31 protein-coding genes and 3 pseudogenes (2 of these 34 cut by a window edge) are annotated in these 57,671 nt (G+C 41.4%); 27 read left to right on the top strand and 7 right to left on the bottom strand.

Going from position 1 to position 57,671, the window contains the following annotated elements; translation table 11 throughout:
* A protein-coding gene (locus tag RMZ43_RS19545) for a hypothetical protein (protein WP_428850882.1) crosses the window boundary here: on the top strand, nucleotides 1-864 show its final stretch. It extends 3,930 nt beyond the left edge of the window; the window shows 864 of its 4,794 coding nt (coding positions 3,931-4,794); its start codon lies beyond the left edge, outside the window; it ends in the stop codon at nucleotides 862-864.
* A 30-nt stretch (nucleotides 865-894) separates the two neighbouring features.
* Nucleotides 895-1,710 (top strand): tetratricopeptide repeat protein, encoded by an 816-nt coding sequence (locus RMZ43_RS19540; protein WP_428850881.1) that lies wholly within the window; start codon nucleotides 895-897, stop codon nucleotides 1,708-1,710.
* A 31-nt stretch (nucleotides 1,711-1,741) separates the two neighbouring features.
* Here RMZ43_RS19540 and RMZ43_RS19535 read toward each other — a convergent pair whose 3' ends face one another.
* Nucleotides 1,742-5,986 (bottom strand): strawberry notch-like NTP hydrolase domain-containing protein, encoded by a 4,245-nt coding sequence (locus RMZ43_RS19535; RefSeq protein ID WP_428850880.1) that lies wholly within the window; start codon nucleotides 5,984-5,986, stop codon nucleotides 1,742-1,744.
* 209 nt (nucleotides 5,987-6,195) lie between these two features.
* Entirely contained in the window at nucleotides 6,196-6,882 is a 687-nt protein-coding gene (locus RMZ43_RS19530) for a hypothetical protein (protein ID WP_428850879.1), read from the bottom strand.
* Nucleotides 6,883-7,335: 453 nt separating this feature from the next.
* Here RMZ43_RS19530 and RMZ43_RS19525 point away from each other — a divergent pair.
* Together RMZ43_RS19525 and RMZ43_RS19520 are read left to right on the top strand one after the other, a co-directional pair.
* A protein-coding gene (locus RMZ43_RS19525; RefSeq protein WP_428850878.1) for an IS630 family transposase occupies nucleotides 7,336-8,390 on the top strand; the annotation gives its coding sequence in 2 pieces (ribosomal slippage) (nucleotides 7,336-7,728 and nucleotides 7,731-8,390; 1,053 coding nt in all).
* Between the two features lie 528 nt (nucleotides 8,391-8,918).
* Nucleotides 8,919-9,119, top strand: coding sequence for a hypothetical protein (locus tag RMZ43_RS19520; RefSeq protein WP_428850877.1), 201 nt, complete (start codon nucleotides 8,919-8,921; stop codon nucleotides 9,117-9,119).
* Between the two features lie 210 nt (nucleotides 9,120-9,329).
* Here RMZ43_RS19520 and RMZ43_RS19515 read toward each other — a convergent pair whose 3' ends face one another.
* Both RMZ43_RS19515 and RMZ43_RS19510 read right to left on the bottom strand, forming a co-directional pair.
* Nucleotides 9,330-9,728 (bottom strand): hypothetical protein, encoded by a 399-nt coding sequence (locus RMZ43_RS19515; RefSeq protein ID WP_428850876.1) that lies wholly within the window; start codon nucleotides 9,726-9,728, stop codon nucleotides 9,330-9,332.
* An 83-nt stretch (nucleotides 9,729-9,811) separates the two neighbouring features.
* Nucleotides 9,812-10,168: a hypothetical protein gene (locus tag RMZ43_RS19510; protein ID WP_428850875.1), complete on the bottom strand. Its 357-nt coding sequence runs from the start codon at nucleotides 10,166-10,168 to the stop codon at nucleotides 9,812-9,814.
* Between the two features lie 293 nt (nucleotides 10,169-10,461).
* Here RMZ43_RS19510 and RMZ43_RS19505 point away from each other — a divergent pair, with 293 nt between their 5' ends.
* The 6 genes and pseudogenes from RMZ43_RS19505 (at nucleotide 10,462) to RMZ43_RS19480 (ending at nucleotide 16,514) form a co-directional block, all read left to right on the top strand.
* Complete coding sequence (locus RMZ43_RS19505; RefSeq protein ID WP_428850874.1) at nucleotides 10,462-10,971, top strand: helix-turn-helix domain-containing protein; 510 nt, start codon at nucleotides 10,462-10,464, stop codon at nucleotides 10,969-10,971.
* A gap of 206 nt (nucleotides 10,972-11,177) precedes the next feature.
* Nucleotides 11,178-11,813, top strand: a pseudogene (locus tag RMZ43_RS19500) (IS5 family transposase); the annotation flags it as partial.
* Between the two features lie 151 nt (nucleotides 11,814-11,964).
* Entirely contained in the window at nucleotides 11,965-12,138 is a 174-nt protein-coding gene (locus RMZ43_RS19495) for a hypothetical protein (RefSeq protein WP_428850873.1), read from the top strand.
* Between the two features lie 62 nt (nucleotides 12,139-12,200).
* Nucleotides 12,201-14,906, top strand: a complete 2,706-nt coding sequence (locus RMZ43_RS19490) for a TonB-dependent siderophore receptor (RefSeq protein WP_428850872.1) — start codon at nucleotides 12,201-12,203, stop codon at nucleotides 14,904-14,906.
* A gap of 233 nt (nucleotides 14,907-15,139) precedes the next feature.
* Nucleotides 15,140-15,376 (top strand): annotated as a pseudogene (locus tag RMZ43_RS19485) (transposase); the annotation flags it as partial.
* Nucleotides 15,377-15,470: 94 nt separating this feature from the next.
* A complete protein-coding gene (locus tag RMZ43_RS19480; RefSeq protein WP_428850871.1) occupies nucleotides 15,471-16,514 on the top strand; it encodes a PepSY-associated TM helix domain-containing protein in 1,044 nt (347 codons plus the stop codon).
* A gap of 53 nt (nucleotides 16,515-16,567) precedes the next feature.
* Here RMZ43_RS19480 and RMZ43_RS19475 read toward each other — a convergent pair whose 3' ends face one another.
* The 3 genes from RMZ43_RS19475 to RMZ43_RS19465 are packed head-to-tail and all read right to left on the bottom strand — an operon-like array spanning nucleotide 16,568 to nucleotide 21,047.
* Nucleotides 16,568-17,896: an efflux RND transporter periplasmic adaptor subunit gene (locus tag RMZ43_RS19475; RefSeq protein ID WP_428850870.1), complete on the bottom strand. Its 1,329-nt coding sequence runs from the start codon at nucleotides 17,894-17,896 to the stop codon at nucleotides 16,568-16,570.
* Nucleotides 17,897-17,948: 52 nt separating this feature from the next.
* Nucleotides 17,949-20,324: an ABC transporter permease gene (locus RMZ43_RS19470; RefSeq protein WP_428850869.1), complete on the bottom strand. Its 2,376-nt coding sequence runs from the start codon at nucleotides 20,322-20,324 to the stop codon at nucleotides 17,949-17,951.
* A 6-nt stretch (nucleotides 20,325-20,330) separates the two neighbouring features.
* Nucleotides 20,331-21,047 (bottom strand): ABC transporter ATP-binding protein, encoded by a 717-nt coding sequence (locus tag RMZ43_RS19465; RefSeq protein WP_428850868.1) that lies wholly within the window; start codon nucleotides 21,045-21,047, stop codon nucleotides 20,331-20,333.
* Between the two features lie 881 nt (nucleotides 21,048-21,928).
* Here RMZ43_RS19465 and RMZ43_RS19460 point away from each other — a divergent pair.
* From RMZ43_RS19460 to RMZ43_RS19380, 17 genes and pseudogenes are all read left to right on the top strand, one after another.
* Nucleotides 21,929-22,207 carry an acyl carrier protein gene (locus tag RMZ43_RS19460; RefSeq protein ID WP_428850867.1) on the top strand — a complete coding sequence of 93 codons (279 nt, stop codon included), beginning with the start codon at nucleotides 21,929-21,931 and terminating at the stop codon, nucleotides 22,205-22,207.
* Nucleotides 22,208-22,210: 3 nt separating this feature from the next.
* On the top strand, nucleotides 22,211-22,609 hold the full coding sequence (locus RMZ43_RS19455) for a holo-ACP synthase (protein WP_428850866.1): 399 nt from the start codon (nucleotides 22,211-22,213) through the stop codon (nucleotides 22,607-22,609).
* A gap of 27 nt (nucleotides 22,610-22,636) precedes the next feature.
* A complete protein-coding gene (locus tag RMZ43_RS19450; protein WP_428850865.1) occupies nucleotides 22,637-24,196 on the top strand; it encodes a benzoate-CoA ligase family protein in 1,560 nt (519 codons plus the stop codon).
* Nucleotides 24,197-24,221: 25 nt separating this feature from the next.
* Nucleotides 24,222-25,559, top strand: a complete 1,338-nt coding sequence (locus tag RMZ43_RS19445; protein ID WP_428850864.1) for an anthranilate synthase component I family protein — start codon at nucleotides 24,222-24,224, stop codon at nucleotides 25,557-25,559.
* On the top strand, nucleotides 25,559-25,993 hold the full coding sequence (locus RMZ43_RS19440; protein WP_428850863.1) for a holo-ACP synthase: 435 nt from the start codon (nucleotides 25,559-25,561) through the stop codon (nucleotides 25,991-25,993). Before RMZ43_RS19445 ends, RMZ43_RS19440 begins: the two co-directional genes overlap by 1 nt.
* A 205-nt stretch (nucleotides 25,994-26,198) precedes the next feature.
* Nucleotides 26,199-27,713 (top strand): 3-oxoacyl-[acyl-carrier-protein] synthase III C-terminal domain-containing protein, encoded by a 1,515-nt coding sequence (locus RMZ43_RS19435; RefSeq protein ID WP_428850862.1) that lies wholly within the window; start codon nucleotides 26,199-26,201, stop codon nucleotides 27,711-27,713.
* 50 nt (nucleotides 27,714-27,763) lie between these two features.
* On the top strand, nucleotides 27,764-32,404 hold the full coding sequence (locus RMZ43_RS19430) for an amino acid adenylation domain-containing protein (protein ID WP_428850861.1): 4,641 nt from the start codon (nucleotides 27,764-27,766) through the stop codon (nucleotides 32,402-32,404).
* Between the two features lie 198 nt (nucleotides 32,405-32,602).
* Entirely contained in the window at nucleotides 32,603-38,401 is a 5,799-nt protein-coding gene (locus tag RMZ43_RS19425) for an SDR family oxidoreductase (protein ID WP_428850860.1), read from the top strand.
* A 140-nt stretch (nucleotides 38,402-38,541) separates the two neighbouring features.
* Nucleotides 38,542-39,396 (top strand): 3-hydroxyacyl-CoA dehydrogenase family protein, encoded by an 855-nt coding sequence (locus tag RMZ43_RS19420; RefSeq protein ID WP_428850859.1) that lies wholly within the window; start codon nucleotides 38,542-38,544, stop codon nucleotides 39,394-39,396.
* Between the two features lie 37 nt (nucleotides 39,397-39,433).
* Nucleotides 39,434-39,688 (top strand): acyl carrier protein, encoded by a 255-nt coding sequence (locus RMZ43_RS19415; RefSeq protein ID WP_428850858.1) that lies wholly within the window; start codon nucleotides 39,434-39,436, stop codon nucleotides 39,686-39,688.
* Between the two features lie 41 nt (nucleotides 39,689-39,729).
* Nucleotides 39,730-40,914, top strand: coding sequence for an acyl-CoA dehydrogenase family protein (locus RMZ43_RS19410; protein WP_428850857.1), 1,185 nt, complete (start codon nucleotides 39,730-39,732; stop codon nucleotides 40,912-40,914).
* Between the two features lie 4 nt (nucleotides 40,915-40,918).
* Nucleotides 40,919-41,989 carry an HAD-IIIC family phosphatase gene (locus tag RMZ43_RS19405; RefSeq protein ID WP_428850856.1) on the top strand — a complete coding sequence of 357 codons (1,071 nt, stop codon included), beginning with the start codon at nucleotides 40,919-40,921 and terminating at the stop codon, nucleotides 41,987-41,989.
* 50 nt (nucleotides 41,990-42,039) lie between these two features.
* On the top strand, nucleotides 42,040-45,420 hold the full coding sequence (locus RMZ43_RS19400) for a non-ribosomal peptide synthetase (protein WP_428850855.1): 3,381 nt from the start codon (nucleotides 42,040-42,042) through the stop codon (nucleotides 45,418-45,420).
* A 160-nt stretch (nucleotides 45,421-45,580) separates the two neighbouring features.
* Nucleotides 45,581-48,286: pseudogene (locus RMZ43_RS19395) on the top strand (type I polyketide synthase); the annotation flags it as partial.
* Nucleotides 48,287-48,817: 531 nt separating this feature from the next.
* The gene (locus RMZ43_RS19390; RefSeq protein ID WP_428850898.1) at nucleotides 48,818-53,452 is read left to right on the top strand and encodes an SDR family oxidoreductase; all 4,635 of its coding nucleotides are present in this window, start codon (nucleotides 48,818-48,820) and stop codon (nucleotides 53,450-53,452) included.
* Nucleotides 53,445-56,486: a beta-ketoacyl synthase N-terminal-like domain-containing protein gene (locus tag RMZ43_RS19385; RefSeq protein WP_428850854.1), complete on the top strand. Its 3,042-nt coding sequence runs from the start codon at nucleotides 53,445-53,447 to the stop codon at nucleotides 56,484-56,486. Before RMZ43_RS19390 ends, RMZ43_RS19385 begins: the two co-directional genes overlap by 8 nt.
* Before the next feature lie 81 nt (nucleotides 56,487-56,567).
* Nucleotides 56,568-57,671, top strand: the start of a protein-coding gene (locus RMZ43_RS19380; protein ID WP_322655852.1) for an amino acid adenylation domain-containing protein. It continues 2,979 nt past the right edge of the window; only the first 1,104 of its 4,083 coding nucleotides appear in the window; its start codon is at nucleotides 56,568-56,570; its stop codon lies beyond the right edge, outside the window.

Raw genomic sequence — 57,671 nt, 5'->3', positions numbered from 1 at the left:
AACAAAAAGCTTGGAGTCATGGGCTTGGCTGTTGACAACCACAAAGCTGATACTGTTGCTAAATGGTTAACTGCTCAAAATGTTAAATTCTCGCTTGCCCCACCCGAAAATGTTATTAGAGAAACCAAAAAAGGTTTAGCAGTATTTAACTTGGTTAATAGTTCAATTCCTCCCAAAACTTTGGATAATATGACCAAGAAATTTGGGGCTGTGATTGAATCTACTCTTGAGTATCAGCAATTTGTTAATTCCCTCGCCACACGACCGCAATTTTTAAAACCGCCAGAACAAACAGCACAATCCCCACCTAACCAATCTATAACTCCATTACTCTCCAGTACTCCTTCTACACCAGAGATTACTAATAGTGCAAAAACCGAACCTTTAGGTGTAGAGAAGCCCCCAACAGTCACTATTGACAACTTGAGAAATTGGTACAATGCCGCAGATAAGTTAGGAAAGCCGGAAAATTACAAAAAACGGATTATTGAGGTGGCCAATCAATTTAAAGCTGGTGAGCAATTATCAGCCGAAGCGTTGACAGTAATGAATAAAGATACATCTGATCTTGAAGGCATCAGTCGGCTGACTCAAATTGCTCAAAGGATTGGCATGGTCTGGGGTAAGTCTGATGAAAATGGTACTCAAATCCAAGGAAAGATTTATGATTTAACCTTTAGTACCCAGCAGAGGGATTTAACTATTTCACAGAAAAATGGAGAGGTAATTTTAAACTTGCAATCGGGTAAGGTGCAGACTAATAAACTAACTCCACAGATCCTACAAACTTTTGAAGATGCGAATAGTCAGATAGATAAAATTTTAGCAAAAAATAAAAGTCAAGAATTAGAAATGCACAGATAAATTAACTGACTCGGCTAAATATCTGAGTTGATGAATATTTCAGTAATTATAAATCACAACAGAGAATATATGGTGGAATTAATGGAAGAAATTGATATAGAGCAAGGGCAACTGTGGTACGACAAAGGATTGGAACATCTCAAATCAGGAGACTTATCTGGAGTGATGGAGTGCTTTAGGAATGCACTTTATTTCTATCCTAATTTTGCGGAAGTTCACAATACTATAGGAATGATTCAGTTTCAAATCGAAAAATATGAAGGTGCAATTCAGCTTTTTGATAACGCCTTAGCAATGAATCCTAACTTTGCTGAAGCTTATAATAATCGGGGACTAGCTAGATCAAAAATCTGTCATAAATCAGAATTCTCCCAGGTAATTGAAGACTACACTAAAGCCATCGCCCTGAATCCAAATTTAGTCCAAGCTTATCTAAATCGGGCCGATACATATAAAAATTTAACTGGTGATAACCCAGCAGCTATCTTAGATTATAATCAAGTAATTTCACTTGACCAAAACTGTTTATCAGCTTATATAAACAGGGCGAATATTTATTTTTTATCTGGGGAATTAGAAAAATCACTCTTTGATTTAGAAAAGGTATTATCTTTGGATGGTGATTGTGCAGAAGCATACTGTGGACGAGGAACAGTCAGATTTCATTTGGGCGATATTGAGGGTGCTAAAAAAGATTTATTTAAAGCATTTGGTTTGTACGAGGCGCGAGGGAATATGATTTACTGTGCTTTTACTCGAAGTTTGATTATGGAGCTTTTTCGAGATTATGAAGTTTATAAGGATTTGCTTGGGGTTGAAAATAGGATAGTCAAATCGAAAAAGTAGCCACTCGATAAAAGTGGCTACAAATTTCATCTCAGATTTCAATCACAGCCGCCAGAATTGATGCAGCCTTGTCACCAGTGGGAATGAATATTCGCTTGCGCCACTGGATAATTTCAGTGAAGCACCCCACCGCCACAAGTCGGTCAGCCAGGGAAAGAGCCTCAATCAATTCCAATCGAGGTTCACCAGCAATATAAGAGCGACGCAAAGTCACGCCTTTGGGCAACTGCTGTGAGTATCCTTCGTTTTTCACCAATGAAACCAATTCCTCTGGACTCAAGAGTTTGTTCTTGAGTCCAAGTTGTTCGGTGACGGTTTGGATGTCTGGCGCATGAACCACCCGACCAAGAATCTTCTGCCCATCACTTGTTTGCAACCGAAACACCCGACTGTTCTGAATCGGCAGAATTTTCCAAATGGGTAACAGGATTCCTGTCATCAAGTGCAGGTAATCAGTTGTGAATTTGGGCAGTTGGTCTACTTCCTTCGACCAAGCCCCAACAAACGCATCGGCTGAAACCGCCTTCCAGGTCGAAGATTCCATCTGAGCAACAGGGACACGGGTTTCTTTTTGAGGACGAATCAGAAGAACTCGTGGTACAACACCACCCTCAGAGTCGAATAAGCTATGAGTAGGAACTGACACGGCAGCATTCCTGGACTTAGAGTTGATCAGGAGTTGCCCCTGGTACTTGCCAGCAAATTCCAGCATTTCCTCAGCAGTTCTGATGTTGGTTTTCTGAACTTGCTCAATCTTCAGGTAATTAGTTATACTACCCGTTGCTGGATGAGTATATACATTTTCGCAACTTTTGACAGTGAATTTTTCAGCCCGAAGCGTTTCCACTCCGATTTCAAATACACCACTTGCGATCGCCGTTTCGATTTGCTGACTTAACAGCAACTCAAACCTCTCGAAAATGATATTCTGCATCCCAATCTTCAAAGCCAGCAGTCGATTGAGGAATTGACGCAGGGGTGGAAGATCAATTTTCATGCCGCCTTCGTGGGAAGTGAGCGATAAACCTGTCATCTGCTCAAAAGTGCCTAATGGAACTTCAGCAAACCTACCTTGGAAGATTTGCTTAAATAGCTCATACAAAGCGTGTTCGGCGTACTGTGACTCTAGGTTATCTTGTGCTGAGAATATCCCGTTGCCCCCGGTTTGCCTTTGTCCGCGAGTGAGTGCGCCAAGACTGTCCAGCCGCTGAGCAATTGTGCTGATGAATCGACGTTCACCTCGCACATTTGTAGTGACTGGTCGGAAAATGGGTGCAGACGCTTGGTTAGTCCGGTGCGATCGCCCAAGTCCTTGTATGGCATTGTCTGCTCTCCAACCGGCTTCGAGTAAGTAGTGCGATCGCCGCCGACGATTGACCACGTTCAAATCTGCGTGATAGCTACGACCTGTGCCGCCAGCATCACTGAAAATGAGGATTTGTTTATTTCCCGCCATAAATGCGGTGGTTTCAGCAATATTAGCGCCATAACCCCGTGAATCAACAAATAATCGTCCAGCTTCGTCTTTCAACACCCTTTTGCTACGACCTGTCACTTCAGCAACTTGCTTGTGACCAAAGTGCCAAAGCAGTTGCTCTAAAGCTCCAGGGATCGGGTCAAGACTTGCAAGTTTGTCTACCAGTCCATCTCGCAACGACAAAGCTGCCTGTGAGATGATAGGGGAACCATCAGCATTAAACAGTGGCTCGGAGCGTTCTGAACCATCATCTCCTGAATGGATTTCATGTAAGTGAACGGGGAACGCACTCATGAGATAATCCATGAGGTACTCACGGGGAGTTAAATCAAGGTTTAAATCCTTCCACTCTTCTACGGGAACCTCATTGAGCCGACGCTTAAGCAACTCCTCATTAGTTGATACGATTTGGATAACAACGGCATTACCCGCAGCTAAATCCTGTTCAATCGCCTTAATTAACTGTGGACACTTTATCCCAGTCAACAAATGGTTAAAGAACCTTTGTTTGTGGGACTCGAACTGTGACATGGCAGACATTTTAGCGGCACGGTTGTAGGTTTTTGCGCCAGATATATTGCAAGCCTCTAATGCCCGATGTAAATTGTTGTGGATAATCTTGAAAGCGTCTGCGTAGTTATCGTAAATCCTTTCCTGAGCCAGTGTTAACTCAATTTCCAAGGTGTCATATTCCACACCATCAAAGGAAAGACTCCGCGCCAGATACAGCCCTAAAGCCTTCAAATCCCGTGCCACAACTTCCATCGCCGCAATGCCACCGTCAGAGATAGATTCCACAAAATCTTCGCGTGAAGTAAACGGGAAATCCCCAGTCTGCCAAAGCCCCAGGCGGTTTGCATAAGATAGGTTAGAAACCTTCGTCGCTCCGGTGGCAGAGACGTATACAACCCTGGCTAAGGCAAGTGCATTTTGCAGTCTCAGCCCGACAACGCCTTGCATTGATGCTGCAACCATACCGAGTTTGCCCTCAATAGCCATAGCATTGCCCATCGCGTGACACTCATCAAATGCGATCGCTCCCTCAAAATCAATGCCAGCCCAATCAACGATTTGCTTGAGCCGACTTTTATCATTCTTTTGAGAACGTAGAGTTGAGTACGTGCAGAACAGAATACCTTGGGTGAAAGGGATGGGGTCGCCAAGTTTGATGTTCGAGAGGTCGATAATGTCTTTTTCATTACCTCCAAGCGCACACCAATCTCTACGTGCATCCTCGACTAGAGCAGAACTCTTCGATACCCAAATCGCTTTTCTTCGCCCTTGATACCAATTGTCCAAAACGATTCCTGCGACTTGTCTACCTTTACCACAGCCTGTACCATCGCCTAAGAACCAGCCACGGCGAAATCTCACAGGATTTTCTTCAGTATTTGCTGCTACAGTTACGTTATCCCAGGAATCATCAACAATATATGACCCAGACAGGAATTCAGAATGCGCTTGACCTGCGTAGATAACACTCTCAAGTTGTGCTGATGATAACAAGCCTTGCGTGATGATATTGCATGGAAGATGTGGTTTGTAACTAGGCGCTGGTGGTGAGACAAGTGCTAAGGCTGCGCTTTCGCAAAGCAATGAGGGATGAGGTAGGGCATCCTTGATCCTGATGCGTTGTGGGCGATAGGTTTCGTACAAGGCATCTTTCAAACTGTCTGAGCCACTCCACTCGACTAATTCGTACTCCAGAACTGCCACGTCTGGAAGAGAGGAAAGTGTTTCTGGTTGAGCGACTGTTTGACGCTTGCGTAGTTGAACAACTTTTGACGCAGTAACAGAAGGCGTTTTGACAGTAGAATGTTGCCATAAAGAGCGCTCTGGCAACTCCTCAATCAACGCCAGTATTTCGGGCAAGTCCAAGGTTTCTCTAATGCAAGGAATGTTGCTTATTTCAGTAGCCGGAACTTTGTCAATCACAGTGATTCGGGTTTCCATCGTCGTCCCATGCAAGGCGTAAGCTTTCCCAATGACCCCCACTGAAAGCACAATTCGCGCTTTTTCTTGCCACTTAACAAAAGTTTCTCGCCAAGTGGGATTATCAGGAGAAAACCAGTTAGCAGTGATTGTCACCAGCCGCCCGCCGTCGCATAACCTTTGTAATGCCGAGTTAATATGCCGAGGTGTTGCGTCAGGGTTGCGATCTGCTATTTTGGATGATGATGAGAATGGTGGATTCATCAAAACAACCGAAGGCTGAGTCTTACCAGCTAAGTAATCGTTAATCTGTTCGGCATTCACAGAGAATAAGGGAACGCCAGGGAACAATCGTCGCAGAATCTTCGCTCTGTCATCGGCTAGTTCATTGAGCATGAGACTCGTACCTTGAAGTTTAGCAAACTGGGCTAAAATCCCAGTACCAGCTGATGGTTCAAGAGTCAGGTCGTTGTTTGTGATTTGTCCTGCTAACGCCACTAAGTACGCTAGGGGTAACGGAGTAGAGAACTGCTGAAGTTTTAATTGCTCCTCGCTGCGACGGGTATGCGTGGGGCAGAGCAACTCAAGCCGTTGCAGTTGTTCTAAGGGATTATCTGACAGCCCCTTTTGCCGCAAGTACAAGATTAACGCAACCTCTACAGATTCGTATCCGTCCTTCCACTGCCAAGCCCCTGATGCCGCCGTGCCGTTGAAGTAACGATTCATCTGTGACTGAATCGCTTTTGTTGTTATTGTATGGTTGTTGAATAAATATTTGGCAAGTTCATGTCCGGCGCTGACAATAGACTGCCCGTAGTCCAAAACTGTTTGCACATCAAATAGTGAGCCTTGGATTGCACTTACCATGACTGTATGTAGTGTTGATTTTCACAAAAAATTGGCGTAGCCACTTGTTGCCACGCCAATGCAAGTTGAGCTTTATTGCGAGTTGGAATTTATTTTTTCTACATAGAAGCAATCGCAATCCTATTCGTGCGTTCGCCCTACAGCCCTTTGGGCATCCTACGGCAGGCGTTGGCACAGCCATCGCTCTTTCTGATAAACCAAGCTGTGGATTATGCCACGGACTTCTTGCCAGAGTCAGAACGAGGAGTCGCGGCTTTGTTGGTAAATTTGCTAGATTTCTTGGTTGTGGTGGATTTTGGTTTGGCGGTGGATTTCCTGGTTGCTTTAGCTTTTGGTTGTACTCCTGTTGCTGGCGGTAGCAGTTTAAGTGAAGAAAATTGAAGTATAACTGGTTGAATTTCGGTAGAACTGTTGTGAGGTTCTAGCTCTAATGTCCAGGGGTCAGGAAGAAGGGTGTAGGGTGTAGGGTGTAGGGTGTAGGGAATACGGCAAAGGTCTGGGCTTGAACCCCCACCAATGCAATCGTCTTGAGAAGACGGGGCTTGTATCCCACTGGTTGTTGGGGCTGAATATCCCCCTACACCCAACACCCTATACCCTATACCCCGCCCCAACGGGGCTTGGTCAGAAATTTCTTCAAACTGTTCAGAAATTTCCTCAAACTGTGATGTAATGAAGGGAATTTGTTGAGGTTCGACTTTTACTTGTTCAGTGTTAGATAGTGGCTCAAATTGAGTTGCTGTTATTGTGGATTTGGAACTAACATTAAATTGTGCAATTGCAATAGATGGTAATGGCACAACATAAAGTCTGTCAATAAAATCGAAAATCATCAGAGCAACAAAGCTCATAACAATAACTTCAATAGCTTGGGTAAGTGTTGATTGAATTTCCATTGTATTTCTCCGAATTTTTTGTAATATTCACAAAAGTTACGCGAAGCGTTACCAGCCTCGTAATCAAGTGTCAGACGCATACAAGAAGTTTCAAAAATGAATATTTTCAAAGAAATTCATGGGTTGACTGAAGCTTGAAGAGGTGCTTAAGTCTCGGATTATTCTATAGTTTTCTGGATGCCAACAAGTATCACTTAAATGTTTTATTTAACCATTGATAAAGTTAATTTTGTAGCTCTGAATCGTTCTGGATAAACTCTTTTTCTTCAATTATTCAAACTCTTGTAATCGCGTCAGAGACAGCTTCCAAAATGGAGCCTTCTAATTGTTCTGGATTCATTTGGATTATCAATTCAAGAATTTTCACTCTATTTAAGTAGGTAGGCACAAAAAAACCAAACTATGTAAAGATAAGTAAATACGGAGAATGCATCTACCGAGGTAACTTAAAGTATGGGCGCTCGTCTCAGAGTATTTTTGACTAATGAGGAAAACCAAACCCTATTAAATCTGAGAACAGCAGAGGTGCCACAGAAGGTTAAAGACCGAGCAGAAATAGTTAGGCTGAACGCACATGGCTGGTACGTAGAGAAAATAGCTGCTCACTTTAGTTTGACTGTTCAAACGGTAAGAGATGTTTTGCACAAATGGGATAAACTGGGGCTGGAAGGGCTTTGGGAGCTACCAGGTAGAGGAAGAAAATCAAAATGGACTGAAGTTGACATCATGTTTTTGGAAAAATGCCTCAAAGAAGAACCACGTACATACAATAGTCTTCAACTCAGCCAGAAATTAGAACGCGATCGCTCAATTAAATTGAGTCCCGATAGATTAAGACGGGTACTAAAAAAAAGGGGATCAATTGGAAACGAGCCAGGAAGAGTCACAAAGGTAATCTTGACCCGATAGCGCGAGCAAACAAGCAAGCAGACTTAGATATTTTGGAGTTATCTGCTGCTGCGGGAGAAATAGACCTCAAATATTTGGATGAATCAGGATTTTGTGCATGGAGTGAACCGGGTTATACCTATTACTTTAAAGGTGAACAAAAACGCTTAGAGCAAAACAAGCGGCGTGGTCGGAGATTAAGTATTATTGGATTTTTTCAACCTTTGATTGGTTTTGTTTACGGTTTGGTGATCGGGGGTATTAACCGTAAGTCTTATATCCAAATGATGGAGCAAGAGGCTGCTGATGCCCAAAGAAAGGGACTTACTAGGGTAATTGTGCAGGATAACGGGCCGATACATCGATGCAAGGAAGTTCAACAGTTATGGAAAAAGTGGGAACAGATGGGTTTATACATCTTCTTTTTGCCAAAATACTGTTCCGAAATGAATCCAATTGAATTGGAATGGCAACACCTCAAAAAATCGGAGCTATCTGGGCAAATATTTGATGATGAGTTAGACCTTGCTTATGCCGTGATCGATGGTGTAAAAGCTAGGGGAGAGAAAGGGAACTACAGTACAGAGCGTGTAAAATTTAATTCTAATTCCTCTGCTTAATTTTTTGTTACATAGTTGTAAATTTTTCCGCCCACCTACTTATCGCAACGCGAGTGCCTAAGCCAGGGCGCTCAAGACATTGCACAGAAACTTGTGTAGAATATAAAGCAACACACGGGTAAAACTTCTGCTAATGCAAGATTTAAGTCAGTGCGGCAATGGCATTTTAGTTTTCAATTTGAAATAATGCTCTTTTGTAAATTCCCTGTTGACTAGCATAAAATTCTGACGTAACTACTAAATTAGGTAAATTGAAGAAGGGTGATGACCGCAGATGCGAATATGAAATATGTAAAGCAGCCAACGAAAAACCCCAACCTCAGCAAAAGGTTTGGGGAAGAAATATCAATTTAATTACACCCCCATTATGGCACAACTCGATATTTGTTCAAGCACTGTTCAGCTTTGGGGAAGCCCAAGCGTGCTTATTTGACAGCTTTGGAAGAAAAATTGCTGAGTGTTTTAAAGTTGGAAATTACGGTTGAATAGCAGCGTGCTGAGGAGTTGCGCTTAACTTTTAAAAAGTTTGTGCTGGATTGTATTAAACAAGCACTCTTTGAAGAGAGTCCTGATAGTGCAGATAGTGCAACTGCTGCCGAAATTGAAGCATTGAAAGCTCAAATCGCTGCCCTAGAAGAGAAAGTGAGTATTCCTTCTGCGACCAAAACAAACGGTAGTATATACCCTCCAGGAACGGTTAAATCAATTGCGGGTGGGGATTTCAAATGAAATTAAGAAGGATAGGGAGCAACTTGGTTCCTTGGTGCTGGCGATCTCCCGGCTTGAAAGCCAACTTGAACAGTTGGTGCCTTCCTTAAATCTTCAAGTGGATGGCGAAGGAAATTCTGACACTGATAGCGATTGGCTTTTTACGGAGAGTATTTAATGATTGATGCGGCTGAAGTGAGGATTTTTCTAGAAGAAATTCTGGTTTATCTATCAGGTACTAGGCAAGTCCCCTTCAGATAAGACATTATCTATGCTGAGTACCCACGGTATACCTTTGTCAACTGGAGAACTGACTGTAATTTTAGCTCTGTTGCTAAACTGTTTTAATTTGTCAGCAAACTGGGGAACAGTTTTCATGATCTGACGATAACTTTGCATATTATTACAAATCACGATCAACGTCAAAACGCCACTATTGATTTGGAAATACCAATGACAACTCGCTAACAAAATACGTGTCATGCGATCGCACGTTAGGAAAAAGCTTTTTTTAGTTACTTCTTCAAGCTGTCTAAACAATATTTCACTCAGTTTTATTGTTTGACGCGAAGGCAAATCATCTGGATGCAAGCATGGTTGAGTCATAAGGTTTGGGTAAGCTTCTGTCATGTAATGAAGCTGCGGTGAAGATTGGTAATTAAGGTTTTTTGCAGATTGAATATTGCAGAAAAATCTGCTTATAATAGCTGGGTTTATTGTTCTTGGGTAACAATCCACAACAAGTCTAACCACAACTGGGGATAAGTTTGCTTGAGATTTGAGAGTGGATCGCGCATCAAGTTATTGGCATTCAAGCAAACAACCTCAACTAGCCCCAGGTATTCTGCTACTTCTCTAATGAGATTTTTTTGTTCTATTACAGCACTAATTAGTCTATCAGGACAGTAAATTCCAATGTATTTTGCATAGCGGATACAATTTACTCTTGTTAAGTGAGGATGAGGATTAATCACCTTCACATAACATTGGCTTAACAGTTTCCATACCCGTGGGTGAGTGTGTTCAATAATTACGTTAAATTGCTGGGCTAAGTCTTCTTCGGTAATCATTACTCTCTCCATTGCATTGTTGCCATCTGTTGCATACTTTGGTAAATACCTAATTGATTGTGCAAAAACTTAAAACAGCAATTATTTGCTGATGCTATGTGCATATTCACTTTAGTCAAATAGGTAATTTTTCGTCAGGGCAAAAATTACCCTAAAAAGCGAAATTGGTTGATATGTTTTCTACTGTTTGTGTTACTCGTCTATCAAGCATCAAAGCTGAAACTAATCTCTAATACCAATTTTATATGAAGGTGCATATAATAGAGAAAACAACTCGATAAATTAAAATAACCATGAGCCGCCCTTTTAAGATTGAAATCGCAGAGAGCGAAGAAGAACTTAAAAAACGTCTACAAACAGCTAACTTAAGAAACCAGAAAGAAAAGCTTATGATGCTGTGGTGGATAAAAAGCGGGCAGGTTAAGGAGCAGCAAGAAATTGGAAAACGCTTGGCAAAAGATAATTCAACGGTTACGAGATGGTTGCAGAAGTACAGAACTGATGGCATATCAGGCTTATTAGAAATTAAAAAAGCACCAGGAGCAAAACGGAAAATTGATGCAGCTGCGATCGCAGCACTTGAGGAGGAGTTAAAAACAGGAAAAGGCTTTAGTAGCTATGGTGCAATTGTTGAATGGTTAAAAGAAGAACATGGACAAGATATAGAGTATGCAACGGTTTATGCCTGGGTTCGATATCGATTGGGGGCAAAACTAAAAGTGCCTCGCCCTCAAAGCCATAAGCAGGACGAAAAGTTGGTATCTGAGTTTAAAAAAAACTCGGTATCATACTCAATTGTCTAGAAGAACATTTAGCACCCGGCAAGTGTGTTCGCTACCTGTGCCAGGATGAAACTAGGGTTGGGCTCAAAACTCTTACAGGAAAAGTGATTACAGCTTTTGGAGTCAAGCCCACTGTTAAGAGCTGATTCGTAAAGAAAATCTAAAGAGGACTAAATGTTGCTTGACTGAGGTTATAGGCTAAATCAAGTGTAGTTATTTTGTTGTCGATGAGTCGTCTCCCGAAGATTGAGAATCCGCACCGTAAACCTTACCCGAGTGATTTAAGCGATGCTGAATGGTTAATTCTCAAGCCACTTCTACCTGCACCCAAAGGTTTCGGGCATCCTGTGGAGGTGAATTTACGAGAAATCCTCAACGCTATATTCTATGTGCAACGTACTGGGTGTCAGTGGGAAATGCGTTGCTCTTGACCTTCCTCCCTATACAACAGTGTACGGCTACTTCCAGAAATGGCAATCGCATTGCGTATTTGGCAGAAAATTCACGGGTCTTGTACGCCATCAACTACGACAAGACGTAGGAAGAGATGAACATTCTACCGTTGCGTAGGCGTAGCCCGTCGTAGACATCGCGGATTCTCAATCAGTGAAGACGACAGAAAAAAAGGGGAGGTCTACGGTTTCGATGGTGGTAAAAAGGTTAAAGGGCGTAAACGCCATATAGTGGTAGACTCTCAGGGATTGTTGATTGGTGTTTTAGTTACTGAAGCCAATGCTTCCGAACGTTTAGGAACTGTGGTTGTGTTGCATGAAGCTGCTGAAGAATTGTCCAAATTGGAAGTTGTTTGGGTAGATCAGGGCTATTCGGGAGATAACTTTGCTCAAGAGGCTTATTCTATCTGCATCCTAGCTCAAGTTGTAGCCCCGTAAGCCCAATACTATAGACAACTGTCATTTGCTTGTATAAAAATCAATCTCGCATTCGCGCAACGGGGAGTTGGGTGATGGGGAAAGCTGATACCTTTGGTGGTGTGCTTCTCTGAATGATACAGCAATGCCTACGGCGGTAAACTACGCAGTTAATCAAGGTGGACGCAGGGTAGGTGCTGTCACCGTGAGTCTGGATGTTTGGAATTTGGACTTACCCGAATTTTTAGAAATGCAAACGACCAAATTTTTAATAAAAGATATTCTTAATAACGTTGAACGTATAAAGTATAAATATTGAGAATTTAACTAAATCTTGCCCGCTTGATACAGCAGACGGGCAAAAGGCGTGTGGGTGAACAGATGAAGCTACGGCTATTACTTCAATTTTTCTTACTTACAGGCTCTTTTTGGAGCTTATTGACACATTTTGCTAATGCAGAAGAGAGACAGATATCTAGTCACACCAATAGTACAATTGCAAGTATTAATCAACAATCAAGCTTATTGAGTGCAGGACAGCCCATTGAGCCAACTAGAGAGATTCGGCAACTGAGTGAAGTAAATCTGCCGCTCAAGAGTGCAGATACACTTGTGCAGTCACCAACACCAAACTCACCGCCTGCAAATGAAATCATCGAAGTGACATCGGTCAAGGCCAATGGCACAGATAAAGGTGTGGAAGTGATTTTAGTCACTTCCAAAGGTCAGCAGTTGCAAGTATCGAATCGCAATGAGGGAAATAGTTTTATTGCTGATATTCCTAACGCACAACTACGTCTACCCAATGGTGATGCGTTCACATTCCGCTCCCAAAAACCTGTAGTTGGGATTAGTGAAATAACAGTTAGTAATCAAGATAGTAATACTATCCGACTGACGGTTACAGGTGAAACGGGTGTGCCAGTTGTAGAGTTATTTGATAGTGATGAAGGCTTGATATTCGGATTGAGACCTGTTACATCTTCGGCACAAACACTACCCACTCCACAACCACCAGAGAATCAAACCCCATCAGAGAAACCAATTCAATCAGCACAACCTAATGAACCGATTGAACTGGTAGTGACAGGTGAGCAAGATGGTTATCGTGTCCCTGATGCTACCTCTGCAACCAGAACTGATACCCCAATCCGGGATATTCCGGCATCTATTCAAGTAATTCCCCAACAGGTGATTAAAGACCAGCAAGTTACTCGTTTGGATGAAGCACTTCGTAATGTAAGTGGTGTCACATTTGCGGGAAATAATGACAATCGAGGTATTCGGTTTAGTTTGCGAGGGTTTGGCGCACAGGCATATTCAGGTAGTGTTCCTGTGTTGCGAGATGGCTTTAGGGTATATGGAAGTCAGGGGTTTCCAGAACTTTCCAATTTGGAGCGTGTTGAAGTTCTCAAAGGGCCAGCTTCTATTCTCTACGGCGAAATTGATCCAGGGGGTGTAGTTAACCTAGTTTCTAAGCAACCACTAGCTGAACCATTTTATGAAGCTGAACTACAAGTAGGTAGTCAACCATTTGTGCGTCCTCGTTTTGATATTTCCGGCCCATTAACAACCGATGGTAAGGTTCTTTATCGACTGAATGCTTTGTACCAATATAGTGAGAGCTTTCGGAACTACGACAACAATCTCGACCACTTTTCTATAGCACCAGTTGTTACCTGGAAAATAGACGATCGCACTAATTTAACTTTCAATTTGGAATACACCAAGGATAATGGCCCTGCCGACTTTGGTATCGTTGCCTCGAACAACGGAATTGTTAACGTTCCTCGTAGCCGCGTCAGTAATAATCCCAACGACACTATTGAGAATACTTACCTCAGCGTTGGCTACAATTTAGAGCATAAATTTAGCGACAATTGGACAATCCGCAATGCCTTTCGGTATATGTCTTACAGCTACGATTACAGTCCTTTAGCACTGCCTTTAAGCTTTGATGGCACAACAGGATTATTGACTCGTTTCTTTGCTGACCAAGACGACACCATAAAAGATTACTCACTTCAGACAAATGTAGTTGGAAAATTAACTACAGGTTCTATTAAGCATACTCTTGTGGTAGGTGTTGACCTTAATAATAGTGACGAGAGCGGTACGACTAAGTTTGATTTTGGTACCCCGGATAATATTAATATTTTCAATCCTGTTTATGGACCTGAACCCGATCCGGGTACATTGGCTGTTTTGAGTGACACTAGTACCAACACCAAAAGACTCGGTGTATACGCACAAGATCAGATAACGCTACTCGATAACTTGTTTTTACTAGCAGGATTTCGCTATGACACCGTAGAGCAGACAGTAACTGATAATACAAATGGTAGCGAGCAATCGCAAAGCAATGATGCCATATCACCTCGATTCGGAATTCTTTATCGAGTGATCCCAGAATTTTCACTCTACGCTAGCTATTCGCGATCGTTCAGTCCCAACACAGGAACAACAGCAAGTGGTTCTCCTCTAGAACCTGAAACAGGAGAAGGTTACGAAGTGGGTGTGAAAGCAGATTTGCTCAGAAGCAAACTCTTCGCAACTTTGTCATACTTTGATATAAAAAAGCAAAATGTTGCTGTTGCCGATCCCGCTAATTTTGGCTCCTCTCTTGCTACCGGCGAACAACAAAGCCGAGGGGTGGAACTGGATATTACTGGGGAAATCTTACCCGGATGGAATATCATTGCCTCTTATGCTTACACGGATGCTGAAGTTACAAAAGACACAAATCTAAATTCCGTTGGCAGCAGATTACCAGGTATTCCCAAGCACAGCGCAGGTTTGTGGACAACTTATGAAATTCAAGCTGGCAATTTGCAGGGGTTAGGCTTTGGACTGGGATTTAACTATGTAGGCGAACGAGAGGGTGGATTACCAAATACTTTTCAAGTTGATAGTTACTTTGTCACCAATGCAGGGCTGTTTTATCGCCGCAATAATTGGCGATTTGGTTTGAATTTTAAGAATCTGTTCGATGTCAATTACATTGGAACCGTTAGTGATAACCCAGTCAGAGGCAATGATTTTGGGGAACCATTTACTGTGGTTGGTTCAGTAACATTTCAATTTTGATTGAAAGCTCTCATAAATTAACAATTAGTAATTACGGGGAGCAACGCGAAAAAGTGAGATCGGGGTTTGGTTCTCAATTACATCCCTGTATTCTCAACAAAACCTAGTTTTTTAGTTGCGATGGCGTAACCGCCCACCGTAGGCGAGCGCATCCTGAAACAAGCTATATACGTTCCAGGTTTCAGCACCTCACAAAATCGCGTTGCTCCCTATCAAGTTCTCTTCCTTGCCCTGACGGTGATAAATTTGCGCTTTCAGTTTGGCTGATGATTCAAGCTCATGTTGAGGTAATTCGGCGTACTGATCGGGAATTTCAGGTTTTGCCCAAACGCTGGGTAGTAGAAAGAACATTTGGCTGGTAAAACCTGTACCGTAGTCTCAGTAAGGATTATGAGCGTCTCCCAGAAATGAGTGAAGCTGCCATATACGCTGTCATGACTCGTATCATGCTGCGTCGTCTTGTTGTCTAAAGATTTACTTTATAAATGGTCTCTAAGAAGAGACGAGGCTGTGCTATCGATTTAATTACGAATTACGAATTAATAATTATTGTTGAGGTTAACCATGAAATTCCGTAATTTGGTGTTGAAACTGCATAGTTCTATTGGCATTGTGATGGGATTGCTACTAATGGTGATTAGTTTTAGTGGTGCCAGCATCGTTTTCCATGAAGAACTCGATCGCACACTCAATCCATCGCTGTGGTCAGTGACTCCCCAAGGAACACAAATATCGCCGGATTTGATGCTGGACTCAGTTGGGAAAGAGTTTCCCAACTTTTCTGTACAGTCTATTCGTTGGCCGCAAAAGCCAGATGAGAGCTATCTTTTAGAAGTGAAAGCAAAAGATGGTAAAGAGTTACAAACCTTTGTCAACCCCTACACAGGCGAGGTTTTGGGTTCAAGGGTTTGGGAGCGATCACTTATTGGCTTTTTGTACGCCTTGCATCATGACTTATTTATCGGAAAAGTAGGTATGGTGATTGTGGGCATTACGGGCATTTCACTGCTACTAATGGCATTCACTGGGGCAATTTTGTGGCCGGGCTGGCGAAAACTAACAACGGGTTTTAAAATTCGCTGGAATACCCCTCTGGCTCTGGTGAGTTACGACATCCACAAAGTTGCTGGTATTGTCTCCCATTTTTTCTTGCTAATTATTCCGTTCACTGGTGTATTGATTGTCATCGTCCACTTTTTGCCGATGTTTAATCAACCAGTGCAAGTGCAACCCGCACCCCAACAAGCGCCAGTTGCATTCAGCGAACTGTTACGCAAAGCTGATATGGCCATGCCTGATGGTAAAACAACCTATGTGAGCTTTTCTGAAGCACAACCACAGAATCTGACGTTCAGAAAGAAGTTGCCTAATCAACAAACAGGTTACTTTGACTTTAGTACTGTTGAACTACATCGTTATAGTGGTGAAGTCTTACAAGTTAACAAAGTCAGCAAACCCAAAGATGCAATGTCTAAGATGCTGATTATCCTTGCAGATTTTCACTTTGGCATCTTCGGTGGACTACTTACTCGCATCCTCTATATGCTCATCGGCTTAATGCCCACTGTTTTATTAATCACTGGGATGATAACTTGGCAACGCAGGTGATGCCTGCGGCGGGCTACGCTAACGTAGCTATTCTGAGCAAAGACGGAGCTTTCTTACCCAGGATCTGCAATCTGGCTCCCTTCTTTAATTTCCTCTGTTGGATGGAGAATGACCATTTCTCCTTCTTTCAACCCACCTTTGATGGCAGCTTCAAAATTATTGCGCTGGTCAATCTCAACTACACGTTTTTTTGCTCTACCCTTTTCTACCACAAAGGTACACCAAGACTGCTGACAGCGAAAAAGGGCGCTAAGAGGAACGGTGAGGACATTTTCTCCTTGCCAAACCACAATTCTTGTTTCTACACGGTAGTTATCACCCAAGGGCACTGAAGAATCTACAAAGTCACCGATGATGTTAACCCGTTGTTCTTCAACGCCAAGAGCAGAAATCTTAGTAAATGCTGAAGGCTCAATTTTTCGCACTGTTGCTTCTAAAGTTTTGTCACCGCCCCAACGTTCAATTAAGATTTTCGTTCCTGGCTTTACCTTGACAGCATCGCTAGAAAGGATGTCAGCTACCAATTCTAGTTTTGAGGGATTACCTAACTCTAATAAAGGAGTTCCAGCCTCCACGTACCGGGCACTCTCTTGCAGTACTCGCAGAACACTTCCATCTGAAGGAGAGCGGATATCGCTACGAGTAGCATTATCAGCGAGGTTAGCAAGTTCAGCTTTGACACTGGCAATCCGGGCATCATAGACATTGAATAGGTAGTCGGGGTCGCGCTGCTGTGCGCGTAAGAGATCAAAGGATTTTCTGGCAGCTACTACCTCAGCAGCAGCACTTTCAACCTGGCGTTGTTGTGCCTCTAATTCTCTCAGGCGGGTGGTTTGCAATAACTGGGCACTTTCGAGATTTTGACGGGAAATTGCACCATCTTCTACTAATTTCTGGGCACGGAGGCGATCGCGTTCTGCCTGTTCAAGTGCCGCCTTGGCTTGCTGAACCATTGCCTGAGTCTGATTTTCTGCTGCTTTAGCTGCTTCAATCTTCGCTTGGGCTTGTGACAATGCCTCTTGTTTTGGTCGTTGAATTACGATCCCTGAACGTTGTGCTTGTAACTCCTGAAGATTTGCTTGGGCTGTCTTTAACTGAGTGTCTAGAGGTAAAGGATCAATGTGAGCAACCACTGCATCACGCTTAACAGTATCACCTTCCTTGAGTTGGATGCGAGCTAATCTACCTGCTACAGTATTTGAAATCACGAAGCGGGAACGGATACGGGTTTTAGCTTCCGCATCGACAGTGACTAGCAAAGAAGCGCGTTTAACCTGTTTGATCTCAACCCGAATTGGGTTTGGGCGCAATGCTAGGAATGTCAGCGTAATTAGTCCTAGCCCACTGATTATATAAATGATCCGCTTAGGTAAATGCTTCATAAAACAAATTAACAGTTACAAGTTGCTAAGTAGCCGCCATCAACTCTGTAGATCATTCCCTGGTTTTAAGAACAGCAATCAGATTGAGACGATTTAGCTGGCGCTGGACAATCAGCCCACAACTAATTGCTGCTGCGACAACAACCATAATGGCGAAAGTATAGTTTGCCTTAGTGACAATTAAGGGCAAACGATAAAGTTCTGAATCATAACCAACACTCATTAAGGCAGCCAACCCAGATCCCAAAACTAAGCCTAGAGGAATTGCTACTAAGGTGATAATCCCTTGTTCTCCTAGTAGGATGAAAGCGATTTCGGCACGGGTGAAGCCAATAATTCGCAGACTAGCTAACTCTCTCTGCCGTTCTGACAAAGAAATTTGTGCTGCATTGTAAACTACGCTGACCGTGATAATAGTGGCAAAAACTAGCAGTACCTTAGTGGCTACCTGCATATTTTTACCCATAGACTCCTGAAAACTCTCTATGGATGCCTCTCGGAGAAAGACGTTACTCACATCGGGAATTTTTTTGAGATAGGAGTACAATTGATTACTGGCATTCAAATCGATCGCTGCGTAAACACCTGATACTGTTTGCCCTTCTTCCATGAGTCGGTTGAGAGCATAGATGTCCATATAGACATTGAAACCCATCAGTTCATCTACCAGCCCCATCACAGCAACCTGATGCACAGCATGACTGCCTTCAAGTACTTCTACTGTAAGGTTTTCCCCTGGAATAACACCCAGGATTTGTGCCAGCTTAGTTGTTAGCACGACTCCATCAGTGGGGAGATTCACTGGGTAGAGATTGCGATCAACTAAATGCTGAAGTCTACCTGCCGGGTCAATTCCGGTTATGGCCATACCTTGGCGTTTGTGATGTTCAAACATCAGGTTTACAGGTACTGTCCGAAATGGTTCGGCAGAGAGGACTCCAGGAAAGTGAGTGATTTCGTACCGCACACGGTTAGGACGCGGCTCATTAAAAATAATGGTGATATCTTGTCGTTGGACAATATTGAATTGAAAATCAATTAAATAAGCTAAGGCATCTTCAAAGTAACGACCCACCACTAGTAAGGCGATCGCGATCGCAATTCCCAAAATAGAAAAGCCTGCTTGAACTGACTTGCGTTCGAGGTTACGGCAAATAATCCGACCGCCTGGCGATAAAAAGCGGCCAATACTCAGGCGCTCAATGATTGATGGTCGAAACTTAGCCGGTGGCTCTGGTCGCATAGCTTCAGCAGGGGGTAAGGAAATAGCTTTGCGAACAGATCCAAAGCCTCCCAAGCAAGCTGCGCCAACACTGATGCAAATAACTGCGATCGCTAAATCTGTTCTCGCTTCATAGTGAAGTATTGGTAAGCGGAAAATCTCCGTATAGACATGGCTGTATCCACTACCTAACCAAAACCCACCAACAATACCAATTACTGTCCCCCAACTAACAATGCTCAAAACAAGTTTTAGATAATGTCCACCAATGGCAATATTGCTATAACCTAAAGCTTTGAGTACAGCAATCTGCTCCCGTTGTGTCCCTACCAGCCGGGAAATTACGAAGTTTAATAAAAAAGCTGCGATCGCCAGAAACAAGCAAGGCATCATTGTCCCCGATACTTTGAGTTGGTCTATATCATTAGAGAAAACCTTGTTAGATAGCTGATTTTTCCGTCCATAAGCACCCAAACTACCGTAGCGCTCTAAAAGTTGGTCAAGACGCTCAATCACATCCTCCTCAAAGACTCCTGGCATGAGTCTGAGAGTGACATTGTTAAAGGCATCGTCAAGATCGAAGGCTGTCGCCAGTGCTTTTCGCCCCATCCAGATGACACCAAATCGCTTGTGATCGGGAAACAGAGATCCTTCGCCTCGAACTTCATAAACATATTCGGGTGAGAGAGCGATACCGACAATCCGTAACTGCTGCCAGCGACTATTAATTACAGCTCCGATAGAGTCACCGAGATCCAGTTGGTGAGCTTCAGCAAAAGCCTCACTCACTAAAACTTCATCACCTCGTTCTGACTCGATATAACGACCCTTACGGATATAAAGGTCATTCAGTATGGGGACGCGCTCTTGAGGTATGGATATTAATCGGCCGATAACTGGTTCATCAAAGTTAGGGATATCGAGAGTGACATCAACTACAATCCGTGTTTGGGTCTGTGCTACTCCGGGAATTTCGGCAATCTGACTAGCTAAAGTTTCTGGTGCCCGCTTCATCTGAGCAAAAACATGGGCAAAGCGATAGCTATCGTAATAGATGGACTTGGTGAGTGCGAGGGAAGCATGAGTACTCTGAATCATAATCAAGCTAGAAATACCGCAAGCGACAATTAAAGCGATCGCCAAAACCTGACCTCGCAAGCCCAGAAGATCGCGCCACAGTTTTCGATCTAGAGACGAGTTAAACATTAAGACTTACCACTCTAATTCAGCCGGAGACAACTTGGTTTGGTTACGATGCTCTTGAATAATCTCACCGCTACGCATGGTCAGCACGCGATCGGCCATAGCTGCAATTCCCACGTTGTGGGTGATTATAGCGATTGTTGTTCCTAATTCTCGGTTAACTCGCTCAATTACCTCTAGTATCCGCTTACCTGTTTGAAAGTCGAGTGCCCCTGTTGGTTCATCACACAATAATACTTGTGGTCGCTTGGCAATGGCACGAGCAATTGCGACTCGTTGTTGTTCTCCACCTGATAATTGAGATGGGAAGTGGTCGAGGCGATCGCCTAAATCTACCAATTCTAAAGCTTCCCTTGGACGCATCGGGTGAGCAGCAATCTCTGTAACCAAAGAAACATTCTCCCGCGCCGTTAGGCTGGGTATCAGGTTGTAAAATTGGAAAACAAAGCCGATACAATCGCGTCGAAAACGAGTCAATACTTGCTCATTAGCGTTGGTTAGGTTGCGATCGCGAAAATACATACTGCCACTTGAGGGCACGTCTAGTCCTCCCAAGATATTCAGTAAGGTTGACTTACCACTGCCAGAAGAACCTAGTATGACCATAAACTCTTTTTCGTCAAGGTCGAGGTCTATCGAGCGAAGGGCTTGCACCTCTACTTCTCCCATGCAGTACTTTTTAGTCACTTCACGCACCTGAAATATTGGTGGTTGTCTGACTGTCACTTAAAAAACTCCAAATCGAATTGAGTCAACGACTGGGTAGATTGCTCATTGTCTCGGCCGGGGCTTGTTAGTGCTGAAGACAATAAGCAATAGAAATATCTTTATTTCCAATGTAAACGATAAAAATTATCATTTATTTTCAGCAGTATACTGAAACTTGAGGTTTTTGTGAAGCATGATGCAGTGCAACGCAAGGAAACTTCAGAATTTGGGAGTTGTAGCTCATCTTTTACCATTGGAGAAAACCCAGGCTAGTGGTCTGTCCCCTAAGTTCTGATTGATTAGTTTGTTACCAAAACCCTGTAGAGGTGCGAAATTTCGCGTCTCTACAACCTTGCAAAGTTTCTTTAGACTACTAGCGATCGCTTTACATAGCTTATTGATAATAAATTTCTATATTATGCTTGCTGTTACTATGTATTTAATTATATTCTTGCAAGCTAGATACTACTGAAATAGCCTAGTATCATACCTTTTTGCTCGTCAGAGAAGTTTTTTTACTAGATAGAACTTGAAATTAGGACTTGCTAAGAGATGATTTCTGTAATAAGCTACTCAAAGTTAATGCAAATCTTTCCTATATAGAGCGAAAATTAATTTAGTTTTTCACCACAGATGTTCTAAAAAAGAGTTTTAAAACAAACTCAAGCGAATAACGTGCAAATTTGCACCAAAGAGGGCATGAAATATTTGTAAAACTGAGTGAAATCAGGACTTTTAAAACAATCGGTGAGTGATAGTTGGGTTCAAAAACTTCTCATTTTTGATGCAAATAGTTATCATTATTTAGTAATGAGGCAGGCTTTATATGAGAATATATCGCAGATAATTAAGAACTGCCATAAATCCTGTAGTTCAAAGGCATTAAGAGATTTTGTTTTATGGATACTCTAAAAGTGATGGAAACTATCAATAAAATACTTACTGATTTAGGTATTACTGAAGAGTTGCTTTATCCAGATGCTTTACTGCGTAAGGATTTGCAGCTTGATTCCACTGAAACAGTAGAAGTATCCTTAGAACTCAAACGTCAGTTGGGAGTTAGTGTCAAACTTGAAGGTCGGCAAGATATGACCCTGGCTCAATTTTGTTATATGGTGCAGGCTGCAATCCATGTAAATCCTGAGTACAGCGCAACTATACCGAAAAATTTTGGCTAGGCAATGACTTCCCTCTTCTCTAGTAGAACTGTCAGTATTAAGGGGCTTGGTATTGACATCACATCTATCCAAAGAATTACCAGATTGATTGACCGATACGATCGCGAAACCTTAAATTTACTGTTTACTCTTGGTGAAATTGACCGTTGTCAAGCAGCTAATAATCCCCAGCAGCATTATGCAATCTGCTTTGCCACTAAAGAAGCCGTAGGTAAAGCCTTGGGAACCGGATTAGCTGGGATTGGTTGGAATGAAATTGAAGTAGACATCACACACAATAAATTAATTATTAATTTGCAAGGAGAAGCAAGTATCCAAGCAAAACAACAAGGCATCAAAGAATTCTTGGCTAGTTGGTGCTATTGGGATCAACACGTACTAGTTCAAGTCCTTGCTCAGTGAACCATATCAGCCTCACAGGAAAATTGGATGGATAGTATTTCAGAAAGGTTACCAGAGGTCTTTAACGTTGCAGCTTACTTCTTAGAGGGCAACTTAGTACAAAGACGTAGCGAGAAAACAGTCTTTTACTATCAAGGTGAGACATACACTTATGGTCAACTGAACAGCTTTGTCCAACGCACAGCTAAACTACTATCTCATCTCGATTTAGAGCGGGAAAATCGCGTAGCCATTCTCTTATCCGACACTCCAGAATTTGTATTTACTTTTTGGGGTGCTATCTGGTTAGGAGCTATACCAGTTCCGATTAATACTGCTTGTAGTTTGGATGAAATACAGTATATTCTGCAAAATTCACGCGCCAAGCTTTTAGTAACTACCCAAGAGTGGCAAGAAAAACTAGCTCCCATTCAGTCTCAGTTCTTACGCCATACTCTCTTAGCAGATGGTGAAAATCCCTTAATTTCTCTACTAACTCAACAAGAGTCAGCATTACCTTGTGCCGAAACATCTCGTGATGAACCAGCTTTCTGGCTTTACACCTCTGGGAGTACAGGCCAACCTAAAGGTGTGATTCATCTTCATCAAAGTATGGTGGTGTGTGCAGAACAGTATGGAAAAATCATGCTGGGCTTACATCAAGATGACATCATCTATTCAGTCGCTAAGATGCCTTTTGCTTACGGTCTAGGTAATACTCTCTATATGCCAATGGCTGTTGGTGCAGCATCTATACTATCTGATGCCAATAATGCTTTTGACATCATTGCTGATATCCACCAGTATCGACCTACAGTCTTGTTTGGTATACCCAGCGCTTATGCAAGTATTCTCACCGCACATGATATTTCTCCTTTAGATGTTTCCTCTATACGTTTATGTGTATCGGCTGCTGAACAATTGCCTAAAAGTATCTGGCATAAATGGCTTTTGACTTACAGTCAGGAAATTTGTGAAGGTATTGGCACGACTGAATTTTTGCACATTTTTCTAACTAATCAATTAGGAAAGTGTAAACCAGGCAGTTCTGGTCGGTCGGTTCCTGGTTACGATGTTCGGGTGATTGACGAAAATGGTTTTCCTTGTAGTGCTGGCGAGATTGGCGACCTTCAAGTGAGTGGAGAAAGCCTAATGTTAGGGTACTGGAACCGACTGCAACAAATGCGGAAAGTTCTTTATGGTAATACCATGCGAACCGGAGATAAATATTTATGCGACGCAGAAGGATATTTCTGGTTTATGGGTCGTAAAGATGACCTTTTTAAAGTTAATGGTCAATGGCTATCACCTTTAGAAATTGAAGACATTTTGCATCAGCATCCGCAAATTTTTGAAGTGGCAGCAGTACCAGAGTCAAACAATGGGGAATTGATTCAGGTAGTCGTTTATGTCAGCCTCAAAGCGGGAGAAAAGCCTTCGCCGGAAGTGGAGGATAGTATTCGTAAGTTTGCTAAACGGCGATTACCTCATTTTAAGGCTCCAAAAAAAGTTTACTTTTTAGAAAAATTACCACGCACCTCGACTGGTAAAATTAATCGCAAAGTATTAGGAAAAAAGTATACTTTAGCGACAAAAGCAGTTGATTAACCAATTACTTACAAGGATGAAATAGATGGTAACTGAGTTAAAGACCGAAATAAAGTATCAAGAAACATTTGTACCTGGACAAAGAGAACCCATCGTCATCCTCAAGAACCTTTTAGAAGCTGGAATTATTACAAAATATGTCATGTATGAAGGGAAAAATGAGGTTCGTATTGCTGGTAATGAGTTATTTAGGGTAGCAGTAAACCAAGATTTTGTCTCGATTAATGGTTTAGGTAATTCGGACTGTGAGCCAATTATCGATCCTTTAAAGCAAGTAGAGAATCTACTCAAGTCTTTGAATGTTGAAAATTGGACAGCTTATGGTTATGTAGCGTTTGATATAGCTCGCTTTTACTCTTCATACTCTAAAGCAATTCAGCAAGAACTACTTTATTTTATGATTCCCGAAACTGAAATTCGCTGTACAGTAGAAGGAGTACATATCAAAACTACTAAGTCATTAGAACAAATAAAAAACCAATTATTTATTGATAATCAACTGCCAAACTATACACCAGTATCTTTGGAATTGGATTTTAGCGATCGCGAAGTTTATCAAAATCGCATTAAGACTCTCATCCAAGCGATTCAAGAAGGTGATTTGCACAAAGCGATAATTTCTCGCTCAGTCAAAGTACCCGGCGATTTAGATGTGATAGGAACTTATGTAGTAGGATCTAGAGCCAATAATGCAGCGCGTTCTTATTGTTTAGATATCGGAGATGTGCGTGCAGTTGGTTTTAGTCCAGAAATTCTGATGGAAACCAATGAAGATGGGTCTGTGATCACAAATCCGTTAGCTGCAACTCGCCCTCGTAGTGAAAATCTCCAAGAAGATACACGCTTGAGTGATGAATTATTTACTGATGCTAAAGAAGTGAAAGAACACTCACTCTCAGCCTGGTTAGCACAAAGTGAAATTGCTTCTTTGTGTTTACCAGAAACTGTCCGCATTTTTGACTTTATGGAGGTTAAAAAGTACCGATGTGTACAACATCTATCATCACGAGTAGGTGGTAAACTCAAAATAGGTAATACCTTATGGGATGCATTGAAAGTATTGTTTCCTGGAATTACAGTCTCTGGGATTGATAAAGAAAAAGCTTTAGAATGGATTAATCGTTTAGAAGACGAGCCAAGAGGAATTTATGCTGGTGGTATTGGTTGGGTAGATAGCAACGGTTCATCAGATATTGCGATCGCTATTCGCTCAGTTTATCAATACGGAAATACTATTCACTTAAATGCTGGCGCTGGTATTGTAGCTGAATCAGTTCCAGAAAAAGAGTACATAGAGTCTGTCAACAAAATGAATACGATGTTGACGAATTTAGTTTTGCAGCCTGAAACCAAGTTAATCTGATGTTTATAATTGAGTCTGAAATACCTATAAACCTGCTCACCTTTGAGCCTGATGCTCTTAAAGCCATTGGTCATAGTACTAATATCGTGGCTATAAGTTTTATTAAAAAACTCATAGAAACAGTAGGTAGGTCTTTTGAGATGCAATGGTTTACAGAACGTGAGTTGAGTGCATCTGGATTTGGTAATCATCGTATTCAGTATTTAGCTGGTCGTTTCTGCGTCAAAAAAGCTGTATTTCAAATCCTTGGCGTTGAATATAACCAAGATTGTTACTGGCTAGATTTGGAAGTACAACGATTACCAACAGGTCAACCAGCAATATTGCTAGATGGCAAATGTCAAGAAATTGCGGTAGCACTTGGAATTACCAAATGGTTAGTTAGCATCAGCCATGTATCATCTTATGCAACCGCAAGTGCGATCGCTCTCTAAGTAGTAGGCAGAAGTTTTTGAATTTTGAATTGATGAAGAGTTTTTGGTACATACCTTGCCCCTTGTGGGCGAAAAAACTAATCATATTGGACTAATTTAAACCAAGTCGAAAAGTGGGCGTGATATCTCTTGGACAAATTACTAATGACAAATGACTAATGACTCTCGCGTTGCGGTTTAATTTGTTCCCTATTCCCTTTTTCAAATGATTAACCTTCCAGTAGGTATTCGCGCACTTGCAGTTAGCTTTCCCGATATCATTCGGACAAATGAATATTGGCAAAACAAGTATCCCGATTTATTTACACAAACAAAACTCCGAAACCCAAGGAGGTCTAAATCTGATGACTTCACTACCGACAACAATGGGCTGGATATTTGGTCAATAGCAGTAGCACCATACTTATCTGACCCCTTTCGAGGTAACGTTGAACGACGGGTGCTTAGTTCTCAAGAGTCATCGCTAACGTTAGAATATCGCGCCGCGAAAGATGCCCTGGAGGCTGCAAAACTCGCTCCCAGTGAAGTCGAACTCATGATTGTCGCTTCGCTTTTCTGTGAACAAGTCGGGTCTGGAAATGCTACCTACCTAGCCGAACAATTAAAACTATGCTGCCCTGCATGGAATTTAGAGTCAACTTGCTCCAGTGCTTTAGTGGCGCTTCAAAATGCTCACGCTCTCGTACAAACTGGAACCTACCGTAACGTACTAGTAGTTATCTCTCAGATTGGATCTAATGCTGTAGACGAAACAGACACACTTTCATGGTCAATGGGTGATGGTGCTGGAGCTTTTGTGGTTGATTTACTTAAACCTAATCAGGGAATTCTGGGTACTAAAATCGTTAATACGATCGCCACACATGGTGCTTACTCATATAAACTGGCAACAGACGCACAAGGCAAGCCCCGAATTTGTACTAGCACGGGAAACAATGCCAGTATGCTTGCAGAAACAGCAGTAGATTTTGTCCGTAACTGCTGCTACGGTGCAACTGCTGCTGCTGGTGTCACCTTTGATGATATTGACTTTTTTGCATTCAATACTCCTACTGCTTGGTATGTCGATGTTTGTACGCGAGCATTAGGTATCGATAAACAGCGAACAATTAATCTCTACCCGCGATATGCAAATATCGGCCCAGTACTTCCCATCGCCAATTTGTACCATGCAGCAGCAGTGGGAAAAATTAGCGAAAATAATCTAGTTCTGGTTTATACTAACGGTGCCGCAGCTACTGCCGCAGCAGTTGTTATGCGTTGGGGTGATGTGGGCCTTGGACAAGTTCCAGCCCCTCCCATTAGCGTTAGGTCTGAACCAGCAACACAAGATCATCTTTCCCAAAAAAAAGTCTTCACTACAACACAAACTTCTTTTTCAAAAGCAAAACTGTTGGCTGCTAAACCAGAGCAACAACAGCAAATGCTAGAAACTTATCTTCTGGAATGGTTAGCTACCTCACTACAGCTACCTTTAACCAGCCTTGACACTCAGCAGTCTACAGCTTCATTACTTGATTCTTTAATGGCTATTGAACTCAGGCGCAAAATAGAGGCCAATCTACAAGTGCAAGTGTCTATAGATAAATTTTTAGTTAATAACATAGCTCAACTCGCCGAGCTATTACTGAACCAATTAACCTTAGCCAGCCTAACTGTATCAGAAGCGATCGCCTCTGCTGACCTCAATCTAGAAGAAAGAGAAAAATTGAGTTTGTAAACCAGGCAACATCACTCGCATCATAAAAACCCAAATATCAAGCTAAAATCATGGATTTGCGTTCACTTTTAACCAGTCTCTCTGACAAAGGCGTAAAATTAGCTGCTAATGGAGATTTACTAGATGTTGATGCCCCCAAGGGAGTATTAACCTCAGAATTACGTAACTCATTGGCTGAACATAAATTAGAGATTCTGCGATTTTTGCAAGAGAACAGCATCAGTGCGAGTTTCAGGGATTTACCGAAAATTGTACCAGCGCCAAGGGATCGCTACGAACCTTTTCCACTGACTGACATGCAGCACGCCTTCTGGGTAGGGCGCAATGGAGCCTTGGAGTTAGGTAGTGTATCCAATCATGGTTACTACGAAATTGCCGGTAATGACATCAACCTAGAACGCTTGAACTGGGGACTGCAAAAGTTAATTGAACGCCATGATATGTTGCGTGCTGTGGTGCGACCAAATGGACAGCAGCAGATTTTGGAGAAAGTGCCTGCTTATGAAATGAAAGTTTTAGATTTGCGGGGACAAGATGAGGAAGTTGTCAATGCACAGCTAGAAGGAGTGCGTGATCGCCTTTCTCATCAAGTGCTACCATCTGACCAGTGGCCCCTATTTGAATTTAGCGCCACACGTTTAGATGAAGGACACGTCCGGTTACACATCAGCTACGATTTGCAAGTATTTGATGCTTGGAGTTTATTTCGTTTGTTTGATGAGTGGTTTCAACTCTACCAAAATCCTGATATTATCTTGCCACCGTTAGAGCTTTCCTTTCGGGATTATGCCTTAGCAGAACAGTCTTTGCAAGAAACAGAATTATACAAGCGATCGCAAAAATATTGGCTCAACCGTCTAGAAAGCATACCTCCAGCCCCAGACTTACCTCTAGCTAAAAATCCCAAAGAACTCAAACAACATCGTTGTAAACGTTATCATTCCCAACTAGAAAAAACCCTTTGGCAGCAATTGAAGCAGCGAGCCGCTCAAGTCGGTTTAACTCCCTCTGGTGTCTTGTTGGCTGCTTTTGCCGAAATATTGACACTTTGGGGCAAAAACCCCCAATTTACGATTAATCTAGCCTTGTTTAATCGCCTGCCGCTACACCAACAAGTAAATGACATTTTAGGAGACTTTACCTCCGTCACTCTGTTGGCAGTAGATAACTCCAGCCCCGAAGCATTTACTGACCGCTCCCTGCGCTTACAAAAGCAACTTTGGCAAGATTTAGAACACCGCTACTTTAGTGGTGTGCGTGTGGTACGAGAACTAGCTCGGCAAAAAGGTACAGGCCCCAGCGCCATGCCAATTGTCTTTACCAGTACTCTCGGCTTTAGCTCCCTTGGTCAAGAAACCTTAACATTTAGTCATTTTGGCGAACTAGTCTATGGCATCAGTCAGGCATCTCAGGCTTGGATGGATATACAAGTCTGGGAAGAAAAAGAAGAATTGACATTCAACTGGGATGTAGTTGAAGAACTCTTTCCAGAAAATCTTGTCAACGATATGTTTGAGGCTTATTGTCTTTTCCTCAAACAGTTGGCGACTTCTGATTCTGTCTGGTTGGAGAAGACTAGGCAATTACTACCTCCCAGCCAATTAGCTCTGCGGGATGCCGTAAATGCCACCACAGCACCACTCCCTGATGAGATGTTACACACTTTATTTGCATCTCAAGTGCAAAATCGCAGACTAGAACCTGCTGTTATTTCATCTCAGGGTATCCTGACTTACCAAGAACTATACAACCTATCCAATCAACTGGGTCATCGGCTACGCCGTTTGGGAATTCGTCCCAACCAGCTTGTCGCCATAGTTATGGAGAAAGGATGGGAGCAAATCGTCGCAGTGTTGGGAGTTTTAGCTGCCGGAGCCGCCTATTTACCCATCGACCCAGGATTGCCTCAACAACGAAGAGAATATCTATTAGAAAATGGTGAAGTTCAGATTGTTCTGACACAATCGTGGTTGAATGAAAAACTGGAGTGGCCAGCGAACATTCAACGACTGTGCATAAACACAGAAGAACTCGCTGTTGAAAGTCAGCAGCCATTACAGCCAGTTCAGACACCCGATGATTTAGCCTATGTCATCTATACCTCTGGCTCCACTGGTTTACCCAAAGGGGTGATGATTACTCATCGGAATGTTGTGAATGTCGTGATTCACACAAACAAACGCTTTAACGTTAGTTCCATAGACCGGATTTTGGCTCTCACTTCTCTGGCTCATGACTTGTCTGTTTATGACATATTTGGTCTTTTGAGTGCTGGCGGTGCAATTGTCATACCCGACGCCTGTGCGATTAAAGACCCTGGCCATTGGGCTGCTTTGATGGTGCGATCGCAAGTTACACTTTGGAATACTGTACCAGCAATGATGGAGATGTTGGTCAACTATGCCGAACAGGAATCTGTGGAGCTTCCTAAAAGCTTACGTTTGGCAATTTTAGGTGGAGATTGGCTACCAGTTTCTCTCCCCCAACGAATCAGAGCTTTAGTCCCAGAAATACAAATACTCAGTATTGGCGGCCCTACTGAAACTACGATTTGGAATATTGGTTATCTCATAGAAGAAATTGATTCAACTTGGAAGAGTATTCCCTATGGTCAACCAATGGCTAACTCAAAATACTACATTTTGAAAGAAAGCCTGGAAGATTGTCCTGTTTGGGTTCCAGGTCAGATGTACTGTGCTGGCGTGCAGTTGTCCAAAGGCTATTGGCGCAACGAAGAAAAGACCACCGCCAACTTTATTTCTCATCCTCGCACAGGCGAACGTATTTATCAAACAGGAGACCTTGGTTGCTATCTACCAAACGGCAACATTCAATTTTTAGGACGAGTAGATTTCCAAATCAAAATTCGGGGACACCGCATTGAAGCTGGAGAAATTGAAGCAGCTTTGTCACAGCATCCAGCAGTACGTGCTGCTGTTGTTACCGCCGTGGGAGAACAACAGGAGAAAAAACAATTATTAGCTTATTTAGTTCCAGAACCAAGTCAGGTAGCAGATATTTTTGAAGTGGAAGAGGCACACCCAGCCAAATCTCAGCAAATTTGGCAATCTGTTGTGGAAGCCGGTCAAAAACAAGCTCAACAAGTTATCTGGCAAGCAAGTGTAGAAAATGTTTTAGATTTATTACAAACTTTAGGAGATTTGCATACTAATTCTGTTTGTCAAGCATTTAAAAAACTCGGAGTTTTTAACTCTGTTGGCGAAAAATACAATCTAGATCAATTAATTTATCAGTGTGGAATTGCGCCTCGCTATCGGCATTGGTTGTATCGAGCATTAACAGCACTAGTAAAAGCAGGTTGGTTAGAGCAACAAGGTGAGGTATTTACTAGTTCTGTTGCTTTGCCAGAAGTGAGTTTATCAGAGTTACAAATCGAAGGACGAGCAAAACTAGCTGAAGTTCTGTTGTTTAATGAATTGGAAAGTAGTTGGCTTGATTTTGCCTCAGAAAATTTGGCAGATATTATTACTGAGAAAATTAAAGCAGCCGAAATATATGCCAGTAAATATTTGCCCTTAATTTACCAAAAGCTATTTCCTTACTGTAATTACATTGTTGGGAAAATTATGAAAGCAGTGGTGCAAACTCGATTACCAGGAAAACCACTGCGGATTTTAGAAGTTGGTGCAGGTCTTGGCGTAACGACTATTCATGTCTTACCAGAGTTACCATTAAATACAACTTACTTATTTACTGACATTTCCAATTATTTCTTACAAAATGCTAAGAACAATCTTGCTCAATATCCATTTGTCAGCTACAATTTATATGATTTAGAAAAAACCCCTCAAGAACAAGGTTATGAGCTTCATAGTTTTGATGTGGTGATTGCATCGGCTGTGTTGCACGATACTCGTTACATTACTCAAACTTTAGATAATATCAAATCTTTGTTGGCTCCTGCGGGTTTACTAGTAATAGTCGAAATAACTAAATTCCAGCAGTTTTTCGATTTAAATATGGGATTGCAGCAGGGATTCGATGTATTTGAAGATAATGATTTGCGGCAAGTTCATCCATTGATTTCCGGGTCAGAATGGCAAACGATGTTGTCTCATTCGGGATTTGAAGATAGCGTACTTCTAACTAAAGCTAATTCTGTATCTGAATGCATTGGTTTTGAAGTTGTGCTTGCTCAAGCACCGTTATTTGTGAAGAGGTTTAAAGCAAGTAATTTACAAAACTACTTACAGCAGAAACTGCCAGATTATATGGTACCTTCTGCATATACAATTTTAGAAAAATTACCTTTGTCTGCAAATGGTAAAATAGACCGGAGTAAACTACAAACGCAAAAAAGTTTGCTGCAAACCTCAGATAGTTATATAGCGCCAGAGAGTGAAATTGAGCAAACTGTTGCTGGTGTTTGGCAAAAAGTATTGGAGTTAGAAAAAGTTGGCGTTAACGATAACTTTTTTGATGTGGGTGGTGATTCTTTGCTGATTACAAAAGTTTACAGTCAGCTGAAAGAAGTTTTACCTAAAGAAATGTTAGATATTTCAATGGTAGATTTGTTTAAGTACTCAACAATTAAGAGTTTGGCCGATCGCTTAAGCCAAGAGAAACCCAGAATTTCTTTACAGCAACAAAATACGGAATTAGAGAAAGAATTAGCAGCAGGAAAAAATCGGTTAAAACAACGGTTTCAAAAATCGATTATGAACAAATAATTAGTAATTAAATTTGTACAAGTATTTACTGGTTGTAATTACAAATTACTTTGACGGACAAGGCTTAACTCTTTGTCAAAGTCAATTTTGAACCAACCGCAAAGGACGCAAAGGACGCAAAGGAAGAAATGCTGAACTGAACTGTATTGCGCTATGGGTAACAATCGGTAACTACATTTTTTAGGAAGGATAAAGGCGATGAATCTTGAACCCACTGGTTTAGAAGTAGCGATAATCGGGATGGCTGGGCGTTTTCCTGGGGGAAAAAATATTGAGGATTTCTGGGAAAATCTCGTCAACGGTGTGGAGTTGGTTTCAGATCTGCCACAAGTAGATATGGAGTTTGATGAATCCAATCAGTCCAACAAGACAATTAAAGCTGCTGCTGTTCTAGAGGGTGTAGAGTTATTTGACGCTTCATTCTTCGGTTATACTCCTAGAGAAGCGGAAACTATTGACCCACAACAGCGCCTCTTTTTAGAGTGTGCTTGGGAGGCTCTAGAAAACGCTGGCTACGATCCGGAAAAGGAAGAAAAGCCTATAGGAGTTTACGCTGGTTCCGGGTCAAGCAGTTATTTGCCTTTCAACCTTGATACTGATGAGGAATTGATGGCAGCAAAAGCAATAAGTTCTTTGCAAGCCATCGTTGGCAATGATAAAGATTTTGTAGCTACCCGCGTTTCGTATAAATTAAATCTTAACGGGCCAAGTATTAATGTTGGCACAGCTTGTTCTACTTCACTCGTTGCAACTCATTTAGCTTGTCAAAGCTTGTTGAGTGGGGAATGTAATATAGCTTTGGCTGGTGGCATTACTATTACAGTTACTAGAGATGGATTTGTCCCATTTCCAGCAGATGGAATGGTGTCTCCTGATGGACATTGCCGAGCTTTTGATGCAAAGGCTCAAGGTACGGTTTTCGGTAACGGTTTAGGTGTCGTTGTTCTTAAGCGGTTAGAAAGTGCGATCGCAGATGGCGATCAAATTTATGCTGTAATCAAAGGCTCCGCAATTAACAATGATGGTTCTTTAAAAATTGGCTACACCGCACCCAGTGAAATTGCCCAAGCTAAAGTTATTTGGGCTGCTCAACTAATGGCGGAAGTTGAGCCGGATAGCATCAGCTACATCGAGGCTCATGGTAGCGGTACTACTTTGGGCGACCCGATTGAAATGGCGGCGATGATACAAGCTTTTCAAGGTCGTACTGATAAAAAAAGCTACTGTGCAGTCGGCTCAGTCAAAACAAATGTTGGGCATTTGGGAGTAGCAGCTGGAATGGCTGGGTTAATCAAAACAGTCTTATCACTCAAACATCAACAAATACCACCCAGCCTGCACTTTGCCGAACCCAATCCGCAAATTAATTTTGAGAATAGCCCCTTTTACGTCAACACAGAGCTTGCTGAATGGGCAACTAACGGTAAACCACGCCGCGCTGGTGTTAGTTCCTTTGGTTTGGGGGGAACTAACGCCCACGTAATTTTAGAAGAAGCGCCTCCCTCCCAACCTTCTGGTAACTCCCGTCCTTGGCAATTACTGTTGCTATCTGCGAAAACTAGCTCTGCCTTAAACACAGCAACGGCGAATTTAGCTGCACACCTCAAGCAGCATCCCGATATCAACCTAGCTGATGTAGCTTCTACACTCCAACTTGGGCGTCAGGCTTTTAAACATCGGCGAGCGGTTGTTTGCCAAAACCTTGAAGATGCTGTGAGCGCACTTCAAGATTCTAAAAGAGTTTTGAGCAGCATTCAAGAAATTAGCGATCGCCCCGTGGCTTTCATGTTTACGGGATTGGGTACACAATACGTCAACATGACCGAGGAACTTTACCAACTAGAGCCGACATTTCAAAAAACAGTGGCTCAATGTTGTGAAATCCTCAAACCCCTCCTGAATCTTGACTTAAGAGATGTCATTTATCCCAAAAATTCTGCACAACCCAATTCTGTAAACGGTTCATCTCAATCGGGTTTCGATTTGCGAAAAATGCTTGGTCGCACTGTTGAACAACCCGATGCAGCCGCCGAAAAACTGAATCAAACTTATCTCACCCAACCAGCTATTTTTGTCATTGAATATGCTCTAGCTCAGTTGTGGATTTCTTGGGGAATTCGTCCCGTCGCCATGATTGGCTATAGCATTGGGGAATATGTGGCTGCGACTTTAGCCGGGGTATTGTCTTTAGAAGATGCCCTAACTCTGGTGGCTAAAAGAGCGCAAATGATTCAAGAATTGCCAAGTGGGGCAATGCTGGCTGTACCTCTTGCGGAAGCAGAAGTGCGTCCTTTCTTGAGTGAAAAACTTTCCTTATCAGCCATCAATGGGGCAAAACTTTGCGTGATTGCTGGAGATATAAATGCAATTGATGAATTAGCTGCTCAATTGACTGAGAAAGGTTTGGCTTGTCGGCGTTTGCAAACTTCTCATGCTTTCCATTCTTACATGATGGAAGCGATAGCCGAGCCATTCACCGAGTTAGTCAAAACCGTAAAGCGCCAGCCTCCGCAAATCCCCTATCTATCCAATGTTACAGGCACATGGATTACAGCCGACCAAGCAACCGATGCCAACTATTGGACAAAACATCTGTGTCAGCCTGTGCGCTTTGGTGAAGGGGTGAAGCAATTGTGGAAAAAACAGAATCCCATTTTGTTAGAAGTTGGGCCAGGACAAACTTTGAGTAGCCTAGCTTTGCAATATTTAGAAAGCGAGCAGGTTGTAGATAAAGTGGTGCTGCCATCTCTGCGTTATTCCTACGAGCAACAATCAGATTTAGCATTCTTGCTCAACACTTTAGGGCAACTGTGGCTCTCAGGAGTGGAGATAGATTGGTCGGCATTTTACGCACATGAGCGTCGTCATCGGATTCCTTTACCAACTTATCCCTTTGAGCGCCAACGTTACTGGATTGATAGACTAAAACCAACTACTAGCAAATTGCCGACATTACCCGCACTTTGGCAATCTATGGTAGAAGCTGGTCAAAATCAGGCAGTTGAGGGTGTAAAAGGAATTGACACTCAACTTGAGCAAGAACGGAAACTGTGGCTGACTCGTTTATGTGCTGGGTACATGAATCAGACCATCAGACAGTTAGGTGCTTTTAACAATCCAGAGGATAAGTATACTTTCGCAGAATTGTTTGAGCAGTGCCAAATTATTCCTCGTTATCGAGAACTGTTGGCTCGCTGGTTGAATGTATTAGTAGAAGCAGGTCATATTCAACGAGATGAGGCAGGAATTTATACTAATCTGCTGCCGCTTTCCTCAGACTCAATGAATACGTTTTTGCAAGAAGCGAGATTGCGATCGCAAGAGATAATTGAATGGGTAGATATTTACCAACGTTATGGCGAAAACTTACCAGCCATCTTGACTGGTGCTAGGGGAGCATTAGAATTTCACTTTTCGGTGAAACTTCAAGAAGAAGATTATTCAGTGCCAACCTATCCCACGCAAACTTACTATAAACCGATCTTGCGAGCGATCGTTGAGCAGGTGGTCAAACCCTTGCCAGCAAATGTCAACCTCAGAATTCTCGAACTAGGGGCAGGAACTGGTACAGCCACAGAGGAATTGTTACCTTTGTTGCCGCAAGAGCAAACCAAATATACCTTTACCGATTTGGGTAGTTTGTTCCTGAAAGCAGCCAAAAAGAAATTTAGTGCTTATCCATTTGTTGAATACGGTTTGCTAGACATAGAGAAACCGCCACAAGAGCAAGGATATTCTACTCACAATTTTGATGTCATCATTGCCTTTAATGTGCTGCATGTGGCTCGGAATATTGGAGCAACTTTAGAACATGTACGTTCTTTATTGGCTCCTGGAGGTTTTTTAATCCTTTGGGAAATCACCGAAGGCAGATTGGAAGCTGACATCATGGATGCAGTGCTAATGAATCCCATTGAGGATGAAGCAGGCATCCGCAATATGGGTAATCCCTTTTTATCAAAACAGCAGTGGCAAGAAGCTTTAACTGAGCATGGGTTTGTCAATGTTGCGGCTTTCTCAGAATTTGATGTGTTCGGAGAACATATTATTTTAGCTCAGGCTTCTGCATCAACATTAAAATCAGTTCCAGCAGCATTGACAACATTGATTCATCAAGAAGATGCCAGTCAAGATTCATCAAGTAAAAAGCCTGAAATTGCAGACTGGTTTTACGTTCCATCATGGAAACGTTCAATGTTGCCACCTGTGACAGCACAGCAAACAAACCAACAGGAATGTTATTTGATATTTGCTGATGAGAGTAGCTTGGGCGAGCAAATCGTTCAAAGATTGAAACTTCAAAGTCAAAACGTAATTACCGTCAGAGTTGGAGAGCAATTTGCTGTAGATAAAAAACAGTATGTATATACAATTAATCCTCGGCAAGTAAATGACTATCATTGCCTGTTTCAGGAACTTTCTGGCTTAAATTTGACACCAAAAATGATTGTTCATTTATGGAGTGTCACACCGCCTAATGAAACAACATTAGGAGTAGATGAAGTTAATCAAGCTCAAGATGTAGGATTTTACAGCTTGCTATTTTTAGCTCAAGTTCTAGAACAACAGAATTGGGCACAACAGTTGCAAATCATGGTAATCTCCAACAATATGCAGTCTGTGACAGGAGATGAAATACTCTCTCCACAGAAAGCAACTTTATTAGGAGCTTGTAAAGTCATTCCGCAAGAATATCCAAACATTAGCTGTCGTAGTATTGATGTTGTACTTCCCAGTGAAACAGTTGATATTGTAGACAGCTTGCTCAAAGAAATATCTGCACCATCAACTGAGCAAATTATTGCCTATCGCAATCATCATCGCTGGGTACAAAATTTTGAGCAAATCCAGTGGGATGTAGCAACTGTAACACCACAATTGCGAGATGGAGGAGTTTATTTAATTACAGGTGGCTTAGGAAATTTAGGACTACTATTAGCAGAATATTTAGCACGGACTGTCAAGGCTAAATTAATCTTAACAGGACGTTCAATCTTACCCAACCGTGATGATTGGTCGAATTGTCTGTTAGAAAAAGTGTTGAAATTAGAAGCACTAGGTGCGGAAGTTTTACTAGTTGGTGCTGATGTCACCAACCTAGAACAAATGCAAAGTGCGATCGCTCAAGCCGAAACAAAGTTTGGTAAAATCAACGGTGTCATCCATGCTGCGGGAATTTCTGGCAAACTGTGTACCATTGAACAGGTAACTAAGACCGAATGCGAGCAGCAATTTGCAGCTAAAGTACACGGACTTTTAGTCCTGGCAAAAGTTTTAGAATATCAACAGCTAGATTTTTGCTTATTGATGTCTTCTTTATCTTCAGTTTTAGGAGGAAGAGGACTGATAGCTTATTCAGCAGCAAATCTCTTCATGGATGCTTTTGTTCACCAACACAATCAAACTAGTTCTATTCCTTGGGTAAGTGTAGATTGGGATACTTGGCAAGTTGGAAAAGTTCAACAACAGCTTTTATCTGTTGATGCCAGTTTAGCGGAATTTATTTTGACACCACAAGAAGGTATCAATGTCCTCGAACGGATTTTATCTTGGAAGGAATTAAATCAAGTATTTGTCTCTACGGGAAATCTCACAGCTAGATTAGGAAAAGCAACTAGGTTAAAGTCCGTAAAACAGAAAGTAAATACCCAAGAAGCTGACCTCTCTTCTCTGCGTCCCAGACCAAATTTAAAGAATGAATTTATTGCACCTACTAACAAACTCGAAAACAAAATTGCTGAAAGCTTTCAAAAGTTTTTAGGTTTTGAAAAAGTGGGGATTTATGACAGTTTCTTTGCTTTAGGAGGAGATTCATTAACAGGAAGTGTAATGATTAACCAATTGCGTGATGACTTCCAAATAGAAGTACCAGTCCGCGCCCTCTTTGAAGCCCCTACTGTTGCTGAATTATCTCTATGTATCGAAAAAATTATTCTAGAGGAGTTAGAAAAACTAACTGATGAAGAAGCTGAAGCAACTTTAGAGAAAGTTGGGTAATCTCAATTCTTAATTAAGAAAACCAAATTTTATTTGGGTTTCTTAATTTCAACCCTTTGCCAGACTTTAGAAAATTGGTATATGGGTGCCTAGTTCATATACCATACACATTCAAGGTAGTTGAGTTTAAGATATCAATCATGAACATCCAAGTAGTTGGTGTTATTGGGGCTGGTGTAATGGGCAGTGGTTTAGCGCAAAACCTAGCCCAAACTGGTCATGAAGTGATTTTATTAGATGTCTCAGAAAAAATTTTGGAGGAGGCAAAAGAAAAGATTAAAAATAATCTTCGGTTTCAAAAAATGTTCCAGAAATCTAATAAATCGGACAATATTGAAAATGTCCTCCAAAAAATTCAGATTTTTACAGATTACCAATCCTTAGAATCAGCAGAATTTGTGATTGAAAATGTTACAGAAAAATGGGAAATTAAAAATAGAGTTTATGAAAAGATAGATGCTATTTGTCCGCCAGCAACGGTGTTTGCTGCCAATACATCGGCGATTCCCATTACTCGCATAGCTTCAGCAACAAAACGTGCTGCACAAGTCATTGGAATGCACTTCATGAACCCAGTACCAATGAAGCCAGTAGTAGAAACAATTCGTGGTTATCATACTTCTGAGCAAACAATTGAGATAGCTAAAAAACTGTTAGCCCAAATGGGCAAAGAAGGCATTATAGTTAATGATTCACCGGGTTTTGTTTCTAATCGGGTACTCATGTTAACTATCAACGAAGCTATTTTTTTACTACAAGATCAAGTCGCTTCAGCATCAGATGTAGATAGAATCTTTAAAACCTGTTTTGGTCATAAAATGGGCCCATTAGAGACTGCTGACTTAATCGGTTTAGATACTATTCTATTCTCAATTGAAGTTCTATATGAAAGCTTTAACGACAGCAAATACAGACCATGTTCTTTGCTGAAGAAGATGGTAGATGCAGGTTTGTATGGTTGTAAAAGCGGTAAGGGTTTTTATAACTACAGTTGAAAATTTCCAGTAGATACTCTACAACAAATACATAAAAATGAACCAAGCTAAAACTCAAATCAAAAATTTTATCTCACGCTTTATTACAACCCATGACTTGCAAGAAGATGAAGATATCTTTACTTTAGGTTTTATCAATTCTATGTTTGCTATGCAACTTGTTTTGTTTTTAGAGCAAGAATTTAAAATCACTATTGAGAATGAAGACCTAGATTTCGATAACTTCAGAACAATCAATGCTATGGCAAGTTTTATTGAACGCAAGCTTAGTGAAACGGTACTAGTCAGATAATTTAGGAGTCATGCTTTTGAAAAAACTCAATAGTAATTACAATGCAGATAGAATTAACTCCTGAGCAAAAAAATGCTCAAGCTACATTTCGAGCCTTTGTAGATGAGGAAATTATTCCTTTTGCCGATGAATACGACCAACAACAATCTACTCCAAAAAGGATAATTGAAAAACTAGCTCAAAAAGGATATTTAGGTGCTTTAATACCTAAAGAACATGGTGGTGGCGGCATGGATATCATCACCTATGGACTCTTAAATGAAGAAATTGGTCGGGGATGTTCTTCGCTACGGAGTTTACTAACCGTACATAATATGGTTACTCATGCTCTACTTAAGTGGGGAAGTAAGTCTCAAAAACAGTATTGGATACCTAAATTAGCAACTGGTGAGGTAATTGCTGCTTTTGGTTTGAGTGAACCTAATGTAGGTAGCGATGCTAAAAATGTTGAGACAACAGCAAAACTGGCTGGAGATTGTTATGTATTAAATGGGCAAAAAAAATGGATCACTTATGGACAAATCGCTGATATTTTCTTAGTTTTTGGTTTGTGTGAAGGTAAACCTTCTGCTTTTCTAGTTGAAAAAGATAGTCCAGGACTCTTAATCAAACCGATTGTTGGGATGTTAGGTGTTAAGGCTTCGATGTTAGCAGAATTACATCTAGTTGATTGTCGGATTCCTCAAGAAAATCTTGTAGGTAGATTGGGTTTTGGTTTTTCTTATGTTGCTTCTGCTGCACTAGATTATGGCAGATACAGTGTGGCTTGGGGATGTGTAGGTATTGCTCAAGCTTGTTTAGAAGCTTGTATTCAGTATACAAGTCAACGCCAACAGTTTGGTGTTTATTTAAAAGAACATCAATTAATTCGACAAATGATAACTAACATGATTGCCAATGTGAAAGCAGCAAGATTGTTATGCTATCAAGCAGGATATTTGAAAAATATTGGACATCCTAATTCTCTAGCTGAGACTTCAATTGCCAAGTATTTCGCATCCACAATGGCTACTAAAATAGCTAGTGATGCTGTACAAATTCATGGTGCAAATGGTTGTAGTAGTGAGTACTCCGTTGAAAGATATTTGCGAGATGCCAAAATCATGGAAATCATCGAAGGTAGCACTCAAATTCAACAAATTACCATTGCTGAATATGGTTATCAGGAGTATATGTTTTCGGGCGACTGCTTGGCAATATCTCAACAATTAGTTACAAGGATATGAAAACATGATTGGTCTAAATTTGGAGCAAACCAAGAACAAGCAAAATACAAAAAAAACAATTAAATGTGTCGTTTGGGATTTAGATAATACTCTCTGGAATGGTGTATTATTAGAAGATGAGCGCGTTGATTTGCAAGAAAATATAGTTGAGATTATCAAAACTTTAGACGCTAGAGGTATTCTGCAATCGATCGCCAGTAAAAATGATCGCAATACAGCGATCGCTAAACTTCAAGAGCTAGGGTTATCAGAGTATTTTATTTACTCCCAAATTAATTGGAATTCTAAAGTTGCTTCTATTCAAGAAATTGCTAAATCAATTAATATTGGTTTAGATGCGATCACGTTTATTGACGATCAGCAATTTGAACTAGAAGAAGTGCATTTTTCCCTACCTGATGTTCTTTGTATCAATTCAACTGAAACAGAGCATTTGTTAGATATGCCAGAGTTGAATCCTCGTTTTATTACAGAGGATTCTCAGAAAAGAAGGCAAATGTATATTAGCGACATAGAACGCAAACAAGCAGAAGAAAAATTTATCGGCGTTCAAGAAGAGTTCTTAAAAACTCTGAATATGCACTTTACTCTAGCTTCAGCCCAAGAAGAGGATTTACAACGAGCCGAAGAATTAACAGTTAGAACCAACCAGTTAAATACTACAGGTTACACTTATTCTTATGATGAACTCAATCAATTTCGGCAATCAGAGCAACATAAATTACTAATTGCTAGTTTGGAAGATAAATATGGCAGTTACGGAAAAATTGGCTTGGCTCTTGTAGAATGCCGTAATGATGTATGGACAATCAAACTTTTACTAATGTCTTGTCGCGTTATGTCCAGAGGCGTGGGTTCAGTTATGCTTAACTACATCATGAAGCTGGCTCAAGAAAACAAAGTGCGTCTGTGTGCTGAATTTCTTTCTAATAACCGTAATCGGATGATGTATATAGCCTATAAATTTGCCGGGTTTAAAGAAATTGAAAGCAAAGGCGAAATAGTAATTTTAGAAAATCAGCTTAACCAAATTCCACCCCTGCCAGAATATATAAAACTAGAAATTATCGATTAACAAATACTAATTTAATAACCTTACTTATTCAATAATTGGAAATAATATTCATGTCTTTAGAGCAAGATATTTTAAAAATAAAGTCTCAACTTTCACCAGCCAAACAAGCACTGTTGGCAAAACGCTTGCAAGGTAAAGTTCAATCTGACCAAAAATTAAATGTTGTATCTCGACGAGCGACAATCTCCCCTGTTCCTTTATCTTTTGCTCAACAACGTCTTTGGTTTCTCCATAAGTTAAACCCTGATAGCGCTTTCTACAATGAACATGGAGCTATCCAACTTCAGGGTGTGCTTGACATAGGCATATTAGAACAGTGTTTACAAGAACTTGTAAGCCGCCATGAGTCATTGCGTACTACGTTTGATACTGTTGGGGGGCAACCAGTACAAGTTATCGCCGATTCTATGGATGTACCTCTATCTGTTGTGAACTTGAGTGAGTTACCCCAAGCTGCACAGAAACTGGAAATTCTACGCTTGTCAGCCGAACACCGCCTACCTTCTTTCAATTTTGTTCAAGGCCCTCTACTGCGATGGATGCTTGTACAGCTAGGGAAACAGGATTATGTGTTGTTGCTCACCATGCACCACATTATTATTGATGGTTGGTCATTGGGTGTGATGTTTCGGGAATTGGCAGCATTATATGCAGCTTTTTCTCAAGGTAAACCTGCTTCACTTCCCGAAATGCCTCTTGAATATGGAGATTTTGCTATTTGGCAAAGGGAGTGGTTACAGGGAAAAGTGCTAGAGTCTCAACTGACTTATTGGAAACAGCAGTTAAGTAATTATCCACCTGTACTACAGTTACCAACAGATTATCCTCGGCCATCAGTGCAAAGCTTTCGCGGTGCTAGGCAACACTTTTCTTTGGGCGCTAACCTGACTCAAGCCCTTAAGGATATGAATAAACAGGAGAATCTTACTCTCTTTATTACTTTGCTAGCAGCCTTCAAAACCCTGCTTTATCGCTATACTTCGGCTGAGAAGATTGTCATTGGCTCACCCATTGCCAATCGCAACCGAGACAAGAATACAGAAGGCATCGTGGGATTTTTTGCCAACACGATCGCAATGCAAACAGATTTTTCTGGTAATCCCACTTTTCGGGAACTGTTAAATCGAGTCCGCCAAATGATGTTAGAGGCGCAGACTTACCAAGATTTGCCCTTTGAACAACTCGTTAAGGAACTACAACCACATCGAGACTTGAGCCATTCACCTATATTTCAAGTGGTGTTTCTCCTGCAAAATGAATTGACATCAGCACTGTCGGCTTTAGAGGTGTTGGGCTTGAAAACCAGTCTTTGGGAAACCGATACAAGTACAGCCAAGTTTGATTTAACTCTGGCGGTGAGAGAGACAGATGGGAGATTAATCGGCGCTTGGGAGTACAACACCGACTTGTTTGCACCAAGTACGATCGTTAGAATGGCAAATCATTTCCAAACTTTATTAACAGCGATCGTTCTCAATCCCGATCAACACTTGCATGATCTGCCACTGTTAACCATCTCAGAAAAACAGCAGTTTTTAGAGTGGAATCATACTCAAGTAAATTATCCCAAAGATTTGTGTATTCATCAGGTGTTTGAACAGTGGGTACAAAAAACCCCAAATGCTGTAGCAGTGATGTTTAAAGATGAGCAACTAACCTATAGAGAACTTAATAGCCGCGCTAACCAATTAGCACATCATTTGCAAACGCTAGGGGTTGGTCCAGAAGTATTGGTGGGTATCTGTGTTGAACGCTCCCTAGAGATGATCGTAGGACTGTTGGGAATTCTGAAAGCTGGTGGTGCTTACGTACCCCTAGACTCAGCTTATCCCCAAGAACGCCTAGCCTATATGTTGTCAGATTCACAGGTTAAGGTGCTATTAACTACAGAGAAATTAGCAGCAAACTTACCTGAGCATAAAGCATCTCTAGTCTACTTGGATACAGAAATTTCTTGTGAAAGTCAAGATAATTTACTTAGTCGGGTTAAACCTGAGAATTTAGCTTATGTGATTTATACTTCAGGTTCTACAGGAAAACCGAAAGGAGTTTTAATTGCCCACCAGGGATTGTGCAATCTAGCGCAAGCACAAATTGATAGCTTTGATGTGCAGCCAAACAGCCGTATTCTGCAATTCGCATCTTTTAGCTTTGATGCTGCTGTTTGGGAAATTTTTATGGCTCTGGGTTGTGGAGCGAGGATTGTTTTGGGAACTCCAGAGGAGTTGCTGCCAGGGTCAGCTTTACTTAAACTGTTGGATGAGCAGGCGATTACACACGTAACACTCCCTCCGTCAGCATTAGCTGTTCTACCCAATAAAGAACTACCAGCGTTGCAAATTATCATAGTTGCGGGTGAGGCTTGTGGATCGGATTTAGTCACGCAATGGTCTAATGGTCGCCGTTTCTTCAACGCTTACGGGCCAACTGAATCAACTGTCTGCGCCACCATAGCTGAATCTACGCCAGATATTAGTCAACTGCCTATCGGTTGCCCAATTGCGAATACTCAAGTTTATATCCTAGACGAATATCTGCAACGCGTTCCTGTGGGTGTCGCTGGGGAATTACATATTGGTGGTGTCGGTATTGCTCGCGGCTACCTGAATCGTCCAGAGTTGACAGCAGATAAATTTATCCGTAATCCCTTTAGCGATAAATTAGGAGATCGTCTTTACAAAACTGGCGATCGCGCCCGCTACCTACCAGATGGTAACATTGAGTTTCTCGGTCGTATCGATCATCAAATTAAGATTCGCGGCTATCGCATTGAACTCGGAGAAATTGAAGCCGTACTCGTTAATCATCCAAAAATCAAAGAAACTCTGGTCTTAGCTAGAGAAGATAAACTCGGCGAAAAGCGTTTATTCGCTTACGTTGTCGCCGAGCAAAAAACAAGTGAAATCTTCAATCAAGAGAAATTTGTAACCACAAGTGAACTCCGAAACTTTCTCCAAAAAAAGCTACCTGAATATATGATGCCATCAGCTTTCGTGTTCTTAGAAAGAATGCCACTAACGCCCAACGGTAAAATCGACCATCGTGCTTTACCTGTACCAGAAAACCGTCAGTTAGAAACACCATATATCAGACCCCAAACTAAAGTAGAGCGACTTATTACTAATATTTGGCAACAATTATTGCAAATAGAAAAGGTGGGAGTTGAGGATAATTTCTTTCATCTTGGAGGACATTCATTACTCATTGTCAAATTACAAGTAGAATTAAATGAAATTTTTGATAAAGAAATACCTATTATAGAATTATTTAAATATCCAACTATCAAATCTTTAGCTGAATATTTAACTGAAAATAATAATGAGTCCACTTATTCTCAGCAAGCATACGAAAAAGCAGAGAATCGTAACTCTCGCAAAGCTATGACAATCCAAAAAAGACAACTCAGGCAAAAACATCGAGCAAATAATTAGTAATTTAGCATTTCCTAATCTACAGAGATACTTAAAACCTCTGTGTACCTTTGCGCTTTACTCTGCGATCCTCTGCGTTTAAAAACATTGATTCTGTACCTCATTTAACTGGAAATCGCTATATTTTCGCTTTCTAATAACCATCGTTTTTTTTACAATCATGACTAAACAGCCTTTACCTAATTTAGATAATGATTCAGAAATTGCCATTATTGGCATATCTTGTCGTTTCCCTAAAGCCAAAAATACCGCAGAGTTTTGGCAAAATCTCCGAGAAGGTGTAGAGTGTATTTCCTTTTTTAACTCTCAAGAACTAGCTTATTCTGGTGTAGATCCTGAGTTATTGAATAATACCAACTACGTTAAAGCTAATAGTGTGCTATCAGACATAGATATGTTTGATGCTTTCTTTTTTGACATCAGCGCTAGAGAAGCTGAAACGATCGATCCGCAACATCGCCTTTTCTTAGAACAAGCTTGGGAAGCGATTGAGAATGCAGGTTATGACCCTCAAACTTACAAGGGTTCGATTGGTGTCTACGCTGGTTCTGGTATTAATACTTATTTACTTAATAACCTTTATAAAAAGTTTGATACATCTAACCCGATAGATGATTACAAATATAGATTGCTGATTGGCAATGATAAAGATTTTTTATCTACTCGCGTCTCTTACCAATTAAACCTTAAAGGGCCGAGTATTACTGTTCAAACTGCTTGTTCTACTTCATTAGTCGCTGTACACTTAGCTAGCCAAAGCTTGCTAAATGGTGAGTGTGATATCGCCTTGGCTGGTGGTGTTGCAGTTAAAGTGCCACAGAAAACCGGCTATCTGTATCAAGAGGGGATGATTTTATCTCCCGATGGACATTGCCGAGCCTTTGATATCAGAGCAGCAGGGACGATTAGTGGTAGCGGTGTTGGTCTTGTTGTCTTAAAAAGATTAGAAGATGCTCTTGCAGATGGCGATTTTATTCATGCGGTGATTAAAGGTTCTGCCATAAATAATGACGGTGCGGTGAAAGTTGGTTATACAGCGCCCAGTGTAGATGGTCAGACAGCAGTGATCTTAGAGGCTCAAACCGTAGCTGGAATTGCTCCAGAAACAATCACTTATATGGAGGCGCATGGAACCGGTACGCCTTTGGGAGACCCGATCGAAATTACTGCACTCACACAAGCTTTTTCTACAAATACCCAAAACAAGGGATTTTGCGCGATTGGTTCTGTTAAAACCAATGTCGGTCATTTAGATGCAGCAGCTGGTGTTGCAGGTCTGATTAAAACCGTTTTGGCACTTAAACACCAGCAAATCCCACCAAGCCTGCACTTTGAAAACCCTAATCCCAAAATAGACTTTGCTAACAGCCCCTTTTACGTCAATACCAAACTTTCTGAGTGGCAAACTAAAAGTACACCCCGTCGTGCTGGTGTCAGTTCTTTTGGCATTGGGGGCACAAATGCTCATGTGGTATTGGAAGAAGCCCCACCACAACAGCCATCTGGAAAATCCCGTCCCTACCAGTTGTTAACCATTTCAGCGAAAACTAGTTCAGCGCTGGAGGTGGCGATCGCCAATTTGTCTGCACACTTGCAGCAGCACCCCGAACTTAACCTAGCTGATGTTGCTTACACCTTAAGCAAAGGTCGTAAGGCTTTCAACTATAGACGGATGCTCGTTTGTCAAGATATTGCACAGACACAGCCCTTACTGAGTGAGGTCGAGCCTAGCAAATTTCATGAATCAGGCGATCGCTCAATTACCTTTATGTTTTCTGGACAAGGTTCGCAGTATGTGAATATGGGGCGAGAACTCTATCAACTGGAACCAACATTCCGAAAGCAAATAGACAAATGTGCAGAGATTCTCCAACCTCACTTAGGAGTTGACCTACGTCATATTCTTTACCCCAATACCGAACAAACTGAACTTGCCACACAGCAACTACAACAAACTGCACTTGCTCAACCTGCACTGTTTGTGATTGAATACGCCCTAGCACAGTTATGGATGTCATGGGGAATCCGCCCTGTGGCGATGATTGGTCACAGTATCGGGGAATATGTCGCCGCCACCATTGCAGGTGTATTTTCCCTAGATGATGCTTTGGCTGTAGTCGCCACTAGGGGTAAATTGATGCAACAGATGCCAACTGGGAGGATGTTGGCAGTACCCCTAACAGAGCAGCAAGTACAACCACTCTTGGGTCAACAACTTTCTCTAGCTGCTGTCAACAGTTTGTCATCCTGCATCGTTTCTGGACCGACATCAGCAATTGAAGCACTACAACAGCAATTAGCGGCACAAGGCATAGATACTGTGCCTCTTTTCACCTCTCATGCCTTCCATTCGGCTCAGATGCAGCCAGTTGTGCAAAAATTCACACAGCATTTGCAACAGGTACAGCTTCAGCCACCGCAAATTCCTTACATCTCCAACCTGACTGGTACGTGGATTACTGCTGATGAAGCCACCAATCCCCATTACTGGGCACAGCATCTGCGGCAAACTGTACGCTTTGCTGAAGGTTTAGAAAAGTTATTGCAAGAACCCGCTCAAATTTTGTTAGAGGTTGGCCCTGGTTGGACGTTAAGTAAATTAACTAAGCAGCATCCAAATAAACATCCCGAACAGGTAGTATTAATTTCGTTACGCCATCCGCGTTGGGGTAGCCCATCGCAGACATCGCCTCAATCTGACTTAGAGTTATTGTTAAACACATTAGGTCATCTTTGGCTGAATGGGGCACAAGTAGATTGGTCAGGATTTTATGCCCATGAACAACGCTGTCGCCTTCCCTTACCTACATATCCCTTTGAGCGCCAGCGCTACTGGATTGAGCCAGAAAACCCCTCTTCATCATCAACACAGCTTTGGAAAACTGTAGTGCAGGCGGGTCAGCACCAAGCAAGTAGCGGTATTTTGGAATTTGATCAGCAAACCTGTCTGGAGAGCAGACAATGGCTGGATCGTTTGTGTATTGCATATATCAATAAAACTCTTAGGCATAATGGTGCTTTTAGCAATCCTGACGACAAATATACTTTTGAGGAATTGTTTAAGAAATGCCAAGTTATTCCTCGCTATCGGCAGTTGTTTGCTAGGTGGTTACAAGTATTAGTAGAGCAAGGTAACTTACAACAAAATGGAGGAATTTTTACTAAGTTGCTGCCATTTTTATCAGAATCTTTTGACACAGTGTTAGCAGCAGTCAAAACCCAATGTACAGATACACCTCAACAGGTAGATTTAGTCCAGCTTTGTGGTGAAAATTTAGTTGATATACTAACTGGAAAAAAACCACCACTAGAGTTTTTTAATACTTTGATATATGACGAAGAACAAGCACAAAAGCTAAGTATTTACCCTCGCTGGATTGCTTATTACAATAACATTATGCGGGCAAGTCTGGAGCAAGTAGTTAAGTCCTTGCCATCAGCAGTTAATTTAAGAGTTTTAGAAGTAGGTGGAGGAATGGGTTTAGCCACCAGCGAATTATTACCCTTATTGCCTGCCAAACAAACCAATTACACCTTTACTGATGTGGGTGGTTTGTTCTTGAAAGCAGCTAAAAAGAAATTTAGCGATTATCCATTTATTGACTATCGTTTATTCGATATTGAAAAGCCTCCTGAAGAACAAGGTTATTCGGCTCATAGCTTTGATGTCGTAGTAGCAGCCAACGTGCTACACGTTACCAAAAACATGGAAGCAACTTTAGAGTATGTGCGCTCTTTGTTAGCTCCTGGGGGTATACTCTTGCTTTGGGAATGTACTGAACCTCGCTTCGACTTCGATATTACCTGGGGTCTTTTGATGAATCCTCCAGAAGATGAACAACGCAATCAAGGGAATCCATTTTTATCTAAACAACAGTGGCAAGAAGCACTAAGTTCTCATGGATTTATCGAAGTGGAAGCTTTTTCCGCAACTGAAGTTTTTGGACATCATGTAATAGTAGCTCAGGCTGCAACTTTAGAGAATAAAACTATATCGGCTGCATTTACTACAACTCTAAAACAAGAAGCTCAAGTCTCATTAGACAAAAAGCCAGACATTGCCGATTGGTTCTACATTCCTTCCTGGAAACCTTCACCGTTGCCTAAAACTTCTCAGTTAGGGGTTGCTCAGTTGGGATGCTCGTTAGTGTTTATTGATGAGTATGGCATAGGTAGCGAATTGGTGAAGCAACTGGAATTAGTAGGACAAGATGTAGTTACTATCAAACTTGGTAAACAATTTAGTAAAAATACCAAATCTGGACAACATCTGTATACTATCAACCTGCAAAATCGGGATGATTACGACGCTTTACTCAATGAACTTCGCACACTAAGTTTAATTCCCAAAACAATTGTTCATTTATGGAGTATTACACCGCCAAATTCCTTAGAATCAAGACTTGATAACTATGAAAAAGCTCAAGAACAAGGTTTATATAGTCTGATACTTCTTGTGCAGGCACTAGGCAAGCAAAATCTCACAAATGAGTTGGAAATCGTGGTGATTTCTAATGGGATGCAAGCATTAACTGGAGAAGAAATACTCAACCCAGAAAAGGCAACTTTACTGGGAGCCGTTAAGGTGATTCCGCGTGAGTATCCTAATATCCATTGCCGTAGTATTGATATTGTTCTCCCAGCTTCAGGTAGTTGGAAAGAAGAAAAACTTATAGACCAACTGCTCAACGAAACTAGTGCTAATACTTCTGATGAAATTATTGCCTATCGTGGTCTTCATCGTTGGGTACAAACTTTTGAGTCTGTCCGTTTAGATAAAGATGTCAAAGAAATACCACGCTTAAAACAAGGTGGAGTTTACTTGATTAGTGGTGGACTCGGATATCTGGGATTAGAATTGCTAGCACCATATCTAGCCAAAACTTTTCAAGCTAAACTGATACTGACAGGGCGTTCAACTTTTCCTCATCGACAAGAGTGGTCTAAATGGTTAGCAACTCATGATGACAATGACGACATTTGCCGCAAGATTCACAAAGTACAGGAACTAGAAAAATTAGGCTCTGAAGTTTTAGTAGCTAGTGCTGATGTTGCTAATCTTCAACAGATGCAAGAATTAATTGCTCAAGCTCAAGGCCAATTTGGACAAATCAATGGTGTAATTCACACCGCAGGAATTCTGGGTGATAGCTCGATTCAGCGAAAAACTATAGACCAGGTAAAAAGTGTTTTGGAGGCAAAAGTTAAGGGTACACTAGTTCTCGATATCCTCTTCAAAGATACTGAATTAGATTTCTTAATTCTTTGTTCTTCAATGGCTGCGATCGCACCATTACCCGGTCAGATAGCATATACTAGTGCCAATAACTTTATTGATAGTTTTGCCCATTACAAAACCTCCACAAATAAACAATTTACTGTTTCTATCAACTTGTGTGGTTGGCAGGAAGGTGGAATGGGTTTTGAAGGGACAAAACATATCCAAAAGATTTTCCAAGCTCAATCAAAAACAGTTAGCCACCCTCTGATAGATAGTTGTTTAATCAAAGACTCAAACCAAGAGATATATGTTTCTCACTTGAGTGCTAGTAAGCACTGGGTTCTCAATGAACACAAGCTTATGGGCAAAGCTACACTTCCGGGAACAGCTTATCTAGAATTAGCCGTAGCTGCTTGCGAAAACCACACTCAAAATATAACAATAGAACTGCGGGAAGTTACTTTCTTAAAACCATTAGTGGTAGAAGAACATACAGAAAAAGAAGTTCGTACTCTCTTAAATAAGCAAAAAGATGGTTTTGAATTCGTAATCGTTAGCCGAGTAGATTCAACCATAGAGCAATGGACAGAACACGCCAGAGGAGAAATCGTCTGGAGTCAGCCAGAATCATCTAAAAAATATGCAATCTCCGAAATTTTAGATAACTGCCATCACCAGGAAATAATTGTTTCTGAGCTAAATTATCAAACTCAATCAGAAAATCTAGAATTTGGATTAAGATGGCAAAACTTACAGCAAATAAACTTTGGGAATAATCAGGGATTGGCAGTATTAGAATTGTCAAAAAGTTTTTTAGATGATTTGAATAATTATAAGTTGCATCCAGCGCTATTAGATGCAGCTACTGGTTTTTTAACCAGGCAATTATCAAATAAAAATAATTACCTCCCATTCTCATACAAAAGACTGAAAATTCATAACTCAATTCCATCTAGAGTATATAGTTATGCTAGATTGGTAGAAAAGATTAATTCAGCACAAGATACTCTCAATTTCAACATCTCTATCTTAGATATTGAAGGAAATGAACTAGTTGAAATTGAAGAATATACCCTTAAGAAAATCAATCCAGAAATTGAGCAATCTCAAGTCTCTAGAGAAATCATCCCAGCTATCTCAGAAAGTGAGAATTTTCAGTTAAGAATTTTCTCTCCTGGGGTTTTAGACACTTTGAAATTTCAACCTACCACTCGTAAAAAACCAAAACCTAGCGAAGTCGAAATTGAAGTAGCTGCGGTTGGTCTTAACTTCCAAGAAGTTTTGGTAGCGATGGGTTTGTTTCCAACTCCAACTGATTTTGTTTACGAGTTCGGTCTTGAATGTGCTGGCAAAATAGTCTCTCTTGGAGAAGGAGTTAAGGGTTTTGAAATTGGAGATGAAGTAATTGCCATTGGCAGTTCTAGTTTGAGCCGATTTATGACAACTACTGCTAATTTAGTGGCACTCAAACCAAAACATCTCACTTTGCAAGAAGCAGCAACAATTCCTGTTGCTTTTGGGACAGCCTACTATTCTTTGATGAAAGTGGGCAGACTGTGCAAGGGTGAAAGTATTTTGATTCATTCTGCTGCTGGTGGTGTGGGAATGGCGGCTGTCGAGATTGCCCAGTGGATTGGCGCAGAAATCTTTGCCACAGCAGGTAACGCAGAAAAACGGGAATTTCTGCGCTCAAAAGGTATTAAGCACGTTATGGATTCCAGGTCTGTTGCTTTTGCTGATGAAGTTATGCGACTTACTGATGGTAAGGGAGTAAACGTAGTTTTGAATTCATTAGGTGGAGAATTCATCCCTAAGAGTCTTGCTATTTTAGCACGGAATGGACGCTTTTTAGAAATTGGTCAAAAGGATATCTTGAATAATACTCAATTAGGACTAAGACCTTTTGAGAAAAATTTAAGCTTCTTTGCTATTCACCCAGATATGGAAGACTTTAAACACATTGATTGGTGTAGGGAAGTTGTAGAATTCTTCGAGCAAGGAAATTTCCCAAATCTTCCCCATAGAGTGTTTCCCATTACAAAGGTAGCTGATGCTTTTGAATATATGGCTGGAGGGAAACATATCGGTAAAATTGTAGTTTCTTTACAGGAAAAAGAATTTTTAAAAACACTTGTGTATAAAGAAAGCAAAGTAGAATTAGCAGCTAGAAAAACTGCGGCTTTTCTGGCAACTCCTGACTCGAATAGTGTTGGCTTGCTTCCACAAAATAACAAACTTAACACAGACTTCTTTAGGGAAGATGGGTTATCACCATCAGAAACTATTGAGATTTTTAGCAGAATATTAGGAAGTACACTGCCACAAGTTTTAATATGGACTAATGATTTTCTGAGTTGGCGCGAGCGACATAATACTTATAATCAAGAAAATTTAATCGAGATTTTCGAGAAAGCTAATTTATCTCAACCAGTTCAACAGACATATTCACGACCTAAGCTTAAAAATGAATATGTCGCACCTAAAAATGAAATTGAACAGGCGATCGCTGAAGTTTGGCAAGAGGTTCTGGGTATTAATGAAGTTGGACGTTATGACAATTTCTTTGAGTTGGGTGGAGATTCTCTTTTGATAGTCCAAGTTCGTAGCAAACTCCAAAAAAGATTAAACATCAACTTCTCAATTAATGATGCCTTTGAGTATTCCACAATTAGTGCCTTAGCCCAATATCTCAGCAAAGACCAGACTCAAGAATCGGTATCTCAACCAATTAATGAACGTGCCGACAAGCTGCAAAAAGCGATCGCCCAAGACGCACAACTGATTGAAAAAAGGAGAAAGGCCCGTGAATAACCCCAAAGGCATAGCTATTGTTGGCATGGCTGGTCGTTTTCCAGGAGCTAAAAATGTTGATGAGTATTGGCAGAATTTGTGCGCTGGACGGGAGTGTATTTCCTTTTTCAGTGATGAAGAATTGCTGGCTTTGGGTGTAGACCAAGCTTTAGTAAATAATTCTAGCTATGTGAAAGCTGGCGCACCAATTTCTGGTATTGAAATGTTTGATGCTTCCTTTTTCGGTTTCTCACCTAAGGAAGCTGAGGCGACAGATCCACAACAACGTATTTTTTTGGAGTGTGCTTGGGAAGCCCTAGAAAATGCAGGCTATGATTCTGAAGCCTACAAAGGATGGATAGGTGTTTATGCAGGGGGGAGCCTCAGTACATACCTAATAGAAAACTTGTTATTAACCAATTTTTACACCCTGGAATCTTTGAGTAGGCAATTTCCAGCTAGTAATGACAAAGACTATATACCTACGCGAGTTTCCTACAAGTTAAATCTGCAAGGCCCGAGTCTCAATGTTAGTACAACTTGCTCTACCTCACTAGTAGCAGTTCACATTGCCTGTCGAGGATTATTGAACTATGAGTGTGATATGGCACTGGCGGGCGGGGTTTCGATCCAAGTTCCACAGCAACTAGGTTATTTGTATATAAAAGAAGGTATGGCTTCTCCTGACGGTCACTGCCGCGCTTTTGATGCTAATGCTCAAGGGACAATTATGGGCAACGGAGTCGGTATTGTTGTACTCAAAAGATTAGAGGATGCTTTAGCAGAGGGAGACTGTATTTATGCTGTCATTAAAGGTTCAGCTATAAATAATGATGGTTCAGCAAAAGTAGGCTTTACCGCTCCTAGTAGTAGTGGACAAGCGAAAGTCATTTCTGAAGCTCAGGTGATCGCTAATTTTAACCCAGAAACAATTAGCTATATCGAAACCCACGGAACTGGTACTATTTTGGGCGATCCTATAGAAATTAGTGCCCTGAAGAAAGTATTTAATGCTAGTACTCAAAAAAGGGGTTTTTGTGCTATTGGTTCAGTTAAGACAAATGTTGGTCATTTAAATACAGCTTCGGGTGTAGCGGGTTTAATTAAGACTGTTATGGCACTCAAACATCAAGTTATTCCGCCTAACCTACACTTTGAAACACCCAATCCCGAAATCGGCTTTGAGGACAGCCCTTTCTACGTCAATACCAAACTTTCTGAGTGGAAAACCAATGGTACACCCCGGCGGGCTGGTGTTAGTTCCTTTGGCTTTGGCGGTACTAATGCTCATGTCGTTCTGGAAGAAGCACCAGCACAAAAGCTGTCGGAAAAGTCTCGATCTTGGCAGTTGTTAGTCATTTCAGCCAAAACCGACTCAGCTCTGGAAGTGGCAACTGAAAATTTGAAAAGCCACCTCCAGCAATATCCTCACTTAGATTTAGCTGATGTGGCTTATACCCTTCAATTAGGTCGTCGGACTTTTGATCGCCATCGCTTCGTAGTCTGCCAAGACATGAAAGATGCTGTATCAGCCCTGGCAGCAAGTTCACAACGAGTTTTAACCCACCACCAAAAGCCCATCCTGCACCCGATCGCCTTTATGTTTTCTGGACAAGGTTCGCAGTATGTGAATATGGGGCGAGAACTCTATCAACTGGAACCAACATTCCGAAAGCAAATAGACAAATGTGCAGAGATTCTCCAACCTCACTTAGGAGTTGACCTACGTCATATTCTTTACCCCAATACCGAACAAACTGAACTTGCCACACAGCAACTACAACAAACTGCACTTGCTCAACCTGCACTGTTTGTGATTGAATACGCCCTAGCACAGTTATGGATGTCATGGGGAATCCGCCCTGTGGCGATGATTGGTCACAGTATCGGGGAATATGTCGCCGCCACCATTGCAGGTGTATTTTCCCTAGATGATGCTTTGGCTGTAGTCGCCACTAGGGGTAAATTGATGCAACAGATGCCAACTGGGAGGATGTTGGCAGTACCCCTAACAGAGCAGCAAGTACAACCACTCTTGGGTCAACAACTTTCTCTAGCTGCTGTCAACAGTTTGTCATCCTGCATCGTTTCTGGACCGACATCAGCAATTGAAGCACTACAACAGCAATTAGCGGCACAAGGCATAGATACTGTGCCTCTTTTCACCTCTCATGCCTTCCATTCGGCTCAGATGCAGCCAGTTGTGCAAAAATTCACACAGCATTTGCAACAGGTACAGCTTCAGCCACCGCAAATTCCTTACATCTCCAACCTGACTGGTACGTGGATTACTGCTGATGAAGCCACCAATCCCCATTACTGGGCACAGCATCTGCGGCAACCCGTGAGGTTTTCTTTGGGAGTTTCCGAATTGTTGCAACAGTCTGAAAGCATTTTAATAGAAGTTGGCCCGGGGCGATCGCTAAGTACGTTGACCAAACGGCATTTAGAGCCTGGTGCAAAACAGCTTGTGCTTTCTTCCTTGCATCATCCTAAAGAACAACATTCAGATGTTGCCTTTTTATTAAATACATTGGGACGACTTTGGATGGCTGGCGTAGAGATAGACTGGTCAGGTTTTTATGCCCACGAAAAACGTAATCGCCTGCCTCTACCCACTTATCCCTTTGAGCGTCAGCGCTACTGGATTGATAGCAAACCACGACCCTTATCTACCCTCGACGATCAAAAACCAGATATTACTGAAACTGACAGAACATCTTCTAGTCAACGCTACTACAGATTAAATCTTGGTAATCCTTATGTTGCACCAAATAACGAGTTAGAAACACAAATTGCCGAAATGTGGCAAGAAGTTCTTGGTGTGAAAGAAGTTGGTATTAATGATGATTTCTTTGAATTGGGAGGAGATTCTTTAGTTGCTACCCGACTATTTTCGCGTTTACAAACAACTTTTCCTGTAGAGTTATCAATGCGAAATATCTTATTTCAAGCTGCCACTGTAGCTCAACAAGCAGAAATGTTAGACCAACTTCTTCTCGAAAAAATTGCAGAATTATCTGAAGAAGAAGTCAAATCTATTTTAGCTAATTAATTGATCGCAATTCCGATAAAAATTTGAACTCAGGCTTCTTTAGATCAAAAGTTTAGAAATTCAAAATTCAGGAGTCAAAATATGGATAAGCAATACTCTAATTTATCATCGGCTAAACAAGCCCTTCTACAAAAATTGAAGGCAGGACAATTTAAAGTACAGACTATTGCTAAACGCTCTAATTCAGACTCAGTTCCATTGTCTTTTTCCCAGCAGCGATTATGGTTTATTGACCAACTTTATTACGGTAGTTATTTCTACAATTTAGTAGGTGCTATTCATTTAAAAGGTGAACTGAATATCACAGCTTTCCAAGAAAGTCTCAACGAAGTTCTCAGGCGACATGAAGCATGGCGCACGATTTTTGTCGAAATAGATCAGGAGCCAATGCAGGTAATTGTAGCTGAATTAACCTGGGATTTACCCATTATTAGTCTTGAGCATTTCTCTAACAAAGATTGGAAAGCAGAAGTTCAGCGACTAGCAGTTGAAGAAACTCAAAAATCTTTTGATTTAACTAAAGCACCACTTGTCAAAGCAACTTTACTGCGAGTTAATGAACAAGAGCATATTTTTCTGTTAAATATGCACCACACTGTTTCAGATGGCTGGTCTATTGGTGTATTTGTGAAGGAATTAGCAACGCTGTATGCTGCATTTACTAAAGGTTTACCCTCACCATTACCGAAACTTCCGATTCAGTATGGGGACTTTGCAATTTGGCAGCGCGATCGCTTGCAAGGCGAACTGTTGAAAACGCAACTAAGTTACTGGAAGCAACAACTAGGAGGAGAACTACCTGTACTTCGGCTGCCAACGGATCGTCCACGACCTAATGTCGCTACTTTTGCAGGTAAAAAACACTACTTTAAACTTTCTAAAAAATTAACAGAAGCACTCAACAAATTTAGCAAACAAGAAGAAGCTTCTTTATTCATGACTCTGCTGGCAGCTTTTAACACATTACTTTACCGCTATACACAACAAGAAGATATCCTCATCGGTACGCCAATTGCTAACCGCAATCTTCCTGAATTAGAAGGGATGCTTGGCTTTTTTGTCAATACATTAATTATACGTACCGACTTAAGTGATAACCCTAACTTTCGTGAACTTTTAAGTCGGGTACGCGAAGTGACTCTTGGTGCTTATAGCCATCAAGATTTACCTTTCGAGAAACTGGTG

It is taken from the genome of Nostoc sp. CmiVER01, assembly GCF_034531135.2.
Classification (GTDB): Bacteria; Cyanobacteriota; Cyanobacteriia; order Cyanobacteriales; family Nostocaceae; genus Nostoc.
Note: the sequence above shows the minus strand (reverse complement) of the source record. Positions and strands in the feature narration are given on the sequence as shown.

Coding starts and splice junctions, on each gene's coding strand:
- RMZ43_RS19475 (WP_428850870.1), bottom strand. CDS start 17,896: ATGAAGCATTTACCTAAGCGGATCATTTATATAATCAGTGGGCTAGGA.
- RMZ43_RS19430 (WP_428850861.1), top strand. CDS start 27,764: ATGGATTTGCGTTCACTTTTAACCAGTCTCTCTGACAAAGGCGTAAAA.
- RMZ43_RS19455 (WP_428850866.1), top strand. CDS start 22,211: ATGACTTCCCTCTTCTCTAGTAGAACTGTCAGTATTAAGGGGCTTGGT.
- RMZ43_RS19470 (WP_428850869.1), bottom strand. CDS start 20,324: ATGTTTAACTCGTCTCTAGATCGAAAACTGTGGCGCGATCTTCTGGGC.
- RMZ43_RS19460 (WP_428850867.1), top strand. CDS start 21,929: ATGGATACTCTAAAAGTGATGGAAACTATCAATAAAATACTTACTGAT.
- RMZ43_RS19510 (WP_428850875.1), bottom strand. CDS start 10,168: ATGATTACCGAAGAAGACTTAGCCCAGCAATTTAACGTAATTATTGAA.
- RMZ43_RS19420 (WP_428850859.1), top strand. CDS start 38,542: ATGAACATCCAAGTAGTTGGTGTTATTGGGGCTGGTGTAATGGGCAGT.
- RMZ43_RS19405 (WP_428850856.1), top strand. CDS start 40,919: ATGATTGGTCTAAATTTGGAGCAAACCAAGAACAAGCAAAATACAAAA.
- RMZ43_RS19540 (WP_428850881.1), top strand. CDS start 895: ATGAATATTTCAGTAATTATAAATCACAACAGAGAATATATGGTGGAA.
- RMZ43_RS19410 (WP_428850857.1), top strand. CDS start 39,730: ATGCAGATAGAATTAACTCCTGAGCAAAAAAATGCTCAAGCTACATTT.
- RMZ43_RS19530 (WP_428850879.1), bottom strand. CDS start 6,882: ATGGAAATTCAATCAACACTTACCCAAGCTATTGAAGTTATTGTTATG.
- RMZ43_RS19480 (WP_428850871.1), top strand. CDS start 15,471: ATGAAATTCCGTAATTTGGTGTTGAAACTGCATAGTTCTATTGGCATT.
- RMZ43_RS19495 (WP_428850873.1), top strand. CDS start 11,965: ATGCCTACGGCGGTAAACTACGCAGTTAATCAAGGTGGACGCAGGGTA.
- RMZ43_RS19440 (WP_428850863.1), top strand. CDS start 25,559: ATGTTTATAATTGAGTCTGAAATACCTATAAACCTGCTCACCTTTGAG.
- RMZ43_RS19415 (WP_428850858.1), top strand. CDS start 39,434: ATGAACCAAGCTAAAACTCAAATCAAAAATTTTATCTCACGCTTTATT.
- RMZ43_RS19505 (WP_428850874.1), top strand. CDS start 10,462: ATGAGCCGCCCTTTTAAGATTGAAATCGCAGAGAGCGAAGAAGAACTT.
- RMZ43_RS19425 (WP_428850860.1), top strand. CDS start 32,603: ATGAATCTTGAACCCACTGGTTTAGAAGTAGCGATAATCGGGATGGCT.
- RMZ43_RS19435 (WP_428850862.1), top strand. CDS start 26,199: ATGATTAACCTTCCAGTAGGTATTCGCGCACTTGCAGTTAGCTTTCCC.
- RMZ43_RS19535 (WP_428850880.1), bottom strand. CDS start 5,986: ATGGTAAGTGCAATCCAAGGCTCACTATTTGATGTGCAAACAGTTTTG.
- RMZ43_RS19445 (WP_428850864.1), top strand. CDS start 24,222: ATGGTAACTGAGTTAAAGACCGAAATAAAGTATCAAGAAACATTTGTA.
- RMZ43_RS19490 (WP_428850872.1), top strand. CDS start 12,201: ATGAAGCTACGGCTATTACTTCAATTTTTCTTACTTACAGGCTCTTTT.
- RMZ43_RS19515 (WP_428850876.1), bottom strand. CDS start 9,728: ATGACAGAAGCTTACCCAAACCTTATGACTCAACCATGCTTGCATCCA.
- RMZ43_RS19400 (WP_428850855.1), top strand. CDS start 42,040: ATGTCTTTAGAGCAAGATATTTTAAAAATAAAGTCTCAACTTTCACCA.
- RMZ43_RS19390 (WP_428850898.1), top strand. CDS start 48,818: ATGCGGGCAAGTCTGGAGCAAGTAGTTAAGTCCTTGCCATCAGCAGTT.
- RMZ43_RS19450 (WP_428850865.1), top strand. CDS start 22,637: ATGGATAGTATTTCAGAAAGGTTACCAGAGGTCTTTAACGTTGCAGCT.